Origin of the sequence: uncultured Nostoc sp. (genome assembly GCF_964247315.1) — a bacterium.
GTDB lineage: Bacteria > Cyanobacteriota > Cyanobacteriia > Cyanobacteriales > Nostocaceae > Nostoc.
The window spans coordinates 1-57,671 of sequence record NZ_CAXTTT010000028.1 but is presented as its reverse complement, the minus strand read 5'-3'; the positions used below and the strand labels follow the sequence as shown (position 1 = coordinate 57,671).

The 57,671-nt window shown below is 39.8% G+C and carries 48 protein-coding genes, 1 other RNA gene and 1 pseudogene; 27 read left to right on the top strand and 23 right to left on the bottom strand.

Features of this window, described 5'->3' with window-relative positions; all coding sequences use genetic code 11:
* Positions 1-475: 475 nt before the first annotated feature.
* The 3 genes from ACFE93_RS11065 to ssrS all read left to right on the top strand — a co-directional run bounded on the left by ACFE93_RS11065 (position 476) and on the right by ssrS (position 2,407).
* On the top strand, positions 476-1,000 hold the full coding sequence (locus tag ACFE93_RS11065; RefSeq protein WP_375473336.1) for a pentapeptide repeat-containing protein: 525 nt from the start codon (positions 476-478) through the stop codon (positions 998-1,000).
* Positions 997-2,163, top strand: a complete 1,167-nt coding sequence (locus tag ACFE93_RS11060) for a 5-(carboxyamino)imidazole ribonucleotide synthase (protein ID WP_375473335.1) — start codon at positions 997-999, stop codon at positions 2,161-2,163. The genes ACFE93_RS11065 and ACFE93_RS11060 overlap by 4 nt, the downstream gene beginning before the upstream one ends.
* A 60-nt stretch (positions 2,164-2,223) precedes the next feature.
* Positions 2,224-2,407: non-coding RNA, 6S RNA (ssrS, locus tag ACFE93_RS11055), on the top strand.
* A 235-nt stretch (positions 2,408-2,642) separates the two neighbouring features.
* On the opposite strand, the gene ACFE93_RS11050 is transcribed toward ssrS, so the two are convergent.
* Positions 2,643-3,161 (bottom strand): GNAT family N-acetyltransferase, encoded by a 519-nt coding sequence (locus ACFE93_RS11050; RefSeq protein WP_375473334.1) that lies wholly within the window; start codon positions 3,159-3,161, stop codon positions 2,643-2,645.
* Positions 3,162-3,487: 326 nt separating this feature from the next.
* Between ACFE93_RS11050 and ACFE93_RS11045 the strand changes: the two genes are divergently transcribed.
* From ACFE93_RS11045 to ACFE93_RS11030, 4 genes are all read left to right on the top strand, one after another.
* Complete coding sequence (locus ACFE93_RS11045) at positions 3,488-4,753, top strand: M16 family metallopeptidase (RefSeq protein ID WP_375473333.1); 1,266 nt, start codon at positions 3,488-3,490, stop codon at positions 4,751-4,753.
* Positions 4,754-4,819: 66 nt separating this feature from the next.
* Positions 4,820-6,115 carry a M16 family metallopeptidase gene (locus ACFE93_RS11040; protein ID WP_375473332.1) on the top strand — a complete coding sequence of 432 codons (1,296 nt, stop codon included), beginning with the start codon at positions 4,820-4,822 and terminating at the stop codon, positions 6,113-6,115.
* A 106-nt stretch (positions 6,116-6,221) separates the two neighbouring features.
* Entirely contained in the window at positions 6,222-7,217 is a 996-nt protein-coding gene (locus ACFE93_RS11035) for a peptidoglycan-binding protein (protein ID WP_375473331.1), read from the top strand.
* Between the two features lie 420 nt (positions 7,218-7,637).
* Complete coding sequence (locus ACFE93_RS11030; RefSeq protein WP_375473330.1) at positions 7,638-7,991, top strand: phage holin family protein; 354 nt, start codon at positions 7,638-7,640, stop codon at positions 7,989-7,991.
* 5 nt (positions 7,992-7,996) lie between these two features.
* Here the strand turns inward: ACFE93_RS11030 and ACFE93_RS11025 are convergent, their stop codons facing one another.
* The 3 genes from ACFE93_RS11025 to argS all read right to left on the bottom strand — a co-directional run bounded on the left by ACFE93_RS11025 (position 7,997) and on the right by argS (position 10,963).
* The gene (locus ACFE93_RS11025; RefSeq protein WP_375473329.1) at positions 7,997-8,503 is read right to left on the bottom strand and encodes a cobalamin biosynthesis protein; all 507 of its coding nucleotides are present in this window, start codon (positions 8,501-8,503) and stop codon (positions 7,997-7,999) included.
* A gap of 8 nt (positions 8,504-8,511) precedes the next feature.
* Positions 8,512-9,075 carry a Uma2 family endonuclease gene (locus ACFE93_RS11020; protein ID WP_375473328.1) on the bottom strand — a complete coding sequence of 188 codons (564 nt, stop codon included), beginning with the start codon at positions 9,073-9,075 and terminating at the stop codon, positions 8,512-8,514.
* A gap of 133 nt (positions 9,076-9,208) precedes the next feature.
* Entirely contained in the window at positions 9,209-10,963 is a 1,755-nt protein-coding gene (gene argS, locus ACFE93_RS11015; RefSeq protein ID WP_375473327.1) for an arginine--tRNA ligase, read from the bottom strand.
* Positions 10,964-11,693: 730 nt separating this feature from the next.
* Between argS and ACFE93_RS11010 the strand changes: the two genes are divergently transcribed.
* Entirely contained in the window at positions 11,694-12,527 is an 834-nt protein-coding gene (locus ACFE93_RS11010) for a DUF4114 domain-containing protein (RefSeq protein WP_375473326.1), read from the top strand.
* Between the two features lie 121 nt (positions 12,528-12,648).
* On the opposite strand, the gene ACFE93_RS11005 is transcribed toward ACFE93_RS11010, so the two are convergent.
* The gene (locus ACFE93_RS11005; protein WP_375473325.1) at positions 12,649-13,917 is read right to left on the bottom strand and encodes a tetratricopeptide repeat protein; all 1,269 of its coding nucleotides are present in this window, start codon (positions 13,915-13,917) and stop codon (positions 12,649-12,651) included.
* A 541-nt stretch (positions 13,918-14,458) separates the two neighbouring features.
* Complete coding sequence (locus ACFE93_RS11000; protein ID WP_375473324.1) at positions 14,459-15,127, bottom strand: 2OG-Fe dioxygenase family protein; 669 nt, start codon at positions 15,125-15,127, stop codon at positions 14,459-14,461.
* A gap of 239 nt (positions 15,128-15,366) precedes the next feature.
* Between ACFE93_RS11000 and sfsA the strand changes: the two genes are divergently transcribed.
* Complete coding sequence (gene sfsA / locus ACFE93_RS10995) at positions 15,367-16,092, top strand: DNA/RNA nuclease SfsA (RefSeq protein ID WP_375473344.1); 726 nt, start codon at positions 15,367-15,369, stop codon at positions 16,090-16,092.
* A gap of 187 nt (positions 16,093-16,279) precedes the next feature.
* On the opposite strand, the gene ACFE93_RS10990 is transcribed toward sfsA, so the two are convergent.
* Complete coding sequence (locus ACFE93_RS10990; RefSeq protein ID WP_375473323.1) at positions 16,280-16,681, bottom strand: fasciclin domain-containing protein; 402 nt, start codon at positions 16,679-16,681, stop codon at positions 16,280-16,282.
* 710 nt (positions 16,682-17,391) lie between these two features.
* Between ACFE93_RS10990 and modA the strand changes: the two genes are divergently transcribed.
* From modA to ACFE93_RS10975, 3 genes are all read left to right on the top strand, one after another.
* Complete coding sequence (gene modA, locus ACFE93_RS10985; protein WP_375473322.1) at positions 17,392-18,255, top strand: molybdate ABC transporter substrate-binding protein; 864 nt, start codon at positions 17,392-17,394, stop codon at positions 18,253-18,255.
* Positions 18,256-18,360: 105 nt separating this feature from the next.
* On the top strand, positions 18,361-18,945 hold the full coding sequence (locus ACFE93_RS10980) for a DUF642 domain-containing protein (RefSeq protein ID WP_375473321.1): 585 nt from the start codon (positions 18,361-18,363) through the stop codon (positions 18,943-18,945).
* A 260-nt stretch (positions 18,946-19,205) separates the two neighbouring features.
* Positions 19,206-19,859: a DUF642 domain-containing protein gene (locus ACFE93_RS10975; protein ID WP_375473320.1), complete on the top strand. Its 654-nt coding sequence runs from the start codon at positions 19,206-19,208 to the stop codon at positions 19,857-19,859.
* Positions 19,860-20,376: 517 nt separating this feature from the next.
* Here the strand turns inward: ACFE93_RS10975 and ACFE93_RS10970 are convergent.
* The 7 genes from ACFE93_RS10970 to ACFE93_RS10940 form a co-directional block, all read right to left on the bottom strand.
* Positions 20,377-23,046 carry a CHAT domain-containing protein gene (locus ACFE93_RS10970; protein ID WP_375473319.1) on the bottom strand — a complete coding sequence of 890 codons (2,670 nt, stop codon included), beginning with the start codon at positions 23,044-23,046 and terminating at the stop codon, positions 20,377-20,379.
* Positions 23,047-23,147: 101 nt separating this feature from the next.
* The gene (locus ACFE93_RS10965) at positions 23,148-24,932 is read right to left on the bottom strand and encodes a ShlB/FhaC/HecB family hemolysin secretion/activation protein (protein ID WP_375473318.1); all 1,785 of its coding nucleotides are present in this window, start codon (positions 24,930-24,932) and stop codon (positions 23,148-23,150) included.
* The gene (locus ACFE93_RS10960; protein ID WP_375473317.1) at positions 24,922-27,183 is read right to left on the bottom strand and encodes a filamentous hemagglutinin N-terminal domain-containing protein; all 2,262 of its coding nucleotides are present in this window, start codon (positions 27,181-27,183) and stop codon (positions 24,922-24,924) included. Before ACFE93_RS10960 ends, ACFE93_RS10965 begins: the two co-directional genes overlap by 11 nt.
* Before the next feature lie 39 nt (positions 27,184-27,222).
* Entirely contained in the window at positions 27,223-28,035 is an 813-nt protein-coding gene (locus tag ACFE93_RS10955; RefSeq protein ID WP_375473316.1) for a DUF928 domain-containing protein, read from the bottom strand.
* A complete protein-coding gene (locus ACFE93_RS10950) occupies positions 28,028-30,397 on the bottom strand; it encodes a CHASE2 domain-containing protein (RefSeq protein WP_375473315.1) in 2,370 nt (789 codons plus the stop codon). The genes ACFE93_RS10955 and ACFE93_RS10950 overlap by 8 nt, the downstream gene beginning before the upstream one ends.
* Before the next feature lie 20 nt (positions 30,398-30,417).
* The gene (locus ACFE93_RS10945) at positions 30,418-31,377 is read right to left on the bottom strand and encodes a DUF1822 family protein (protein WP_375473314.1); all 960 of its coding nucleotides are present in this window, start codon (positions 31,375-31,377) and stop codon (positions 30,418-30,420) included.
* A 281-nt stretch (positions 31,378-31,658) separates the two neighbouring features.
* Complete coding sequence (locus ACFE93_RS10940; protein WP_375473313.1) at positions 31,659-32,135, bottom strand: hypothetical protein; 477 nt, start codon at positions 32,133-32,135, stop codon at positions 31,659-31,661.
* Positions 32,136-32,288: 153 nt separating this feature from the next.
* Here ACFE93_RS10940 and ACFE93_RS10935 point away from each other — a divergent pair, with 153 nt between their 5' ends.
* From ACFE93_RS10935 to ACFE93_RS10905, 7 genes are all read left to right on the top strand, one after another.
* A complete protein-coding gene (locus ACFE93_RS10935) occupies positions 32,289-32,417 on the top strand; it encodes a hypothetical protein (RefSeq protein ID WP_375473312.1) in 129 nt (42 codons plus the stop codon).
* Positions 32,418-33,022: 605 nt separating this feature from the next.
* On the top strand, positions 33,023-33,331 hold the full coding sequence (locus tag ACFE93_RS10930; RefSeq protein ID WP_375473311.1) for a hypothetical protein: 309 nt from the start codon (positions 33,023-33,025) through the stop codon (positions 33,329-33,331).
* A gap of 15 nt (positions 33,332-33,346) precedes the next feature.
* Entirely contained in the window at positions 33,347-35,473 is a 2,127-nt protein-coding gene (locus tag ACFE93_RS10925) for an acylase (protein WP_375473310.1), read from the top strand.
* Positions 35,474-35,478: 5 nt separating this feature from the next.
* A complete protein-coding gene (locus ACFE93_RS10920; protein WP_375473309.1) occupies positions 35,479-36,204 on the top strand; it encodes a hypothetical protein in 726 nt (241 codons plus the stop codon).
* Positions 36,205-36,953: 749 nt separating this feature from the next.
* Entirely contained in the window at positions 36,954-37,736 is a 783-nt protein-coding gene (locus ACFE93_RS10915; protein ID WP_375473308.1) for an ABC transporter ATP-binding protein, read from the top strand.
* A gap of 261 nt (positions 37,737-37,997) precedes the next feature.
* Positions 37,998-38,846, top strand: coding sequence for an alpha/beta hydrolase (locus ACFE93_RS10910; RefSeq protein ID WP_375473307.1), 849 nt, complete (start codon positions 37,998-38,000; stop codon positions 38,844-38,846).
* 136 nt (positions 38,847-38,982) lie between these two features.
* Positions 38,983-40,440, top strand: a complete 1,458-nt coding sequence (locus ACFE93_RS10905) for an alpha-amylase (protein ID WP_375473306.1) — start codon at positions 38,983-38,985, stop codon at positions 40,438-40,440.
* Between the two features lie 570 nt (positions 40,441-41,010).
* Here the strand turns inward: ACFE93_RS10905 and ACFE93_RS10900 are convergent.
* Entirely contained in the window at positions 41,011-42,408 is a 1,398-nt protein-coding gene (locus ACFE93_RS10900; RefSeq protein ID WP_375473305.1) for an ATP-binding protein, read from the bottom strand.
* A gap of 271 nt (positions 42,409-42,679) precedes the next feature.
* Entirely contained in the window at positions 42,680-43,696 is a 1,017-nt protein-coding gene (locus ACFE93_RS10895; RefSeq protein WP_375473304.1) for a FecCD family ABC transporter permease, read from the bottom strand.
* Here ACFE93_RS10895 and ACFE93_RS10890 point away from each other — a divergent pair.
* A pseudogene (locus ACFE93_RS10890) lies at positions 43,695-43,841 on the top strand (AI-2E family transporter); the annotation flags it as partial. The gene ACFE93_RS10895 and the pseudogene ACFE93_RS10890 sit on opposite strands and share 2 nt — an antisense overlap.
* Positions 43,842-44,127: 286 nt before the next feature.
* Here ACFE93_RS10890 and ACFE93_RS10885 read toward each other — a convergent pair.
* Positions 44,128-45,396, bottom strand: a complete 1,269-nt coding sequence (locus ACFE93_RS10885) for a serpin family protein (protein WP_375473303.1) — start codon at positions 45,394-45,396, stop codon at positions 44,128-44,130.
* A 490-nt stretch (positions 45,397-45,886) separates the two neighbouring features.
* Positions 45,887-46,510 carry a 4Fe-4S single cluster domain-containing protein gene (locus ACFE93_RS10880; RefSeq protein WP_375473302.1) on the bottom strand — a complete coding sequence of 208 codons (624 nt, stop codon included), beginning with the start codon at positions 46,508-46,510 and terminating at the stop codon, positions 45,887-45,889.
* Positions 46,511-47,657: 1,147 nt separating this feature from the next.
* Between ACFE93_RS10880 and ACFE93_RS10875 the strand changes: the two genes are divergently transcribed.
* Positions 47,658-47,957 (top strand): hypothetical protein, encoded by a 300-nt coding sequence (locus ACFE93_RS10875; RefSeq protein ID WP_375473301.1) that lies wholly within the window; start codon positions 47,658-47,660, stop codon positions 47,955-47,957.
* A gap of 176 nt (positions 47,958-48,133) precedes the next feature.
* The gene (urtE, locus tag ACFE93_RS10870; RefSeq protein WP_375473300.1) at positions 48,134-48,832 is read left to right on the top strand and encodes an urea ABC transporter ATP-binding subunit UrtE; all 699 of its coding nucleotides are present in this window, start codon (positions 48,134-48,136) and stop codon (positions 48,830-48,832) included.
* On the opposite strand, the gene ACFE93_RS10865 is transcribed toward urtE, so the two are convergent.
* Entirely contained in the window at positions 48,795-49,535 is a 741-nt protein-coding gene (locus ACFE93_RS10865; protein ID WP_375473299.1) for a hypothetical protein, read from the bottom strand. The genes urtE and ACFE93_RS10865 overlap by 38 nt on opposite strands.
* Before the next feature lie 8 nt (positions 49,536-49,543).
* Positions 49,544-50,857 (bottom strand): cytochrome P450, encoded by a 1,314-nt coding sequence (locus tag ACFE93_RS10860; protein WP_375473343.1) that lies wholly within the window; start codon positions 50,855-50,857, stop codon positions 49,544-49,546.
* Positions 50,858-51,104: 247 nt separating this feature from the next.
* On the opposite strand from ACFE93_RS10860, the gene ACFE93_RS10855 reads away from it, so the two are divergent.
* Together ACFE93_RS10855 and ACFE93_RS10850 are read left to right on the top strand one after the other, a co-directional pair.
* A complete protein-coding gene (locus ACFE93_RS10855; protein WP_375473298.1) occupies positions 51,105-51,710 on the top strand; it encodes a DedA family protein in 606 nt (201 codons plus the stop codon).
* Between the two features lie 184 nt (positions 51,711-51,894).
* Positions 51,895-52,425, top strand: a complete 531-nt coding sequence (locus tag ACFE93_RS10850; RefSeq protein ID WP_375473297.1) for a hypothetical protein — start codon at positions 51,895-51,897, stop codon at positions 52,423-52,425.
* Between the two features lie 68 nt (positions 52,426-52,493).
* Here ACFE93_RS10850 and ACFE93_RS10845 read toward each other — a convergent pair whose 3' ends face one another.
* The 3 genes from ACFE93_RS10845 to ACFE93_RS10835 form a co-directional block, all read right to left on the bottom strand.
* A complete protein-coding gene (locus ACFE93_RS10845; protein WP_375473296.1) occupies positions 52,494-52,670 on the bottom strand; it encodes a hypothetical protein in 177 nt (58 codons plus the stop codon).
* A gap of 87 nt (positions 52,671-52,757) precedes the next feature.
* Complete coding sequence (locus ACFE93_RS10840; protein WP_375473295.1) at positions 52,758-53,366, bottom strand: hypothetical protein; 609 nt, start codon at positions 53,364-53,366, stop codon at positions 52,758-52,760.
* Between the two features lie 176 nt (positions 53,367-53,542).
* Entirely contained in the window at positions 53,543-54,130 is a 588-nt protein-coding gene (locus tag ACFE93_RS10835) for a thylakoid membrane photosystem I accumulation factor (protein ID WP_375473294.1), read from the bottom strand.
* 357 nt (positions 54,131-54,487) lie between these two features.
* Here ACFE93_RS10835 and ACFE93_RS10830 point away from each other — a divergent pair, with 357 nt between their 5' ends.
* The 3 genes from ACFE93_RS10830 to ACFE93_RS10820 all read left to right on the top strand — a co-directional run bounded on the left by ACFE93_RS10830 (position 54,488) and on the right by ACFE93_RS10820 (position 57,410).
* Positions 54,488-55,822 (top strand): MurT ligase domain-containing protein, encoded by a 1,335-nt coding sequence (locus ACFE93_RS10830; protein ID WP_375473293.1) that lies wholly within the window; start codon positions 54,488-54,490, stop codon positions 55,820-55,822.
* Positions 55,823-55,885: 63 nt separating this feature from the next.
* Positions 55,886-56,701, top strand: coding sequence for a type 1 glutamine amidotransferase (locus ACFE93_RS10825; protein WP_375473292.1), 816 nt, complete (start codon positions 55,886-55,888; stop codon positions 56,699-56,701).
* A gap of 85 nt (positions 56,702-56,786) precedes the next feature.
* A complete protein-coding gene (locus ACFE93_RS10820) occupies positions 56,787-57,410 on the top strand; it encodes a Uma2 family endonuclease (RefSeq protein WP_375473291.1) in 624 nt (207 codons plus the stop codon).
* Positions 57,411-57,671: the final 261 nt, after the last annotated feature.

Genomic DNA, 57,671 nt, shown 5'->3' with positions numbered 1-57,671 from the left:
CTCTGTGAGTATTACTGCTCAAAAAAAGTTTTTATATCTTGAAAATTTAGATCTACAAATGAAGAATTGTAAATAAGTCAATAAGCATAGGCCATAGTAGACATTGCTTTATTCAGCTAAATTATTCATTTAGAGTTAGGAGTTTCAAGTTTTATCTTCATCAACAGTAATAGATTATGCTTCCCGTCTCTATTTTGCTAAAGCTTGCTTGATGTGAGAAACAATTTATACTCAGTCATTGCGATCGCTATTTAGTAATTATTGTTCTGATATCTAATCTAATTTTAGTGTGATCGCTGATTGCCACTTTCTACCTCAAGTAGCAGAGATAATTTTGCTAAAGTAAGAAGCTTATGCTCTTTTTGCGTTACAAAATATTAAGCAACGGAAATACACGTTCTCCAAGTCCAGTAGCAAGGCTGCGAGTCTCAATTAGTACGATCCAGTCTTGTTAATATTCAAATACGGTAATTAAATGCGGCGATTTTACACTAAATTGGCTCTCAATATATTTTGGCGGCAAGGGTTGGCGTTCCTTCTCGGAATTATTATCTGGTGTGTAGCCGATCCAGCCGTGGCAGTAGACTGGACTCATCCACTGTCATTTAGCAATGCAGAGTTATCAAGACGTGATTTTTCTGGACAGAGTTTGCAAGCTGCGGAGTTTTCTAACGCCAATATGGAATTGGCTAACTTTACAAACGCTGACTTACGGGGAGCAGTCATGAGCGCTTCGGTGATGACAAAAGCAAATCTTCACGGAGCGGATTTAACGAATGCAATGGTCGATCAGGTAAACTTGACTAAGGCAGATTTGAGCGATGCAGTTTTCAAAGAAGCTCTTTTGCTCCGTGCCATATTTAATGATGTAAATATAGACGGTGCAGATTTTACAGATGCAATTTTGGATAGAGCGCAAATCAAAGAATTGTGCGAAAAAGCCAGTGGTATGAATTCTAAAACAGGCGTGCAAACTCGTGATTCTCTAGGATGTCAATGAAGCGTGTTGGTGTAATTGGTGGGGGACAACTTGCCTGGATGATGGCGGATGCAGCACAGAAGCTAGGAGTAGAATTAGTAGTACAAACTCCTAGCGAACACGACCCGGCCGTGTCAATCGCAAAAGAAACTATTTTCGCACCAGTTGATGATGCAAGTGGTACGGAAATATTAGCTCAAAAATGCGATGTCATTACCTTTGAAAACGAATTTGTTAACCTGAATGCTTTATCTGGTTTAGCAAAGCAAGGCATTTATTTCCGTCCCAGATTAGAGGCATTAGCTCCTCTTTTAGATAAATATCATCAGCGTTGCTATTTACGCGACTTGGGCTTACCAGTTCCTCAATTTTTCGCCCTTGATGAGGTGGAAAATATCAAATCAAAAATAGAATATCTAGGTTTTCCAGTAGTCCTCAAATCCCGTCGCCACGGTTATGATGGTCAAGGTACTTTCATAATTCAAGATTTTGCTACTTTAGAGCAAAAGCTAAGTTATGAAACCTCAACACAAACTTTAAATCAATCGCTTTTCTTGTTAGAAGAATTTGTCCCATTTGAAAGAGAACTAGCAATAATTGCAGCTCGTTCTGTGGAGGGAGAAATTGTCACTTACCCAGTGGTAGAAACCCAACAAGAAGAACAAGTATGTAGGCGGGTGATTGCGCCAGCCGAAATTACGCCCAATCAAGTAGCAGAAATCCAAGTGATCGCACATACTCTATTAAATAGCCTAGAAGTAGTGGGGATTTTTGGAATTGAGCTATTTCTTAGGGCTGATGGCAAAGTACTGGTAAATGAAATTGCACCCCGTACCCACAATTCTGGGCATTTTTCTCTTGACGCTTGCGAAACTTCTCAGTTTGAGCAACACCTCAGAGTGGTTTGTGGTTTACCTTTAGGGAATCCGGCTTTACAGTGCGCTGGTGCTGTAATGGTCAACCTACTGGGGTATGAAAATTCTCACAGCGACTACCAAAGCCAGCGTCAAAAAATAGCAGAAATTCCCCAAGTGCACGTTCACTGGTATGGTAAGACAGAATCACGTCCTGGGCGAAAGTTAGGGCATGTTACCGTTTTGCTGGATAATCAGAATCGAGAGTCGGCAAGTGCATACGCTAACAACATCGCCCACACTATAGAATCTATCTGGTATCCCAGGTAAATAGATCGGAAAGTTTCGATATTGAACACACAACATCTTTTGAAAAGCTATAATGAGTAAGTTGCACTACGACGTTGGTGACTGCCATCAAGTTTTTTGATCTATGCCTTTAATGACAAGGGAGTCAACTGTTCTCGTGGCAGTATACCGGGCATGTACCCGGAAACTTTAAACGAGGAATTTAGGTTCCCACCTGGATAAACCCAGGTCATAAACTTAGGTAAAACGGCGTCGCGGTGAACTTAAAAATTATTAGCTCCTAAAGTCAGTTAGAACTTAGGAGCTTTAATTGTTTAAATCAGTAAAGCTTATGGAAAAAATCATAAATTTAAAACTAGAAAACAAAAAGTTTTAACCGACGCAAATTAAGTATTTTGGCTATTTTTATTAATTTACGACTTACGCACTGTACAAATTAATCATAGTATAAAACCCAGTCTAAAAAGAAGATATTACTATCCCTACCTCCTGAACTTTTACTACTGTTCATGAGCTTCTTCCAATTCATATTTGAAAATTATATCTGACAACTTATATGTTTTATCTGGACAAATTTCTTCAGCAGAACCCAATTTAATAAATCCAGCTTTTTCATAAAAGGATAGGGCTGCAAAATTATTAGTATTAGTAAATACCCAAAGCTGCTTAAATCCAAATTCTAATGCATATTTTTTTAATAGATTCATCATCACTGTTCCTAGCCCTTGCTGTCGGTATTTAGGACGTAAACCAAACCATCCAACCCATACAATATTGGGAGAGCTATTCACCATCTGGTAAAGACCCATAACACCTATAGTTTCTGTTTCCAGGGTTGCTAAATAAACTTGCCAAAAAGCGAGAGTTTTCTGACGTTCTTTAATTCCACACCAACGAAGTACTGATAAACTAAATTTATCTCCAAATTCTAACTCCTTTAAAAGAGGAATAAAGTTTTGGATGTCTTTTGTTTGTATGATGGTTATGAAATTTCCTAAAGTCTGATTATTTATCTGCATTTGTCTTATCTCAAGGTAAGCTCATTTAATTGAATATTCAATTAAATTTTATCGGAAATTCTCGCTCATACTATTGAAAAAATCCCTCTCTGATAGAATGAAACAGTCATACTTTTTAAGGGAGTTGGGGTATCTTATATCTTTGTCAACAAACGTTTCCGCCTTAATTTGACACAAATACACATCTGTGCATCCACGATAAAGGACTTAAAATTTAGCGATACTTGCTGATAAAAACAAAATTTGTATAACTTGATTCTAAATTAGGTATCATTCAGAGGTAAAATCACAAAATTATCTAAAATTGTGGTTAAAGCTACAAAAAATTGTCACAGCAACTAACTAATACAGTATTTCCAGCCTCGGTCTTCCGACTAGACAGTGGTTTAACGTTTATTCATCAACAAATTCCCACTACTGCTGTAGTTGTGGCGGATGTTTGGGTGCGTGCTGGAGCCAGCTTAGAGCCAAAACCGTGGTTTGGCATGGCGCACTTTTTAGAACACATGATTTTTAAAGGTACGGCGACGCTACCCCCTGGAATGTTCGATTCCAAAGTCGAAAGCCGAGGTGGCGTGAGTAATGCGGCGACAAGCTATGATTATGCTCATTATTCACTCACCACAGCTGCCCCTTATTTAAAAGAGACTCTGCCCTACTTGGGAGAACTACTACTCAATGCGGCAATTCCAGAAGATGAATTTAGCCGAGAACGGGATGTAGTGTTAGAGGAAATTCGCTCATGTCATGATGATTCCGACTGGATAGGATTTCAAGCTCTAATTCAAAGCATCTATCCGCATCACCCTTATGGACGTTCGGTGCTGGGTACTGAGCAAGAACTGATGCAGCAATCGCCAGAAGCAATGCGCTGTTTTCACCGCACTCACTATCAGCCGGAAAACATGACAGTGGTAATTGCTGGGGGTATAGCCCAGCAACCAGCTTGGGAAATGGTAAATCATTCATTTGCTGATTTTGCCGAACCCTCGAATTGTCCGCAGTTTGAGAAAGTGACAAAGCCAGTAATAACAGGAATTCACCGTCAAGAACTGTGTTTACCACGCATAGAGCAAGCACGATTATTAATGGCGTGGCTAGTACCAGGAGTAGAAGATATCCGTACTGGCTATGGTTTAGATTTTTTGTCAGTCTTATTAGCAGAAGGGCGGACTTCGCGTTTAGTGCGTGATTTGCGAGAAGATTTGCAATTGGTACAGGGAATTTGCAGTAGTTTTTCTCTACAACGGGAATCAAGTTTATTTACAATTACTGCCTGGTTAGAACCAGAAAACCTGGAGGAAGTTGAGTCCTTGATTTGCACTCATTTAGATGATTTGCTGACTAGAGGAATTAGCGAACAAGAACTTGCTCGTATACGCAGACTTCTATGTAATGAGTATGCGTTTTCTACTGAAACACCAAATCAACTGACGGGGCTTTATGGATATTACAATACCATTGCCCAAGCGGAATTAGCTGTGACATATCCCCAGCAGATTCAGTCTTTTGATGCCAAAGAACTGCAAAAATTAGCTAAACAGTATCTCTCGCCGCAGAATTATGCAGTAACTGTACTTAAACCGTGTTAGTTATTGGACATTGGGCATAGGGCATGGGGCATAGGGCATTAGTTTTTGACAAAGGACAAAAGACAAATGACAAATGACAAAGGACAAATGACAACCTTGCTGCAAAAATCGCCCATCCATCGCACTGTATTGAACAATGGCATGGTCGTGCTGGTGGCAGAAAATCCGGCTGCGGACATTATTGCAGCGCGAATCTTTGTGCGTGCCGGTAGTTGTAACGAAAACCGGGAGCAAGCAGGGTTGGCACATTTGTTATCAGCAGTGATGACAAAGGGATGTGATGGACTTTCTAGCTTGGAAATTGCCGAAAAAGTTGAGTCTGTAGGGGCAAGTTTGAGTGCGGATGCTGGCACTGATTATTTTTTGCTATCTTTCAAGACGGTAACATCTGATTTTGGGGAAATTTTAACATTGGCAGGGCGGATTTTGCGATCGCCTACTTTTCCTGAAACTCAAGTGGAACTAGAACGGCGTTTAGCACTCCAAGATATTCGTTCCCAAAAAGAGCAACCGTTCAATGTCGCCTTTGAACAAATGCGGCAGGTAATGTACCAAAATCATCCCTACTCGATGTCAGTGCTGGGAGATGAAACCACCATGAGCCGCTTAACTCGTTCGGATTTAGTGGAGTATCACCAAACTTATTTCCGTCCAGATAATCTAGTAATTAGTATTGCCGGTAGAGTCGTACCCACAGATGCAGTAGCATTAGTAGAAGAAGTTTTTGCTGATTGGCAAGCGCCAGCCCAAGCACTGCCAATACTGAATTTACCTGAGATTAAGGTAGAACCGCAGGTAAAGCTGAAGCCAGTACAGACACAACAATCAATCGTGATGCTTGGGTATTTGGGAACATCGGTGAGTTCAGTTGACTACGCTCCATTAAAATTGCTGTGTACCTACTTGGGAAATGGGCTTTCTAGCCGCTTGTTTGTCGAATTACGGGAAAAACGAGGTTTAGCTTACGAAGTATCTGCCTTTTACTCCACAAGGCTATTTCCAGCGTCCTTTGTGGTTTACATCGGTACAGCACCAGAAAATACTAGCATTGCCCTAGAAGGACTGCGTACAGAAGTAGATTTATTGTGTACCACCGAAATATCTGAAAGCGCGCTCCAAGCTGCTAAAAACAAGATCCTGGGGCAATACGCCTTGGGTAAACAAACGAACGGGCAAATTGCTCAGATATACGGTTGGTATGAAATTTTGGGCTTAGGAATTGATTTTGACACCAAGTTCCAAGAATTGATTGCGGCGGTGAGTGCCAAGGATGCGATCGCTTCAGCTTGTAAGTATTTAAAAGAGCCTTACTTGTCTTTAGTTGGTCAAGAAGAAGCAATTAATCGAGCGATCGTAAACTGAGAATGTGCCGCAGCGACGCCCGTTGCAGATATCGTAAAATCCAGCAGCTGTTTTTTCGACCAAGCGGCTGTACCATTAGCATGAGAATATTCTGGGAGTGAATTCCATGCAAAGCAGCCTGACAGCAAGTATTTTGAGTTATTTAAAATTACTAGACCCAACTGTAAATCGCTGTAAAATGGAAAAACGGCAAAAGGGTTGGCGGCCAAAGAGGTCTAAATCTTTATCAGCCATTGAAATACTCTTGTTTTCCGCTACGCCTCTGCTTATTACCTCAACGACTCTAGTATCAATAGCAGCCCCACAAAAAATTGCCCAAGTAAATCCTGGAAATAGCATCAACCGCCCTAGCCTGAAAGTTGGCAGCCAAGGCGAACGCGTATCTGAACTTCAGGCAGCTCTGAAACTTTTGGGTTTTTATTCTGGTGCAGTAGATGGCATTTATAGTGAAAATACAGCTAGTGCTGTTTCCCGATTTAAACAAGCAGCTGGCTTGAATCCAGATGGCGTTGTTGATGCCAGCACTTGGCAACGACTTTTTCCTAATCAACCAATAGCAGCATCAACCGCCCCTTCATCCCAGCCAAGATTTAACTCAGCTACAAATTTTCCTGTTCCAACTCAGGCTAGTAACCTCACCAACGTTGCAAATCCCAACCCCAACCCTCCCAGACAAGCTGTAACCCAAGTTCCGACTAGAGCAGAACCAAAACCTACTACCCCAAAAAAACCTGTAACCCAAGTTACAAGCAACCCTGAACCAAGACCTGCTACTCCCAGAAAAACTACAACTTCTAGCACAAAGAAAACGCCGAAGCGTACTATATCAACTACTCGAGATCAGTCAAACACAACTACTAAACGAACTCCTGGTATTCAATACACCTCAGAAGGTTTGCCAATTTTGCGTATAGGATTACGTGGTTCTGAAGTCGTTAAGTTGCAACAACAACTGAAAAAGCTTGGTTTCTTGAAAGGTGATGCCGATGGAGACTTTGGCGAGACAACCGAAGCAGCGGTGAAAGCTGCACAAAAGCGCTATGGTTTAGAACCTGACGGCGTAGTTGGTGGCTCTACCTGGGAGGTTCTTTTGCGGCGTTAACCGTTCCCTACTCTTCAAACTTGGTACATCATGTAGCGTCTCACCCGTCCGTAACCAGAGGTGCAGACAACATTTCGGCGTGAGCGCTCAGTCGAATGTTGTCAACCGAACAAAACTAGATACTTTATTTCTTGGAAATCCCTAATCACTGAGGTTTGTCGACTTAGAGAAACCTTTGTAGAGGTTTTGCGCTCAACACTATTTTTGATGAATTTAATCTGGTACATCCTGCAATACGATAAAGATATACCGATTAGAAGTATCTTTCTTAGGAGCACTGAAAAATTACATTGCTTTTAGGCTGACGAAAGATGATGGCAACTTTAAGAGTCAAGTACAACAATACCTAATCGTGTTATAGATCACAACTGGCAATAGTGAAATTAATTAAACTGACTGCTAAATCCTCTAAAAAAACTTATGCAACACTTTTTATTAACTTGGCTCGGTACTGCGGTGGCGTTATTTCTTACTGCTAATATCGTTCCGGGATTCTTTATTAAGAATTTTCTGACTGCCTTAATTGCTGCCCTTGTTATTGGTCTGGTTAATGCATTTATTAGACCAATTTTGCAGATTTTGACATTTCCAATTACCTTACTCACCTTTGGTTTATTTACATTGGTGATTAACGCCTTAGCCCTTTGGCTGGCAAGTGTCTTAACTCCTGGTTCTGGTTTTGAGATTCAGGGCTTTTTACCTGCTTTGTTAGGTTCAATCGTCCTAGCACTTGTTTCTAGCATCATTAACTATTTTTTGAGAGTTGTTGACTAGGAAAATTAAAGAACTTTTGTAATACTAATATTTAAAGCTTGGGCAACAGCAAGAGTTACCGCTCCTGATTGCCCTTGTATTTGGAAAATTTGTTTAGGAACTAAGAATTTCACCCGCAATTCCTCTATGTTTGTAAAGGGGAAAACAGTCAATGATGTAAGTTGAGAGGCTGCAAGCATAGCAGCTGCCTCCGCTACGCTAGGTGTACCTACTTTATCGTCGGTAATTGTGGCAGGGTTGGGGACACAGACAGAACTAAGGATTTGGGCAGAAAAGGTTTTTAGGGGCAAATTGCGGAGGCGACAAAGTTTGACTAAGCCTACCTCCGAGGCTTTAGTGTCAATGGTAGCAATACCTGCGATCGCACTTGGAAAAAGTTGATTTTCTCGAAAGATTTTCTCAATTGCCCAATCAATCAGCTGCCATGATGTTCCCCGTTTACAACCGATTCCTACCCATAAAACCTGTTGTAATTGATGTACTTTCTTACTTAGTTCGTCAGAGTTTGACATGATTGGGTTTACTCTAACAGCCAACCAAATAAATCTCCCACCTTCAGCCTCAACTCACTTGCAAAATCTGGCACAGGGAGTAAAGCTTCTAGTTCATCCAACATGAGTGGCTGTTGATTGCAAATGTACACAAATACCGTTTGTTCTTCTGGATCGATCAGCCAACCCATTTGTGTTTCAAAATTCAGGCAATGCAGAATATTTTTTGTAACTTTCGTTTGTCTTTGGTCAGGCGATAGAATCTCAATAGTCCAATCGGGAGCTGCTGAAAATAAATTTGCGACCCTGCCATTTTCTTTGCGAGGTATTCTCTCCCAAGTAAATACTGCTACATCCGGGATAATTGATCTGCCTCCAAAAGTACACCGCAGTTCTGGATATGCTCGTGCAACTCTTTGGGGTTTCAATATAGCATTAATAAAAATGATCAGTTCGCCTTGAATAGTGCTATGTTCACCCTGTGCCATTGGTTTTTGAATAATTTCACCATTGATGTATTCACTAGCGGGCTTCGTTTCTGGTAGCTTCAGAAACTCTGCCAAAGTTATGTTTTTTGATGGTGTGCGTACCATTTGCGATCGCCTCCAAGTCAAGCAATTCTAATTAACAAACCGCAAAGGACACAAAGAAAAAATCAGCTTTAACTTAACTCTTACTCTGCGTACCTTTGCGCTACCTCAGCATAACTTTGCGTTAAAAAAAATATTACATCCTCTCCAATACCTGAATTCCCAACAAAGATAATCCCAACTTCAGAGTTCTAGCAGTCAAATCACATAAAACTAAACGGGATGTGCGCTGCGGTTCCTTTGCTTGTAGTATGGAACAGCGATCATAGAATTGGTTAAACTTCTGACTCAGTTCAAACAAATACTCACATAAACGATTGGGCAGCAAGTCTTGCTCTACACTACTAATAACTTCATCCAGTTGAAGTAAATATTTTGCCAACGCTAATTCTGTTTCCTGCTGCAAAAAAACGGCATTATTTCCCAACTCTTTAAAGTTAATATCACCCTTGCGGCTAATTCCATGAATCCGCGCATAAACATACAGCATATAGGGCGCAGTATTTCCTTTAAGATCGAGCATTTTGTCGTAGCTGAAGATGTAGTTACTGGTGCGATTTTGGCTCAAGTCTGCATACTTCACTGCACTGATTCCAACTACCCTAGCAACTTCATTAATAAATTCTTCAGTTTCAATACGTTCTTCTTTTTGTAATCTAGCTGTTAGGTCTGCATGGGCACAAGCGATCGCTTCATCTAACAAATCCCGCAACCGCACACTATCCCCAGAACGAGTTCTGTATCTTCTACCATCTTCCCCAAGCACCAACCCAAAGGGCACATGTACTAATTCCACATCATCGGGAACCCATCCGGCTTTGCGTGCTACCTGGAAAAATTGGGCAAAATGGTTTCCTTGTCCAGCGTCTGTTACATAAATTATCCGCTTTGCTTCATCCTGCTGAATCCGGTAACGGAGAGATGCTAAATCTGTTGTGGCGTAGTTATAACCACCATCTGATTTCTGCACAATTAAAGGTAAGGGTTCACCTTCTCTATTTGTAAACCCTTCCAGAAAAACACATTTTGCTCCTTGATTTTCTACCAGTAACCCAGATTTTTCTAAATCTTCCACAACTCTTGGTAATAAGGGATTGTAGAAAGATTCGCCGCGTTCAATTAACTTGATATCCAGCAACTCATAAATTATTTGAAACTCCCGCCGCGACTGTTCGCACAATAGTTTCCAAGCATGGAGTGTATCTTCTGCACCTGCTTGTAATCTGACGACTTCTTGGCGTGCTGTCTCTTGAAAAGCTTCATCTGTATCAAACCGCAATTTGGCTTTGCGATAAAAAGAGACTAAATCACCAATATCTAAAGCATTAGCGGTGGTAAGCGCGTCTGGGTAAACTTCCCGCAGGTAGGCGATTAACATTCCAAACTGCGTACCCCAATCGCCGACATGATTTAATCGCAGTACATCATGTTTTTGAAATTCTAAAATCCGGGCGATGGAATCACCAATAATCGTCGAACGCAAGTGTCCAACGTGCATTTCTTTAGCAATATTCGGACTGGAAAAATCCACAATTTCCCGCTTCGGCGTTTTCGCGGCTGGAACTCCCAGTCTGGGATCGGCTTGAATCGCATTTAGTTGTGCTTCTAAGTATGCTGTTTTCAGTTTGAGATTGATAAATCCTGGCCCAGCGATTTCCGGCGGTTCACAGATTTCGGATACATCTAGTTTCTCAACGATCGCACCTGCGATCGCTCTTGGTTGCAATCCTAACTTTTTACTCAGGGATAAAGCCACATTCGCTTGATAATCGCCAAATTTAGGATTGCTAGCAGGAACCAAAATTGGATCTACTCCAGCGAAGTCAGCGCCAAAAGCCGCGATTAAAGCCTGCTCTAAAAGAGTTTTTAGTTTTTCTTGTGTAGCGTTCATATATAGATTTTATCTGTGAAAGGGGGAATGTAGCTCTGGAAAAGCTTGATTATTTTAACCTTAAAAGATATTCATCAAGTCTAGGCAAAGACTGTCATTTTAAGGTATAACCCCCTTAAATTGTGTCCCATCCCTAGCATAACTTCCAGATTATGACGATACCGAAGTGGATTTTGACAGACTACTACTAGTTAATCAAGTCAACGAAAGCGTAGTACATAGTAACCACTTGAGTGCTTAAAACAAAGACTAAACTTATTTACCCAGGTTTGATTGATTTGATAGATTACTACGTTTTCCAACGTAAGTACGGAGATCAACTCTATTTGTATAGCAGCAAATAACCTTCGCCAAGCCTAAGTTGATAAGCATGACAGCGTACTACTACTTATCTACCTCATTTAAATAAAATTTATTATAGATTAAGCTTTTAGCATTTAACTATAGAAATTGCACATCTGAATTTTCATAAAAGATATAAATTTTTTATCAAATCTTTATCATATATCAGTTTAATTACTAAGTACTAACAACAGTGGGATATCCAATCATAAATAGTCTTTTTTCAGTAAAAACACTTTAAATAAAGAGCTATTTAAATCTACTAATAAAAGTAAATCAACAGATTGACTTTGCAGAAGTGTAGCTGTTAGAAGTGAGAGACAACTGAAGATAGATAGCTGCTAAACAAGCATTATCTAAATTGTTTTCCTACTTAATGACTCATAACATGAAACCTAATTTATTCACAGCTTTGATTGCCGCTACAGCTACCTTGACCGGATTAGTTTCCAAAGTAGAAACTGCATCTGCTGCTGATTTTAATTGGAATAGCTCTTGGACTCAACCAACTGTATATAGTAAGTCTAAAACTGGTTTTAATGACGCTCCTTTTCAACAATTTGTCCAAGCAGAAAGCGCTGCTCTTCCAAACAGCGGACAATTTAAATTAGACCCCAGTAAATTAAATCTAAAATATAACCACGATGTTTCTGTTTACTTTATTAATGAGGGTGCAGGTTATAGAAACCAGTTAGCCTTTGAAGCTACAGGAACTACTAATAAGTCTGGGCTGCTTTTTAATGATATTTCTTGTGAAGGGACTGGATGTGTTGGCGGCTGGGGCGGTAACGCACTAAAACTAGGTGATGGGGTGAAAGTTGGTAATGTTACCGCAGGTACTCAACTTGACTTCTGGTTGAGAGCTGATGGTTTAAGCCGTGGCAACTCTGCCAATATCTTTGGTACTGATACTGCCTCTAACGCTGACGGACTACAGCACGCAGTTGCTTATGCTTACAACAACTACATCCTCCTGGCATTCGAGGATTTATACGGAGGTTTACACGCTTCAGGGGTAGATTCTGCAACTGGTAAGTGGAACGAAGGTTCCGATCGCGACTTTAATGATGTTGTCGTCGTTCTTGATGTCGGTGAGGCAAATGTTAAAGCTTTAATTGGTGCTACCGTTCCTGAACCATCTGTTACTCTATCAATGTTTGCGGTGGGAGCAGTTGGTATGTTTGGATTGCGCCGCCGCCGTCAAAGTCGCACTTCTAACTAAACTTGGAAACGATGCTTAATATAGGGAGCGTTTAGTTTCATTCAAAAATAACAAGCGATCGCTCGCATTTTCACCCGTACATTTATACGGGTGATTTTATATTTGTAGTAGTATTTATATTTTATCTATTGCGATCGCGTTCTAAATCATCAATCACTTTTTGCAAATACCACTCGTCTGACATCCCAGGATGGTAATCCTGGTTTTGCTGAATCAATCGTTCGGCAATTTCCCAGTATCCCCCAACCATTCGTAAAAGTCGCTGACGTAGCAGGTGATATTTTTGCTTTTTTGACTCTGGACTAAATTTCTGAATTTTTTCTAGGCTGCTTAAGACTTGTTGATAATTTTCCCAGTCTTCTTGTTCGCAAAAGATACTCGCCGCCCGTTGATAATCTTCCACGGCGTTTTGTATTTCTTCTAAGCAAGTATAGGCAATGCCGCGATTGTAGTAAGCTTGAGCATCATCAGAATTAATTTGCAATGCTTGCGTGTAATCTTGAATTGCACCAAGATAATTGCCCGTTGCCCGATAGACATTACCTCTGGCAATATAAACTAAGACATCTTCGGGTTGCATCTGGACTGCTTGATTAAGATCCGCGATCGCACCTTGATGATCTCCTAAGACAGAACGTGCTCTACCTCGGTTGCGATAGACAATGGCATCTTGAAAATTTAGCCGCAATGCTTGATTAAAATCTGCGATCGCTTCTCGATAATTCCCCATTTTACAACGCACAACCCCACGACAGCAGTAAGCTTGAGCATCTTGCGGATCGGCTTTTAATACCCAGTTTAAATCGGTGAGTGCCTCTTGGGTATCTCCCTTTTCAGCCTTTTCTAATAATTGTGTGAAATAATTATTGGTGGATAAAATTGGCGCATTAGTGGAACGCGATTCCTCAAGGACAGGTAATTCTTTAGGTTGTAGCTGTTTAATTCGTTCTAGACAAAGACGACAATTCTCTTTGTCTTGTTGCTCTAGATATAACCCAGCAGCTTTTTTAAAGTTGGCGATCGCATCTTGAATATAACCCTGTTTGCGCCGCACCATTCCCCGCAGATTATAAGCAGCAGCATAATTGAGATTGAGACGAATTGCACGTTCAACATCTTCTAGCGCCCCCGGTAAATTTTTCAGCGCTACTCTAGCCAATCCCCGACAATAATACGCCTCTACACTCTCAGGATTCAGCTTCAGGGCTTCGGTATAATCTGAAACAGCTTTCAGGATTGCCCCTGAGTCATAATATGCTAAACCCCGCTGCAAATAAGCTTCGCTAAAGTAAGGTGTCAGTTGTAAAGCATGGTTAAATTCCTCAATTGCTCCCATGTAATCTTTTTGCCTAGCCTTTTCCAATCCTCTATTGTAGAATTCGTCATTCATGACATTTGTTTGGTTGATTCAGTTAATTGAATTCCAGCAAGCTTGTGTTGGTAGCCTAACTTATGCACTCATCTTCATATTTTAAGTATATTTCATAGTTTTTGTGAAATAAAACCAACACACTACCCTAAATTTTGATAAATGGAATATTGTACACATCCAGATTTTGGAGTTCAGTGTAGTGATAATATCACTAATCAAATTTATTATTAAATTTAGCAGTTTGTGGCTATGTATTTTATACAGTTACGATTCTAGTTGATCTAACTATAGAAAAAATTATAGCTTTATTAACTGACATAAAAGTTTTAGCCACATTATCAGATTTATTCTGTCCAATTAACAATAAAAAATTGGGGAAATGACTACATTCAATTCCCCGTCTCTCGTAGATTGTAAAATATTTATGGTTAACTACAATTCAGAATTTAAAAGTCAGAGTATTTCAAAAGTCAGCAGTAAATTCCTGTAATCAATATACTAAGTAATACTCGATTTATTCTGGACTCTGCTTTCTGGGTGCTGAAATTTTACACTAACATTATTCTGAAAGCAAGCTGGGAGAAGTCAGAACAAAAACATCCCAATTTCCTTGAGCCTCAGTTTGTGGTTTTATAGGATTGGCGTAGTGGAAAAACTCATGGTCATTAACCAATAGGAGTTCTCCCGGATTTAGAATTTTACTAAATACAGGCTTTTCTTTTTTGGCAGTATACAGATGTGTTTCTCCACCTTGAATATTCTCTCTATCTACTGAGAATATGCCAATGAAATCAGTGCCATCTTGATGGATACCTTCAGGTGCTGGATTACCAAAATTCTCTGGAGAACAACTAATTCTAATTTGATGAACTCCGATTTCAGCTTCAGGATGAAGTTTACAAGAATCACTAAATGCCAAAACGAGATTTTTGAAAATATCAAGTTCTATGAGTGCATCATTTAATTCTGCAAACTCTCTTTTTATGTCACCCGCTAATCGATTATACTCTTTACTTTGAAAAAAGACGCCATGAGGTAATTTGATTAACTGATTTCCAGAGACTGTGAATCGAGATAATCTTCTAGAACGATAATTGCCTTTGATATAAGGGTCAAGAGGCATACTACTAAAAAATGGCTTAAAACCTTCTAGACTGATCGAATTTACCTTTCTGAGAGTAAATAGAAAAGCATATTCTAATTCCGTTGCTGTCCACACTTTTTGCATCGGATTTACCTCCTTGCACGTTGAAATTCTCCCAGATTTTTATGGGAGGCTTATAACGCTTAGTATATGCTACTTTTTATTACTATGTTGTCAATTTAACTACAAAAATTGACAAGCCATGATATATGAAGTTGCTCAAATTCTGTCACAGGGCAGAGTAGCTGCTGAAAAGATTTGCAGATATGGGTTCGGTGGGCAAAGAATCAACGTATATTTACAAGCAGCAACAAGGTTCCATAATGATAGATTGGCTTTACCGTTACCCGCCTTTGTATCCCGGTATTTTACTCAAGCGTTACAAGCGGTTTTTTGCTGACGTTCAACTTACTTCTGGCGAAATAGTGACAGCACACTGTCCCAATACAGGGCCAATGACTGGAGTATCGACACCCCAAAGTGCGGTACAGCTTTCCAAAAGCGATAATCTTAACCGCAAATTGGCTTACACTCTAGAACTAATTCAGGTACATGATAATGAGCCGACTTGGGTAGGCATAAATACTTTTTTGCCCAATCGGGTGGTAAAGCTAGCTTTGGCGAAATACCTTTTCCCGGAATTGGGCGACTATAGCCAAATCAAGGGCGAGGTGGTTTATGGGCTAGATAAAAAAAGTCGAGTGGATTTTTTTTTGACGGGGAGTGATGAGAAACGCCCGATTTATTTAGAAGTGAAAAATACAACCTTGTCTGAGGGGAGATTAGCCCTATTTCCTGACACGGAGACTACTAGAGGGCAAAAGCACTTGCGAGAACTGATGGCGTTGTTACCTTTAACTCGTGCGGTGATGCTTTATTTTATCAATCGGGGTGATTGTACAGAATTTTCCCCTGGCGATCGCACAGATCCTATATATGGTAAATTATTGCGGGATGCGATCGCTCTCGGTTTAGAAGTCTTACCTTGCCGTTTTGACATTTCTCCCGAAGGTATCCGTTATTTAGGTTTGGCAAAACTAAAAATTTGATTACATTCTAATTGAGAGACTAGCAATTACAACATTTATACACGCATAAAACAATAAATCCATCTAGATCCTATCTAGATGGATTTGTTGGTAGTTGATGTTTACTAAAAAACATTCAACCAGACCGTAATGAATAAACGACTATAGGTAGTCGTTACCCCAGAAATAGCATTCGCTATTCTGACGGTTATGCAGGAATCAAAACTGTGTCAATGACGTGGATGACACCGTTATCAGCAGCAACATCTGCTGTTGCAACTGTTGCATCGTTGATCTTAACGCCATTAGAAGCGTCAATTTTTACATCTGAACCTTCAACTGTTGTAGCTGTCTTCAATTTAGCTACATCAGCAGCTAGTACTTTACCTGACACCACATGATAGGTCAAGATTTTCTTGAGCTTTGGAATATCTTGAAGTAATGCATCTACTGTACCTGCTGGAAGCTTATTAAATGCTTCATCGGTGGGTGCAAAAACGGTAAATGGCCCAGCACCTTTAAGTGTATCTACCAAACCAGCCGCTTGGATTGCTGCAACTAGTGTCGTGAAAGAGCCATTGTTAGTGGCAGTGTCAATTATGTTGGCCATGTGCTTTACCTAGTTCTGTGTAACTTGTTACAAATCTAAACTATTTGTTCAATAAAATCTATCTATCACTAGGCGTATGACAAATCATTTGTTTTATTGATATTATAAAAGTTTATATATATTTTTATACAAATAAAAAATTATATGTACGTCGTTCAGGTGGATGAGTTATGAGCATTGCTGGATGCGCTCACGATTTTTTTTACACAGTGGTAGAGGCGATCGCATCCAAAATTAACGGCGCATTACTCACAATACCAATAAAGTTTGTTAAACTAAACAATTAAAAGTATTTTGTTGGTATAAATATAATTGTTAGATACTTAGGAGCGAACTGACAAGATTATCGTAAGATCCATGCTATATAGATAAAACAAGGTTTTTATAGAACTCAAATATGCTTGCATTAGCTTTTTGTCATGATTTGCTCACCAAATAAGTTGGTAGAGAGTATATTTAACTGATATTATTTCATCACCAAATAAATTTCACTCGCTGTTTGTGTAATTCCACCTGGAAATAACAAACAGCCAATCACAATTGCTAAAAGCATTAGTGTGATTGACCGTCTATTTCCAGAATTTATCACGCGTAGGATTTACGCCAAAACCTTCTCTAACTTCCATTTATCTATGGTTAGTATTTCTGTTGCCTGTGCGTAAGTCAGGTATGTCAACAATGAGACTTTTAGGTAATATTTTCCCCAAACTATGACTTTCATGAACAGAAGAAGACTTATCGCTTGGATTGCTACGGCAGTTACCAGCATGATGCTGGTAATAGGCTCTCAGTTTGTCAATTTTTCGCCAGCCAACTCTGCAACTACACTTAACGTCTATGCGGCTGTCAGCTTAACAAACGCGCTGAATGACATCAAGACTCAGTACCAAAGTGCTAACCCAAGCGTCAACGTTGTTTATACCTTTGGTGCTTCTGGTACTTTACTTAGTCAAATACAAGCAGGAGCTCCAGCAGATATTTTCATTTCTGCTGCCACCGATCAACTGGATGTCTTGCAGAATTCAAGCCCAAGCAAAATAGTAGCAGGTAGCCGTAAAAACGTTGTCAGAAACCGTCTAGTTTTGATAGCTCCGACGACAGCTCCTGTTAGTGCTGGTAGTGCAGCTCTGACTAGCTTCAATGGTTTGACCAACGCCAACATTACTGGTATTGCTATAGGTGATTACACAGGTACTCCGCCAGTTGTACCAGCAGGAAATTATGCCAAACAAGTTCTGACTAGCCGAGGGATTTTCACTACTGTTAGTCCTAAAACATACCTTGCTAGCAATGTTCGTAACGTCTTAACTGCTGTTGAAAATAAAACTCTTGTAGTTAACGGCGTAAGTAAAACTATTGATGCAGGTGCCGTTTACAAAACAGATGCTACAACTTCTAACAAGGTAAGAGTCGTAGAAACTGCTCTAACAACAGAGAGCGATCCGATTGTCTATCCACTGGGTATACTCACCAGAACTACAGTTTTATCGACAGCACAGAGTTTTTCTACCTACTTAAGTGGTGCTACTGCCCAGAATATCTTCAAAAATACTTACGGGTTTATCTTGCCTTAATCACCACAAAGAAAATCAATCAAGTACTAGCTGTCGTGAATTTTGAACTATTTGGAGTTATGTCTTGTGAAGTTCACTAAAAAACTCTCAATTATTTTTTGTAGTTTGACTACTGCTCTCCTTAATACTGCTGTGATTACCAATACTTATAAGTCAGCAGCACAGGCAGATGGATCAGAACGAATTATCAACGGGGGATTTGAAAACGATTCTCTTGTAGATCCGAATAATCCCAATGCTACAAATCCTAATATTACAGGATGGATTAAAAATGGCGATCCGATGGATACATCAGGTACTAGGATTAACAATTTTGCTAACACTGGGAACCAAGGTTTATCGCTTGGTGGATTTTTAGACTTGAGCTATATATCACAGAATGTTCCTACAGTCGTTAATCAATACTACAAACTTACTTACTATTTCGCATCCACAGAGGAGGCACCTGACCTGAAGAATAAATTTAAGGTTTTTGTAGGTGGAAAGAAAGTTTGTACGAAAAAAAATACTTCTTACCAACCCTACACACAATACACGTTTTATTTTAAAGCCAAAGCAACATCCACTCAGATCAAGTTTGGTTCCATAGCCAAGTATGCATTTTTATATTTGGATGATGTGAGTGTCAAATCTATAGATCAACTAGGGCAAAACTCTCAGTGCGATCAGATAGATGATGGGGATGAATAAGCCACAGCTTGCAAGCTAAGCCTCACTCTCTTAAAATTCCAAGCGATATCTGGCTCTATAGTCTTGAGAATGCCACTTAAATTTATCTGATTAAAAAACTCCATCATCGTTTTATCGAGAGATGATCTATGGTGAATAACTAACTTTTATCAACCTGGATAAAGTGTTGATTTTTCTTGACACCAATTAGAGCCAGCATATAATGTAACTATCACCTTGTTTGAATTGCCGTAATTTGGAATTATTTAGAGTCAACTTTTATGAACTTCACTAAAAAACTCTCAATTATTGTTTTTAGTTTTACTACTACCTTAATTAGCACTGCTGTAATTACTAATACTTCTAATGCAGCAGTACAAGCGGCAGAACTTGTTAAAAACGGAAGCTTTGAACTCGATCCCCTTTTAGATCCTAACAATCCCAACGCTACAAATCCGAATATTACAGACTGGACTAAGGCTGGCGATCCGATGGATATATCAGGGATAAGAATCAGCAATTTTCCTCAGCATAATAGTGGTAATCAGGGCTTATCACTTAGTGGATTTATAGACCTCAGCTACATATCACAGACGCTTTCTACACAACCTGGTCAGCAATACGAACTTAGTTACTATTTAGCATCTATAGATGAGGCCCCTGACCTTGATAATCAATTTCAGACATTTGTAGGTGGAAATAAGCTTTTTGATCAAAAAGACATTTCTTTTCAACCATACACGCAATATAAGTTCAATTTCACAGCAGATGCATCATCCACAGAGTTAAAGTTTGGGGATTGGGATAAATATGGATTCTTATACTTGGATAATGTGAGTGTAAAACCTGTGCCTGAGCCATCAACTATTGGAGGAATAGCAGTTACTGCTGGTTTATTGGGAATATGGCTGAAGAAAAAGAAGGCAATTAGCTAGAAAGAATAGCCCTTTTTTTAACTTTTGGAAAAGAACAGATCATAAATCCCTCAAACTACTGTGTGGTAATTATGAGGGATTTGGTCATCTTCTACTAAAATTCAGTTTCAGTCATGTTTTCTTGGTTGGATGAAATCAATACATTAACAAGAGTTTTAGATTGGCTTAAACTAGCAGTCCAACAGTGGAATTGAATATTTTTATTTTATGTAAAGATTTAACTAGTTTCAAAATTAATTTACTCTTATATACCCAATTAATGAGTTGTCTAATCTTAATAAAGAGTTATCTCTTTGAAGATAAGATAATTTATACTTTCGAGAAAATCCCATTTATTTTATTTATCAATTTATGAGATTTTACAGTTATTTAGATAACTGAGAAATTCTTTTTAGTTTTTATTAGTAAATAAGATGCGTTTGCCCTGGTAATGATTTGCTTTTGGGCTTCTACTGCGGACAACTTATGGTTGCCGTCACATCAAGATTGCCAGTAGAGCAGAATGTGGGTTAAATAATTACAACCAATTGCCTATAAGAACGTAAGGCGCCCAAAAAGATGGACGTTTTTCTTTAGCTAAAATCGCAAGTTGGGCGCGTTGCAGAGCTTGGGCTTTAGTTACTCCAGCATCCAATTGTCGATATAATTTACCCATAAAGTTGCTAGTAGATTCATCATCTGCTGTCCACAAAGTTGCTATGGTACTGCGTGCGCCCGCCCGCACTGCTACTCCAGCTAATCCCAAAGCAGCTCGTTTGTCTCCTGTGGCAGTTTTACAGGCACTAAGGACGAGTAATTCAATTGTTCCTCGTCGATTTTCACCCCTAGCTCGAAGTAAATTATCTAGCTCTCTAAGCCTGAGTTTGCCATCCCAGGCAAGAATATAGGTTTGTTCAATGTCTGAACTAAATTGACCATGAGTAGCTAGATGCACTACTGAAAAGGAAGTAGATTGAATTTGCTTTTTTAGATTAGCTTTAGTGAATTCTTGATTTAAGAGTTCTTTACTTGATTTCACTTCAGATTGGACTAGTTTTAATTCCTGTGTGACATTTGAGAGTTTGGGAAATGATTTACCTTCAATCAAGCGTTCTTGCTCAACCCCAGCAATTAAAGCGTTTAGCCGCACGTTATGTAAAGGCTTAGGATCGAGGAGTTGTAGTCCAGGCATTAAAGAAATAGCATACTTTTCTATCAGATATTTCTGCTGTTTTTTATCATAAAGAATCGCCATTGGAATATTTCGCAAAGAACCATCAAGCACAAACACTAGGGATGTGATATCTGCCTTTCCTAAATCTGATTCTATAGGTTTAATTAACCAGTCATATAACTGTTGCGAATGCTGCTTAACATCAGGCTCCCGGCTAGGAATGGGTAGATATTTCTGTAGTTGTTCTACAACGTTTTCTAAGTCATTCTTAGGAACTTTAGTTGTTTGACGGGAAATTGCATCTTGCCCTGGCAACCTAGTAATAATTTCCAGTCGATTATCTAAAATAATGGGATAGATAACAACTGTGTGTTTTTGCTTTTCAACTAATTGATCGAGGTCAACTCTTGGTAACAAGCAAGGCGAACGAAAGAAATTATCTAGTTCTGCTAACTGGAGAGATTCAATTACCTGACGGGCTTGAACGAGATTCTCTGGCTTTTGAAGAGTATTTTCCGGAAGTTGCAGCAGTAAATCAACGTACTGTCGATATACGGGTTCTACGCTTTCGCGGAAAGAAAATTGTACGTCAGGATTAATCGCAACTAAATCATTACGAAGGGATTTGAGGGCATTATAAGCTTGATTATAAGCAGCTGTTGCTGCTGGGATATTGGATTGCTTTTGCAGTATCCGTCCCATCTGCCAATGCCATTGATAGGCAATGTCTTGAGCATCAACAGATTCGGCTTTCACCAAGGCTTTCTGTGTCAGGCTATTAGCATCGGCTAGCTGTCCGCTTTGTTCGTACAAACCGCCAAGAGTACCAAGGGCATAAGACTCAGTTCGTTCATCTTTTAAACTCTTAGCTACTTGGACAGCTTGCGCTAACATCTTTGCAACATCTTTTGGCTCAACTGAGTTCTGTGTCATTTTGCTCAGACTTTGGGCAAAGTTAATTCGGTAATTAACAGCCGTCCGACTTGAAGGCAAACTGTCTATCTGAGACTGAATTTGGGGTAATAATGCCTTTGCTGGGCTAAATTCCTTTTGCTCTACCAATAGTCTTAATAAATTTAGTTGAGCCAAAAGACGTACAGTAGGTTTTGCAGATGCAATCTGCGCTGCCTGTTGATAGTATTGAATTGCTGTTTGCGTGTAATCTTTGGCGCTGCTTGAGTTACCTAAACTAAGTTGAGCGTAGATTTGAGCACGGGCTGTATTACCTAAACTAAGTAAAGCATTACTTTGGGCGATCGCATCTCTCACTCGTATAGCCACAGAATAACTGTCTTGGAGATTTGTGTGCGAATCCTTCAAATAACCCAAGCTTCGCTTAACATTCCCTAAGTTATACAATCCTGTCGCTTTTATAGGAGAGTCTGGTTGGTTTTTAAGAATTTCTTGGACTGAGGTTAAAGTTTTATCTGCTTGGAGATAATTTCCCAAAGCTTGCATTGCTTGGGCTTGATTAACGCGATCGCGAATCAGTGCAGATATATCATCTAAGCGTTGATAAATTTTAGCTGCTTCTTGCCAAGTACTTAAGGCTGCTTCAGTTTGTCCCTGTGCTAACTCCAGTCCCCCTCGAACATCTAAAGCTTGGGCAAAAATTTGCGCTTGCTGTTGTGAAGAATCTGAATCTTTGAGAGTTTGTAATAGTTTAATACTTTGTGTAATAGCTTCATTTGCCTCTTGCCATTGTCCTAATTGCTGGTAGGCTAAAGAAAGATTGCTTAAAGCTATAGCTTCATTCAATACATCATTAGTAGCTTGAAATTCAGCTACTGCTTTTTTGAGAAGTTGTACCCCTTCTACAAACTGTCCTGCTTCATAAAATGCTTGACTTTGCTGTACTAAGCTAGAAGTTTGGGTTGGGTTAACAGCAGGTGTAGTTGCTAAAACAGAATCAAATCCAATTTTAGTTTTTGCAAACCTTACCGTTAAATAATTAGATGAATCAAAAAAATACGGCAAAAACGTACAGAGTAATGTAGTCAATAATGCTAGAAAGAAATGCTGAAAAAATTTCATATAATTTTTAAACTTACTTGATTAAATAGTATTTAATCCTTCTAATTAGTGAAAATACAAACCTGATATAACTCTCTGTAGCTCTGCAATTTTGTGTGAAATTAAAACGGATTATATTGTACAAAAAAGTATAAACCGTTTTCTTGCCATGTATTTCTTTGAGTATCAACAGAAACTAAAGGGATACCCCACTCAACACCAGCAGTAAAGTTATTACCCTGTAACCAACGTAAACCCAAACCAACAGAAGCTAGAGTGTTAGTATTATTTTCATCTCTACTGGAAGAACTATTCCAAGCTGTGCCAACATCACCAAAGGTCGTAACTTGTAGAACTCCATTCCATTGTGGTACACGGGCAATTGGTAGCCGGAACTCAACAGAAGCAAGAGCGCCATTATCTGTCAACAGTAAATCTTGACGATATCCTCGTACACTATTTATACCACCCAAACCAAATTGTTCTGAAGCTAAAAGCTCTGTAGAAGCTAATTGCACATTACCACGGATTAATAGTAGGGTATCAGGAGCTAAGAAGCGTACCCACTGTGCCTGTCCTCGCCAAGCGAAAAAGCGGCTGTCAGGTTCGGTATCATTAATTGTGGCATTGAATGCACCAATTCCCAGACTAAATTCAGAGCGAGCGGCAATGACTTCTTGGTTATTGCGACTCGTCCATTCCTGAAAAAAACGCAACGCTGATACTCTGGTGCGTCCTTCTTTATCAGCCCCTGGTGAAAGTTCAGAAAGAGGAACCTCATTCTCTTCTAGTAAAGAGGAGGAAATATCACTTTCTCTGCGAAAAGCGGTTATCCCAAGAGCGAATTCTTGGTTAGGAGTTTGCACTAGAGGCTGGCGGAATGTAAGTTCGTAATATTGGGAAGCTGATTCAATATCTAATTTATTGAAGGGACGTTCAATGACATCGGCTGATGTAGTACCATAGCTGAAAGTAAGACTACCATTGCGGGGATTGAGAGGTAAGCTGTAGCTGGTATCTATAGTGTTACTGCCGTCGGTATTGCTATATGTTAACGATATACTATCTCCAAATCCGAGTAAGTTAGCTTCGTTTGCTTGCAGTTGGCGTCGGAAACTACCAACACTAGGTGAACGACCATTATCCAGGACTGCTTGTATATTGAATGAATTAGCCTCTGTTATCTTAATAGCCAGTAAATTAGCACCAGTACGTGAGCCAGCAGACAGTTCAGCAGAGAGGTTTTGAATTAAAGGATTGAGTTGCAATAATTGTAGTGACTCTAATAGGCGTTTTTGATTCAAAGGAGTGGATGCGCCCAAGGCTATACGGCTGCGAATATAATTTGGGTTGAGTCGCTTAGTCCCAGTTATTTGGATATCTTCTAATTTCCCTTCTATTACTTGGATTTGAACAACACCGTTGTTATCAAAAGTTTGTTCAGGAATGTAAGCCCCAGACGTAACGTATCCCTCTTGAATATAAAGTTCGGTAATTTTGGAACGAGCTTCTAACAATTGTGTAAATGTTATCGGCTTGTTTGTAAAGGAAGCAAGTACCTCAGTCAACTTTTCTCGACTGAATACTATACTGCCAATGACTTCAAACTGTTTAACAGTGAAGATTTGCGATCTCTCCAGGAATGGTTCATCTGGTTTAAATAGTGGTTGTCTAGGTTGAAGTAATTCGGATGGAGGTGGAAGTTGGGGTGGTGTTGGTAGTGTTGGTATTTTGGGTGAAGGTGGTTGGACATCCTGCGGTGGCGGAAGTTGGGGAAGCGAGGGAGAATTGTTTTGGGGTGGTTGTACGCGATTGAGTGTCTGTGCCCTGCTGGGTGTAGTTATCAGGCTGTTGAACAACATCAGTAAGCAGGACACTATCAAAATATGAGTAACTTTAGCGACCATGACACTGAATAGGGTTGTGTCTGAAAGTGTAGGGTGCGGCAGATGAATTAGCACTTAAGACTATTTGTCCTTTGGCGTTTAGCGTTGCACCTGTGGCTTCAATAATGCGTTTGGGAGTGGAGGTAGTTGGTTTACTGGTAACAGGTGGTATGAAACGATTGTTGTGAGTGGGTTTTACAGACACCCAATCGATTTGAGGCGCATCAGGAGTGAGAATGTCTTGGGGATTGGGTGGCAAACCACCGCGTCCTGTTGACACAAAGGAACTCTGAAATTGCCGACTTCCAGGAGTGCAGGCGGTGGAAATTTGCTGCGAGACATCAACGAGATTAATTGGGAGTTTGATTAAACCCCTAGTGAGGTCATCATCAAGTGTAATGATTTGCACATTCCCATTCAACTTGCGAGTTGCGCCCGTGGCGGTGATGTCGCTTGTGTTTGGGGAAGGTACATCCCGAAACTGAATGCCAAAGATACCTTTAGTAATGATTTGGACTCTGCCACCAGAACTAGTGGAAGCATTGGCGGTAATATCGTTGTTTTCTTGTGTGGCGACAATAAAGCCAGTGAGAGCAGTGATGTTGATATTACCGCCATCGCCAATAGCCTGTGCCTTGCCCGCATTGGCGGAAATTTGACTGTTGCGGCGTAGCAGTAATAAGTTTCCCACTCGTAGGTTAATATTTCCGCCTTGACCTGTGTCAGTTTCAGATAAGAGTTTTCCTTGGTTGTCCAGAAGGATAGAGCCAGCCATGACATTTAATTCACCTGCTGTCTCTACGTTCTTTGCATCCCCCAGGATAGGTATCTTTGAAACATGAGTGCTTGTACTTATTGTGGCTTTGTCTCTGACAATCAATTGTCCTGTAGCAATTGTAATTTTTCCAGCATCTGTAAAACCAAGAGTGTCAGAAAACAAGCCACTACTAAGCAAATCACTATTTGCTGAGGTTCCACCAATCTCTACGGACTCAAGGGCGTTCACGTTCAAATTACCTGCTCGTCCTGTAGCTGGTATTAATAAATTACTTCCTATCAGTATTCCAGTTGCATTTAATGATATATTTGCGCCGTCTTGAATACGTAACCTTTTAGTTGTGATCGTAAGGTCACCTACATTTCCTTCGCTAAAAGTTGCACTTGCCAATGAACTAGCTTGAGGACGAGGAGTCAGTGGGGTAATGAAACTACCAATCAAGTCCACAGACTCGGAGGCGTTTACGTTTAAATTTCCCGCTTTACCCGTGCCCCTAGTAAGAGTCAGCACTTGTGCGCCATCCGAAACAATAAACTTGCTAGCGGTAATGTTTAAGTCTTCACCTTTTGTGTTACCTGTAGTCTGACTTATCAAGCGCACAAGAGAACCAACTAGTTCCACGGATTTTCCCCATAGCTGGATACTACCACCACTCTCACCGCTAGCATCTACCTGAGATGGAATCTGAGAATTTCGCAGCATCAATCGAATGTTCTGGAATTTCTGGACACCTTCATATCCCAATATCCAACTTTGATCCTTTAGCTTCAAACTGACCAGACTATTGTCAGCAACACTTCCTAGCTCTATTCGTCCTGAAGGTGCTGTTAAATTTCCGCCCTCCAGCGTGATATCCCCGCCCACTAATGCCAAGGTTTTACCTGGCTTCACCTGTAGACCAACAGGTTGGTTGAAGATATTTTTGACATCTGGATTTTCTGCTTGAGATTGATTGCGTATGGGAGCCGCAGTTGCTCCAAATTGCAAACCAATAGGGACACTTACTGACAGTAGGGGTGAAGTTTGACTATTTGTGGCACTAAACTTGATACCATCAGCAAAATTCAGACTACTCGCTGTACTTGCTATAAAAGAACCACCGATTTGTAAAGAAGCATTGGGCCCAAAAACAATGCCATTAGGATTAATCAGAAACAGGTTGGTTACACCATTAACATGGATTAACCCATCAATATTAGAGAGTGACTTACCTGTTACCCGACTGATAATATTTTGAATATCTACAGCATTATTAAAAGAAGCAGTGCCACCATTGAGAACAGAAAACTCTCTAAAGCTGTGAAACAAATTACTTCCTGCTTGCGTTCCCCCAGTGATATTAAAGGTGTTTCCATCCCTGGCGACGCTGGAGTTATTGGGTAAGGTGTTATCTGGGGTAATTTGGGCAAAAGTATGCTCTTGCAAAGAAGCAATTAACATACTTGCCACTACCAAACGACTACACCAACACCGCCAATTTTGAATCCCTGACATAGCACCCCCCTAATTAGTAACTTCACCATGTGACTAGTCTTATTTTTCTAAGTTGTAATCCTGTACAATTGGCTCTTTAGCGATGTCTTGCAAGCCAACTGCATTTAATAAGTCAACCCAATCTTGATTAATAGTTGCATTCTGCGGATTGGTGCGGCGTTGTTGACCTAAATTAGTCAGGGCATCGTACCAAATATTATTGGCACTATAGACAATGTACTCTTTTGGTTTTGCCGACTTTAACTGACTATTAAGAGCCTCTGTCAGCACTTGCTTTTGCACAAACCCATCTACATAAAAATTGTCAGATGTTTTTTCTACATCGCCGCAATAAATTTGAAAGTACCAATGATATTTTTTATCTACTTTTAAAAAATATTGCGGTTGTGCTGGCAAAGTAATGCTGACGATCCCCGGTTTTCCAGACAGACTAAGAGGTGTTCGATAGACATTTTTTACATCTTTCCCATCTAGCACCTGTAGCACGAATTCTCCAGAACGTGTGGTTTGTGGTAATTGGGGAATATAAAACCAAAAAGTTGGATTTTCTGCAACTGTTGATGCCAAGACTGATTCACTTCCATCACCAGGTACTAGAGCAGTCAGCTGTGTGAGATTGCTAGGACAATCAGGACTCCGTCCAGCTCCTCCTCTGCGCCGACCTGTGGGTGCGCCGTTTCCGGGCAATTTCGGTTGCTGAAAGGATTGGGAGGGCGAATTTTTAACAGTATTTTGAATCGAATTTGTCAGTTGTGCCTGCACTGATTGGGAGTAATTCATCAAACCAATAAACACCAAAGGAATTACGCAAGCGTGTTGAATTGGTTGATAAAGTAATTTTTTTTTAATCACGATCAAAATTTAATTGTTTTCTCTTACGATGATTGGAACGTCTCAACCATGAGATTACCATTACTTGGGTAGCTAAAAAAGCTAATATTGAGGGGATAAGTGGCACCCATCCAGCTAGTGTAAAAACGCCAAAACATAACCCAAATATTGTTAAAAGTGTGACTATCACCGCTAGTCCCAAGTATAGCGGTTTTGAAAAATACCATGCTGTAATACCTCCTACTAATGACCATCCCCATACCCAAAGTGCTTCCATCCATCCAGACCACCACCACAACAAAGGTCTGCGGTCTAAAACTGCGCTGAGGATTTGACTTAGCATCTGCGCCTGTACGAATACCCCCGGTGTTTGCTTTTGCTTCGGTTTGGCATTAGAACTGAAGGGTGTCTTCCAATAATCATTCGTATTGGTTGGAGCAGAAAGACCAATCAGAACAATGCGGTCTTTGAGTGATTGAACTGTTTCTAATGATATGTTTTCATCTAACACATCTCTTAAACTAACTTGCTTGGCAATTTTTTCCACAGAGTCAAGAGAACGATAATTCAACAATATTTGATAACCAGACGCATCCACTTTTTGATAACCGCTAGTGTGTTCGTTTAATTGCTCAAGCACAATATCACCAATTTGTAAATAACCTGATTTTGTAACACTTAATGTTTTGCCTTCTTTATCTAAATAATGAAGTGCTAGTTTGAGATTAAAAGCGTCTTTTGTAAAACAGAGAGATGTTGGGGGAGGAGTCAAATTTAAAAGCTGGCGACGAGCAATATCATCTTCATCTGCAACAAAATCACTAAAACTTAAGCGTTCCCTTGAAACTCCAGAAGGTGGCGGAATTCCATCACTATCGCCATCATCATCGGTAGTGGCAACTTTGCACACAAAAAATAGACGACTATCCTTTTGAAAACGAGTAGCTAATTTTGGGTATTTTGGATCTACAATCCCATCACGATAAATATCTAACCCGATGGTTCGTGGTTGGTATTTATTTAATTTATCTAATAATAGAGCAAGGGCTTGGTCAGATAATGACCATCGCATTTGCATTCCTTTATTGAGTTGGTATTGAATATCTGCTTCATCAATAGTGATAATTAAAATTCGCTCGTCAGGTTTTTCAGTGACAAGATGCGATCGCAACTGCATAAAATGGTCAAAAGCCTGTAGTTCCGATGTTTGCAGATAACCCCCATACCGCACTCCCATGACTAAACTTGTTATCAACAAGCTTGCCAGGAATATTACTAAAACACTCTTAGTCGCGATCATTTTTCGGTGCGACTGCCAAATCATTGGTGCTGACAAGGGATTTTGGCAAATTACTGGCAACCAAGTTGCACAAGGATATTTATCTTCTATTCCTTCCAGCCTTTTTCGCGCCTCGCGTAGTGCAGAGTATAGTGATTGTCCGCTAGAAAATTCACCTAAAAAATGTTTTAAAAATTCCTGTGCTACCAAGTCCGGGACTGGTTCGCGCATGACAATGACTTGGGGAATGTGTAAATCCTCTAACGCTTCTGCTAAACCTAAGCCATCACAGGAATTGAAAATTGCTAAGTGCAATCCGCTTTCAATTGCTTTCTTAAGTCCATGTTTTAATTTATCTAGAGTAATTGTTGTTGTTTGATTAATTTGCAGAACTCCTCTTTCTTGACTAGAACTATGTCCAGCAAAAAATAGAATATTCCAACCTTTCTCCCAAAGTTCGTTACTTAACTCTTTTCGTTGTGGCTCAATTAAGAAATTTATTTGAGCTTGGTTTGATAATTTCTCTAATAAATACTTATCTTTACTAATATCAATTCCTTGATTATTGCCAAAAATCGCTAAAATCTTGATTTTTTTTTCTTGAGTATATATTTTATTGGGTCTTTGTGGTTCTAAGAGACTAAGTGCGACTTCAGCATTCGGATAATCTTCAAAAAAGCTCCACAAATGCCAAGGAAGTCGTCGTAGTAAGTTATCAGGAGTTGCAATTATAAAGCAAATTTCTTCATTTGGATTTAATTGCGTACGTAATTTTTGGTCTATTTTACGAAACTGCTCACAATTGAGCCAAATATTGATTCTAGATGATAATTGCTGACATAAATCGTTAAATTCCAATTCCGAAAAATTTGTTATATCATTATCTTCGATTTCCAGACGTATCCACCAACTATAGTGACGGTAGAGAGCTGAGTATAGAATTTGCCAATTTCGATAAAGTTGAGAAATTTCTGGCGCTGGTGGTAAACTCCCGCGAAATTCCATCGCACGTGGGTCATTTATTAACCCAAGTTGAACCGTGACATCAGGAAAGCCTTTATGGAGGTCGCCCTTACCTAAATTCAAGACAACTAACTTACTCATTACACTTCTACAAAAAAGTATTAGATGACAAAAGTTTCCTTGATTGTGAAATTACCATGAGACAATTGGATATGAAAGCTTTCTCCAATATCTCCTCGAAACCGTTTTAATTGAATAAAGTTATCATTACTTTGTGATACTACCTCTTGAATAATTTTTCCTGTATCTGAGAATAAATTAATTCTCAGGTTAGATGGCAAATAGAGCTTTTTAGAGAAAGGATGTATTTGTACTAGTATTTCTACTTTCTGTTGAGAGAATAGTGCAAGCGCTACAAGCAGCACTATTGATTGATTTCCCAGTTGTAGTCCTAAATCTATGATTTTTGCTCTCGCTACGCTATTTTCACCGAACGATGAAACATTTCTGAGAGCAAATTTTTTCTCATTTATATTGCCGAAAATTTCTTCTAAAGCCTTCCAACTATTTTCAAACAGATTCTCGAACCATTGACTTAAGTTCACCTGTATCTGGCTTGCCCTAAATGCAGGGTGAGCGACAGTGTTAGGAATACAGTCAAAAAGGGAATTAAGGGGTTTAAGGCTTGCTAGTGATATTTGCTCTGAAGTAGTAGAAATAGTAGTTGTTCTCACAAATCCCAACAACTGCACTTCCTGAAGGCGTTCGCTAAATTGGACAGCCACATAACCAATCCGATTTTTCATTACTTCGGGGGGTAAGTAAATTGCCGTTTCTCCAGGTTGAACTGGACGACACTCTAACCTACCAATGTTAGGAATAATTAAATCGGCAACATCAAATAAAGCTCGTTTCAGAGGATGCCAACTATCACCTTTCTCTAAAGCTGTATCAATATGCAACCATTTCAAGTAACTGTAAACAGCATAAACTGCTAGTGTATTTAAATAGATTTGTTTACCTTTTTGAGGTGTAGTTTGTTCAAGAGCAAACTGGCGGACGATCGCATGGGCTTGTTCTCCAAGTGGAATTTTTAAACAAACCATTTCTGTACTACTCATGATTGTTAATTAGATTGATATCCAAGTTAAATTGCAACATTTTGTAAGAGTGGTATTGCTTTTCATTTCCAATGAGATACTAAAGTCTGGTAATTGATTTGGGTCTTACAAGCAATATCAGCAACTGTATCTGGTGGATTATTAAAGATGAACAGCAACCTTTGGCTTAGTACTTGACAGTTACATTGGGGATGTTTACAAGGATAACAATTTTGTAGTTGCTTGTCTGGGTCTTGCTCAATGTAAAGTGCCAAGTTGCTGACTAGAAGTTGTTGTTACTGTTACTGTAAACTTTCAAGATAAATTTCTAGTCCGCTCAAAATATATGGATTAGATGGTGTTCCTAATATTTGTCCTTGTTGTGATACTTGTTCCAACCAAGTTGTTATTTCTCCATCCGGATCTAAAATGCTTTCATCCAAGGACAAATGAGATTTTTTTCTTGAAGGGGAAGATGGTAAATTTAAATCTTTGACGCGCCAGTAAAGGTAGCTTTTGATCCATTTTATTAAGTCATCTCGAACTGAAGATGTATGTGGCTGAAAGTTTCTAATATTTTGGCTGAACCACTCTAAAGTTTGGTTCAAGGCATCTAAAAAATAATCGGGGCAGTCTAAACTTGAGTATTTTTTAAATTCTGGTAGCCCCTGAATAAAAATCAGAAGCCGACTCATAGCTTTTCGCCATTCTCGGCTGCCATCTGCGTGTTGGCACACTGTTGCAATCAATTGGCGCAGGTGTTCATCCCGATCGTCCATAAAAGCTTTGACCAAAAAAAGTACAGTAGATACGAGACAGCAGCACAATTATAAGCATCGCTTTACTTGACCTTACTTATATATCAGTTAAAAATCAGAAAATTATGAAAACTTTAAAATAGTACTTGCAGAAATATATTTAATGTATAAATTATGACAATTTTATCGAAAGTAATATTCTTTGATGGCAATCAGACTCATCGCGATCGCCAAATCATTGCAACCATAGTAAATGAATCAGACTATCCTCACGAGTGTCAACCAGATGATTTGATTAAGTAGTAAGACAAAATTAATTACACAAATTTCGACCTGAAACCCTTATGTAGCCTAAAACCTAATATGTAAATATTTCTGTCCGATTACTTACTAGGTTCGAGGTTATCGGTAGTCCGCCAGCGAATACTATCTAGATCAACTGGAATATCAAGCCGTTGCAGCCTTTGCCAAAAGAATGACAAACTCTAACCGCGTTCTATTTAGGATATTATTGCTACTAATTTGCAATTAATTGAAGAATTTAAAGCAATTTAGCTAAGATGCAAGGAAATTTTAATTAAAAACTATTATCTTTTACTCAAAAATAATTTCTATAAAATATATCAAAAGGTAGGTTACAAAGTGTAAGTTAGGTATACTTAACTTTATTTCTACTGTAGCGATATCTTGAAAAGACTTATTTATAAAGATTTTTCACACAACGCTAGTCATATTTATAAAATTTAGAAGTTTTGATAGCTTGCTCATGTTGAACCTTTATGATAATGTCTCCTAATAGCACTAAAGTTAAATGCAAATTAGTCGCAGATAGCTTTTGATGATTTCTAGAGCTAGTGTCAAGCATTATTGATAATATATCGCGTCATTAATTTTCATGGACTGTGAGAATGAGTATCAATATGCAACTAGAGCCTTTACTTAAAAGCCTGTTAATTACAGGTTCAGTTCAAGGAGAAACAACAATGAAGGGTGGGTTAATGAGTGAGATACGTTCGGTGGCATTAGCATCAGCGGTAATTAGCAGCTTAGTACAACCAGCCTATGCAGGAACACAGAGAGCCGAATTATCTACTCATAAATCTCACTTTACCAGAGCGGCACAATTGCTTGTGCAATGCAGTGATAACGTTAATAAAGTTACAGGCGTTCAAATTGATTCTACTGATAAAGGCACTAAATTTTTCCAGTCAAATTAATTTAATCAAACCATCATGTTGAATGTTAGGGTGTATTTGTGGCAATTTGACCAGCCAATACTGAAAAGAAAATTATTTAGATTTTTAGCTTTTATCCTTAGTGCCATTTTAGTTGTCGTTTTGGCAAATAACAGTTTTGCGACTGTACCCAGAACTACAGAGATATTATGGGATACTTATGGGATACCGCATATATACGGTAAAGATGCTCCCAGTGCTTTCCAGGCGTTTGGTTGGGCACAGATGCAGAGTCATGCTAACTTGCTGTTGCACCTCTATGGTCAAGCTAGGGGAAAAGCAGCTGAATATTGGGGAGAAAAGTATTTAGAATCTGATAAATGGGTACTGACGATGGGAGTGCCCAATCGTGCTAGTTCTTGGTATCGGGCACAAAGTCCAGCTTTTCGTAGTTATATAAATGCCTTTGCCACTGGGATAAATACGTATGCAAAAGCCCATCCTGATTTAATTGACGAGCAAGTAAAAATAGTATTACCTGTTAAGCCAGAAGATGTGTTGGCACATTTGCAAAGAGTGCTGTATTTTACTTTTATTGTTAATCAAGAACAAGTAGCAGGTATTACTCATACTCAATCGAAAGCTGGTTCTAACGGTTGGGCGATCGCACCCAAACATTCTGCCAGTGGAAAGGCAATGTTATTGGCAAATCCCCACTTGTTATGGTCGGATTTATTTGTCTGGTACGAAGCACAAATTACTGCGCCAGGGATGAATGCTTCTGGAGCAGCTTTAGTGGGAATTCCAGTTTTAGCGATCGCTTTTAACGATCGTTTGGGTTGGACTCATACCGTCAATACCCTTGATGGTTGGGATGTATACAAGTTGAAATTTGCTGATAATGGTTATCTTTTTGATGGCAAAGTCCGTCCTTTTACGACATCAAAGTTTTTGTTAAAGGTCAAGCAAAAGAATGGCTCGTTAGTCGAACAACCATTATTAGTCAAAAGTTCCGTCCACGGTGCAGTCGTTCAAGAAAAAGATGGGTTCGCTGTAGCGCTGCGGGTTGTCGGTGCAGACCGTCCTGGTGTGTTGGAACAGTGGTGGGATATGGCACGTTCTCAAAACTTCAGCCAATTTCAAAAGGTATTGAAACGCTTGCAATTACCAATGTTTACCGTCATGTATGCAGATCGAGCCGGACACATCATGCACCTATTCAACGGTCTAGTGCCGATTCGTCAACAGGGAGACTTTAAATACTGGGAAGGCTTAATTCCTGGCGACACATCTAAGACTTTGTGGACAAAAATGCACCCATACAAAGATTTACCGCGTGTAATTGACCCGCCTAGCGGTTGGTTGCAAAATGCTAATGATGCACCTTGGACAACAACTTTCCCCCCTGCCATCAAAGCAGATGATTACCCTGCCTATATGGCTCCACGAGGAGAAATGTCTTTTCGGGCACAAAGTTCTGCAAAAATGTTGGCTGAAGATCCAAAAATTTCTTTTGAGAACATGATTAAGTACAAACATTCCACCAAAATGGAACTTGCAGAACGCATCCTCGATGACCTAATCCCTGCTGCTCAAACTTATGGTGATGAATTAGCCCGTCGTGCTGCTGAAATTTTGGCTGCTTGGGATCGGAATGCTAATGCTGATAGTCGAGGTGCGGTATTGTTTTCTTTTTGGTGGCAAGAAATGGATCAAAAGCAAACCTTTAGTATTCCTTGGAGTGACAACTCCCCGCGCACCACACCCGATGGTTTAAAAGATCCAGAAAGTGCAGCGAAAGCGCTACAAATAGCGGCAGCAAAAGTCGAAAAAGCTTATGGAAAAATAGATGTTGCTTGGGGTGAAGTCTTCCGAGTGCATAGCGGAAACTTAGATTTACCTGCCAATGGTGGCGATGGCGATGAAGGAATATTCCGCGTCCTCGATTTTGCTCCAGCTAAGGATGAACACTTTCAAGCTGTCGCTGGTGATAGTTATGTTGCAGCCATTGAGTTTTCGCAACCAGTAAAAGCAATGGCTCTCATCAGCTACGGTAACGCTACTCAACCAGGTTCGCCCCACATTACCGACCAACTACCACTGTTTTCTCAGAAGCAATTGCGTCCTGTTTGGCGAACTCGGAAAGAAGTATTAGCAAACTTGGAGGAACGCAAAACTTTTTGACAGCTATGAGTTATGAATTAATAGCCTGTCTGTACAGTTGGAAAATTGTTCTGGCGATCGCCCTTATTAGTCTGCCTTTACCAGCGTTGTCAGAAAACAAACAGCTGAATAATTATCAACCACAAATTCTTCAGACAGAGATAAGCGATCGCGATCTAAAAATTATTGAGCAGTTAGTTGCGATTGCCCAACGTCAGTCTTCGCAAGTACAGGAGGCAAAAGCTGCTATGGGGTGGAGTGCTTTCACCGATGTTTTGAGTGTAGAATTATCACCATCTCACAGCACGATCGATTACAACTTGCCTGAAATAGCATCTGAAAGTCAGCGCAGTTTTGCGATCGCAATGACAATTGACCCTATTAAACTTTTGAATATCATTCAGCAATTACCGATAAGAGAAGCTCGCTGGCATGAAGTTAAACAGCAAAAACGGGTAGCCGTTGTCCAATACTACCTTGCTTACTTACAAGCCCGTCAAGCTGCGAAAATAGCCACTTATCGAATGCAACAGCTTGTCCTTTTGGGAGCAAAAACTGAGCGGATTGCTACCGTGAATTCTCAAGGAACTTTAAGTCACCTGGCGAATCCTGACTATGTTGCAGCTGCAACGGAGATGCTGAATACAAACGCACGCGATCGCTTGGCATTAGAAGAACTAGCAGCTTGTGTTGGCTTATCTTCACAAGCAACAATTACCCTGCTTAAAGCCAGTAATTTGAACAATGAGTAGATCGGCTCCCTCACCAGCCAGAGGATTGTTGTAATTCCTAATATTTCCCGTTGCGGGTTTAATTGTGGGATTGCTAATTCTTTTGATTTGTCTAATTTTCAGCGTCTCATTTGGCGCCGCAGATATTCCTCTGCATCAGATACTCATCCCTCTTTTGTCACTTTGGGATAATCCAATCGCTCAAACAGTTACAAGGCTTTAATTTCTACCTTTTGTCTATAAATTTTAGTTTCTATTAGAAAATAAAGCCTCAAACCTGGATTAAATCAAAGTTTCAGAATTTGGCTGAGATTATTGTTTTCCGAGAGTGACAAAAGAGGGTTAATCAAAGCACCAGAATTAAATGCTTGAAATTATATTTTATTTATTAATTAAGAATCGAAAAAGCAAGACCTAATTTAGTCTACTTAATACTAAGTAAGTAGAAAAAAATTCTTCTTTAGGTGTAGCATTAATAAAAGCGAATAGTGTAATATATCATGTTCGGGTAACTAGTTATGATTCCCATAGTCATTGCACCCTACGCGCCAATTTCTCATGGGGTTTCCCCTGTCACTGTGCTGGCTCCCCTTAATCCCCTATCTACCTGCAAGAAGGGGAGATAAAGCGCTGCTTTAGCAGCGTGGGGTTCTTTGGGTTTAATTAAGCAATCAACCGGACATGATATTACATACTTACAAAATCATCAAAATACTCCCTTAAATTTAATTATGTCAATGTCATTATTGAGCAATAATCTACATTACCAAATGTCAGCGAAGAATTTGACTTTGGGTTACGACCATATAACTATTATTAAGCATTTAAATTTAGATATCCCCCCAGGAAAAATAACTGCTTTAGTTGGTGCAAATGGCTCTGGGAAATCCACTTTATTACGAGGTTTAGCAAGATTATTAAAACCTCGTGTTGGCACAATTTATTTAGACATAACAGATATATTTAAGCTATCAACAAAAGATGTTGCTAAAAAATTAGGAATTCTTACCCAAGGCCCCGTTGCACCAGAAGGATTAACAGTTCGAGATTTGGTAGCTTGTGGAAGATTTCCTTATCAAAACTGGTTGCAGCAGTGGACAAAAGAAGATGAAAGATTAGTAGAACTAGCGTTAGAAATTACTGGGATTAAATACTTAGCAGAACGCAAGTTAGATACTCTTTCTGGTGGACAGCGACAACGTGCTTGGATTGCAATGGCATTAGCTCAAGATACAGATATTTTATTGTTAGATGAACCAACTACTTTTTTAGATTTGGCGCACCAAATAGAAGTTTTAGATTTATTGTATGATTTGAACCAAAACCAGGGAAGAACGATTGTCATGGTGTTACATGATTTGAATCATGCCTGTCGTTATGCTGATTATTTGGTAGCGGTGAAAGAAGGTCAAATTTTTGCTGTTGGCGAACCTAATTTGGCGATCACTGAGAAGATGGTAAAGGAGGTGTTTGGATTGGAATGTCGGGTTATCCCAGACCCGGTTTCCGGTACACCGATGTGTATACCAGTGGGAAGAAAGGGGAGAAAATAGAAACAAATAAAAACCTTACATGGCACAATACAGTTCAGTTAAGCATTTCTTCCTTCTCATCTTGCAGAGTAGGGAATATAACAGTGTTTGTTAGTATCGGCTCAATAATCCGGGTTAAGTAATTACTCAGTCGCTCAACTCCATAACACTCATTTGTGACAAAGTTGGCGTGAAGTTTGATGAAGTTGTATTAGTTGTAGTTAAGAAACATCATAAATCGGGAAACCTGGAAATAAAGTTTTACCCGATAAATAAAAACTAATGGAGAAACAGCAAGTTAGAAAACTGCTAATTGGTGATTTGACTTGGCAACGGCTGGTTAAATCTTTAATCTTTATCTATATATTTTTTGCTGTATTTGTATATTTTCGGGCAGATAGCATGATTTTTCTATCTCAACCTTCTAGCTATCAGGACGATCCAACAATTTTGAAGTTAAGGAGTGGGGAGAATACTAATATTTCAGCTACATACTTATTGAACACTCAAGCTAAATATACTATTCTTTATTCTCATGGTAATTCTGAAGATTTAGGAGATATCAAACAGATTCTAGAAAAATTACACGCATGGGGTTTTAGTGTCTTTGCTTTTGATTATCGCGGTTATGGTACGAGTCAAGGAAAGCCAACAGAAAGTCATGCATACGAAGATATCAATAGCGCTTACAATTATTTGACCCAAAATTTAAAAATTCCACCTAAAAAAATTATAGTTTTGGGGCATTCGGTTGGCGGTGGTTCGGCGGTAAATTTAGCAATGCAGAAACCAGTAGCTGGTTTAATTGTTGAAAGCTCATTTATTTCCGCTTTTCAAGTAATAGTACCTTTTCGGATTTTACCTTTTGATAAATTTCTCAATCTAGATAATATCAAAAAAGTCAAATGTCCGATATTGGTGATTCATGGAAAAGCAGATAACATAATTCCTTTTACTCATGGAGAAAAATTGTTTAATGCTGCAACATCCCCAAAACTTTATTTGTGGGTTGAAGAGGCAAATCATAACGATTTATTCTCGATAGCTGAAGAAAAATATCGTCAAACTTTGCAGGAGTTTACTAACCTTATCAAGGCAAATCAACAATTATCCCGTCCCAGTAATTCGTAATTGCTCTTTATGAAGTCGTCATTGAAACCTAAAAAAATTCGGGTGAAGTGAGGATGTGTGACAAAAGTAACATATCCTAGCATCAGAGATTTCTGACAGAAATCTGTAAAATCAAAGATTCTAAAAAGGCGATCGCATGACTAATGGCGTAATAATGCAGTATTACCATTGGTACATCTCCAATGATGGTACATTATGGGACAAGCTGGATAAAACAGCCAATGAGCTAGCTGATGCAGGCTTCACTGCTTTATGGCTGCCGCCAGCTTATAAGGGCAGTGGTGGAACATGGGATGTTGGATACGCAGTCTACGATTTGTTTGATCTGGGTGAGTTCGATCAAAAAAATACTGTTCGGACAAAATATGGAACCCGCGAGCAATACTTAAAGGCGATTAAAACGGCACAGCGTGCAGGTATTCAAATCTATGCCGATGTAGTTTTCAACCACAAAGATGGTGGGGATGAAATAGAACGCATTTCGGCCCAAGAAATGGATTGGAATGACCGCAACCATCCAGTCAGCGATTGGTACGAAATTGGAGCTTATACAAAGTTCAATTTTTCTGGTCGTGGAGATAAATACTCCAGTATGAAATGGTATTGGTGGTGCTTTGATTCATTATCATACAATGTAGATACCAAAAGGGCAGACAAACTCTACCGCCTTAAAGATAAACATTTTGAGACAGAAGTTAGCCACGAACACGGCAACTACGATTATTTAATGGCCAACGACCTAGATACAGGTAATGACCTCGTACGCGGTGAGTTGATGTATTGGGGGCGTTGGTTTGTTGATACCACAGGTGTAGATGGCTTTCGCATTGACGCTGTTAAACATATCCGCTCCACTTTTTTCCGTGATTGGTTAAACCACCTGCGAGTTCATTTTGGTGGGCGGGAACTGTTTAGCGTTGGTGAGTACTGGTCTCAAGATATCGATGCCTTACACGGTTATATTGCCTCTAGTGATGGGCGTTTGTCGTTATTTGATGTGCCTCTACATTTTAAATTTCACCAAGCTAGTCGCCAGGGTAGTAGTTTCGATCTGCGATCGATTTTTGATAGAACCCTAGTTAAAGAACAACCTGCTTTAGCTGTTGCCTTTGTTGAAAACCATGATACTCAACCTTGTCAATCCCTAGAGTCGCCTGTTGAACCTTGGTTTAAGCCCTTAGCCTATGCACTAATCTTACTACGCCAAGAAGGCTATCCTTGCGTTTTCTATGCAGATTATTACGGGGCACAATATCAAGATAAAGGACGTGATAATACCCTTTACTCTCACCGTTTTTTGATTGACAAGTTCTTGAAGGCTCGTAGAGAATACGGTTTTGGCGACCAGCATGATTACTTTGACCATCCCAATACTATCGGTTGGACGCGCTTGGGTACTAGGGAACATCCGGGTGCAATGGCTGTAGTGCTGACCAATAGCTCACCAGGAAACAAGTGGATGAATGTGTTCCGACCCAATCAGGAATTTTACGATGCGACGGGACATATAAACGATATCATTCACACCAATAACGACGGATGGGGAAATTTCCCATGTCCTGGTGGTTCAATATCAGTCTGGCTGCAAAAATAGTTTGAATAGAAAACTAAGGTAAAAGAGGTAGAAAGTAAGGAGTTTTTTCCCCTATCTATCTCTTTTACAATAGTATTCAACGTAGAATGGAGCAAAATTTTCTACAAGATTACGGAATTGCAATGACATCGCTTGAAGTCATAATCATCGGAACAAAAACTGACTGCATTCACTCACGGAATTTATTGCTTGACTAACTCCAAGTAATAAATCTGAAAACAGCCAAATAACTAAAGCTATTAAGGAGATAAATTAACATGAGCGAGAATAATAACTTACAATCCCCAACAAAAAAACAACCCCCTAAGACAATAGGAAAACCACCAAAAACTGAATTCACTAACTCCGAACAACAGCCCAAAACACCAAAATTATCAGATATTAATTGACTAGGAGTAATCCCAATATTACTCGGTTAAAAAAATTTGTAGGTTGGGTTGAATGGAGTGAAATCCAACAAAGCCCTGAAAATGTTGGGTATAAGAAACTAGAAGTCTAACAGAAATATTCAGTTGCTGCTATATTTTGGGAACCAATGGTTCCCATTTTTTTCATCTCTAATCCCATCGCTTATTGATTCAATAAGGGCAAGCAAATAGTGAAACAAGTTCTGCCTGGCTGCGACTCAAATGAAAGCGTACCGTGATGGCGATTTTCTACAATCCGGCGAACGGTTTCTAAACCAAGTCCTGAACCATGCCCCACTGATTTGGTGGTGAAAAAAGGTTCAAAAATGCGGGTTTTAATTTCAGGTGAAATTCCACTGCCAGAATCGATAATGTCAATATGGGCATAGCGATCGCAATGGTGTGTTGTAATTTCCAGCAGTCCCTTACCATCCATTGCATCAATGGCGTTGTCAATTAAGTTTGTCCACACTTGATTGAGTTCACTGCCATAGGCAAAGATTTTTGGAATATATTGATCGTAATTGCGTTGCACTTGCACACCGCACTTGAGTTTATGAGCAAACAATCGTAAGGTATCTTCTAAACCTTGATGTATATTTACTTCTTGCTGAGTGCCTTGATCGAGGTAAGAATAAGACTTCATCGCTTGCACAAGTTCGGAAATCCTTTCAGAACCTCGCAAACCATGTTTAATCATCGACATGACTTCAAAGGAAAGCGCTAGCCAGTGCAATCCCATTTCTCGCAATTCTGTGTCGTCCTTGCGCCAACGTTCCATGAGTTGCTCTAGGGTTTCAACCTCAACACCACCTTCTGCTAAAGGTTCTGCTAATTTCCATGCTTGGTTTACACCATAGTCTTCTAACCAATCGAGCAATATGGCTTCGCGATCGCTTAGTGTCACCGGATCTAGGCGATTATTCAAAATCGCATCATAGCCTAGATCGCGTACTCTCAACCAGTGTTGAGTATGGGCTTCGTCAACATTGCGTTGCCCATAAACTAAGTTCATTCGTTGTAACTCTAGGATGGCGGCTGGCATTTCTTTTAAAGTCCGAACCAGGGCTGCGGCTGGGTTGTTGAGTTCATGAGCTAGACCGGCGGCAAGTGTCCCTAAAGCTGCCATCTTTTCTCGCCCACGAATGAAAGACTCTAGCCCCCGGACACGACGTTGCATAATTCGGAAGACCATCCGCTCAAAATCACGACATTCATGCAGCAGTTTACGGAAGTCTTCTCCCTTTAGCTCGTAAAGGTTACAATTTGTCAATGCCCGCATTGTCACAGGTGCAGGTTCATCTGTGAGTACTGGAATTTCACCAAAAAAGGATGGGGCTTCGTGTTGCCCGATGGGAATTTCCACTCCTTCACTGCGGCGGGTGAGGTTGATTTTACCTTTGACTAAGATAAATAAGCCACATCCAGGTTCTCCCTCATGGGCTAAAACTTCTCCAGCGGAAAGTTCAACTGTTTGAGTGCGATCGCAAACCCACTGCAATCGCTCTTTGGGAAGTTGTTGAAATGGGTCTAAGTTAATTAATTCCTCAACACATAACATCAATTAACCTCCTTAAGGGAGCAGGGGGGATAATACCAATTCAAAATTCAAAATTTATGCATTAAGAAAGCCAGACATAACAAAGGTTTGGGAGTATATATCTGCCGCATTCTTTTTTCAAATTGGTATAAGAAAGCAGGGTTATACAGGTGTGTTTCCCTATAAAGAATTGTGGCTAAAATAGTTGAATAAGACTTTAGTCTACAGTTTATCAGAATTTGTGTAAAACCTGATCCGTTTATACAGTGGGTATAGATAGAGGTCTGATAGCTCAAAATTTATTAAATCCAGCAGAACGACGATAAAGTAACCAGATAAACAGGGGTGAACCCAGCAAGGCAGTGACAGAACCTACTGGTAGCTCTACTGTTCCTAGTCTAGAGAGTAAATCTGCAAAAGTGAGTAACCATGCACCTGCAAGGGCGGAAAGTGGTAAAACAAAGCGATGATCTGTACCAACAATCAGGCGGACACCGTGAGGAACAACAAGACCAACAAATCCAACCAAGCCGCTGATGCTGACTGCACCTGCGGCTAATAGAGTGGCGACACCACCAATTAACAGGCGCGTTCGCGTCAACGAAAGCCCTAAACTCACAGCTAAATCATCTCCCAAAGCGAGTATATTTAGCGATCGCCCCAGCAAGCATCCCCCGATCAATGCAACGATGATATAAGGTGCAGGCGTAGCAATTTCTTGCCAACCCCGTCCATTAAGACTACCAACTAAGAAACTGAGCGCAATTTGAATTTGCCCATCTTCAGCTAAAAGCAGCAATGTACTTTGTACAGCACCAAATAAAGAACTCACCGCCACTCCGCCTAAAATTAACCGCTCAACAGAAATTCCCGACCCCGAACGACCCAGTAAAATAACGATCGCGGCAGTTAAAATTGCTCCCATCCATGCTGCTAAAGGAATTGCGAGCGGGAATATGTGGCAGACAATTATCAGAATTACAAATAGTCCCGCACCCGCTGAAATGCCCAAAATAAATGGATCGGCAAGACTATTACGTAACATTCCTTGCAGCAACGCTCCTGACATTCCCAAAGCTGCGCCAACAACGATCGCAGCCGTAATGCGCGGGAGACGTAAATCCCAGAGAATTGTCTGTTTAACCGGATCGCCTTTGTGGAGAATGGCTTGCCAAAATTCCGACATATTTAAAGGTACTGCTCCTTGAGAAAGCGACAGTGCTAGCGTTACCACCAGTGCTGTACCAAAGAGTAAAACAGCCCAAAATACGCGGTGTTCAGTAAAAATTGTCTGAAATGGTCTAGTCAAATTTCGCTATCCTTTCTCCAAAACAGTCAGCCTGATCTGCCAAAATTTCTTCGTCACCCAGTTAATTTTATCTACCTGTATAACATCAGCCCTAATCTCTACCTTCTTGTGGCTGAAAGTGCCATTTTGTCTACTTTTCAACCTTAAGCGCCTTGTCTCTTGGGAGCCTAAGCAGCCAGACAGACGACAGCGCCACCGGGGAAATAACTGCACCTATTGCACCAAACAAGTCCCCAAAAGCTGACGCTAAAAACACTCGGAGCATTTCTGAAGTGACATTACCCTCAAGTTCAATTAAAAATGAAGAAATTTTGAATTTTTTACTCAGTACTTATGTACTCAGTAAAAGCCCTGCCCGTTGTGGGCGGTTTTTTACTCAGCACGGGCTAAATGCCCCGCTGACGCTAACAGCACTCAGCACTCAGTACTCTTCATTGTGGGTCAATAATTGAACCCATAAATAAAACCCTTCCCGTCTGATTATCCCTAATGGCACAGAAGAAGGGACGATCCACAATCATTTGGAATGGTGGGTTTATATCAATAGAAGCTGTTGCTGATATACCAACTGAAGTAACAGCAGCCGCTTCCGTGCCTTCTTCGTTCACTTCGACAAAAGTTTTATGCTTAACTTCGCTAATCTTAAGATTTTTACCCATACCGGAAAAATTGGCTTTGTCGCTGAAAGCCTCCTCCATGCCTAAACTTTTCAAGGAATCATTGAGTGTAACGTCGTAATCTGTTTTGAAGCGGGGTAGGCGAATAAACCCTTTTTGTTTGCTGAACTGAGTCATCCATTTTTCCCAGTTTTCAACATTTAAGTTTTGATAGAAGGCTTTCAGATTAGAGTTCTGTTTCGGCAAGAAAATATAAAAACTGAATTTACCATCTTTGCCGTAAGGTAAACTAACTGCCTGAAATTGTTTGCTTTCATAGTATCTATAGTCACCGTTTTGTGACATCATCAGCTGTTGTTTTGGTCTGTCAGATGTGCTATAAAAAGGGTATTGAGCAGTTTGATTTTTATTAAATTCTTGGCTCCATTTACCTTTAAAATATATGGCATTAATCAGAAATAACACCTGACTTGGCTCAATTTTATCAACAATCTTATTAATTTTACCATTAGTATTATCTTTGACCCAGTTATTGATAATACTAGGCGCGGCGGGATCTTTAAAATTTAAATTGCTGACCTTAGCTTTATAGAAATACTGTATTCTTTGGAGAAAGTCTGGCTGAAAGCTAAAATTTTGATTTGCCCAAAGTGAGTTAGCAATATTCAGTTGCACTTTCGAATCGGAATTGTCTACAAGCTGCTTTAATGCCGCTGCGTAAGAAGAGTTGATTTCTTGTAGATTCATCCCCTGTAATTCCAGGGTTTTTGCGATCGCTAGTTGAGTTGTGCCGCTTGCGCCATTGTAGGTCATAGATAGAGCGATCGCAACACTCGAAGGTGAGATAAAAACATTCTTCTCACCTTTATTACCTTTTTGAACCTCTGAAAATAGTTTGAAGCCAAACTTATTGCTAGACGCGACGATTTTTGTATCAGTTTTGGCTGTCTTTTGTTGCAATGGGGTTTCTAGCTGAGGTAAGCTAGATTTTGCAAGGGCACTTTTATTACTATCGATTTGAGAATACCCTAATACACCAAATAGGACAACACTTGCAGCTACCAGAACATAACGTTTTTGCATAATTTTTTTATACTACTAAATTTCTGCCGATTTATTTTACCACCTCACTTGCCAAATATTCCTGTTCTGTGCTCCGAGTTGACGCACATCTTGTGTCAATGATTAACTATTGCATTTGTTATAATAAATAAAATGGGACTTTTACAGTTTTTGTAACAGAAAGTTATTAGCTTAGAGGAGTTAAACACAACTTATTAGAACTGCTAATTCATAGTTGAGGTGGCTATGGAGACGAATTATGAAAAATCTCTATTTTTAGAAATTTTACTATTTAAATATAAAAGTATTGTAGATTACCTAAACACAAAATAACCAGCGTCCTTGGTTGTTAAAGATAAAATTACGTTTGTCAGTTTACGAAATACCAAACTTTTGTAGGGACACACGGCTGTGCATTGGTGTCAACTTAAGTGCAAACCCTTTATGGCTGGAAATACTTTTCATTGGGCTGCTGCCGCAAGTTAATAGGCGGCAGCCCACTGGCGCGCCTTTATGTTAGTTCTAGTCCACCTTGATAGCCAGTAACAATGCGTCCACCATCCTTGAGGATGTGGATTTCTATCTGGTCGCTAGCCCAAGTAATCTGGTCTTGGAAAGCCGGGTTTAACACCCGAACCCGTTGATTGCTAGATGAAACTGGAGAATTGGGAGAATTAATTGCCAGAGATTGTACAAAAGGCCCGTCAATCAAAATATCGAGTTGTTCTAACAATGCTTGGGAACCTGGCGGCGCAGATTGGGACTGTAACTGCTTAAGAGTGAACCCTGAAAAAGACATTACATTTAAACCAGCAGCTTTTACCTTCTGGGCTAAAGACGCTAATGCAGTTGCTTGCCAAAAGGGTTCTCCACCAGAAAATGTTACACCCGTATTGCGGGGATTGCTGAGAATATTTTCGGCAAGAGTATCAACAACAATCAATTGATTAGCCTCAAAAGACCAGGAGTTAGTATTAAAGCAGCCAGGGCATTCACGCAGACAACCTTGTACCCAGACGACTGCACGACAACCAGGGCCATTAACTTCTGATTGATCGACGTAACCCATAATATTGAGATAGCCTGGGGGAATTTCCATGAGTGCTAGCGATGGGTCAGTTGGCTTAATTTCCATCTCTTTAACTCCTTTTAGCCGTTAACTGTTAAATATAGCGAATCTCCAATTAGATAACCGTGACGATGGTTATATAACTGGAGATTTATATTGATGATTAATTTCTCAAAAAGTTTTGGGGGCAATAATCTATAAATTCTTGTAATTCCGCGTTAGCGTACCCCTTTGGGGAAGCAAGTTACGCGAAGCGTCTCGTAGAGAAGCTCACCGTTCGCGTAGCGTCTCGCAGAGAAGGTATCGCTGCTTGTAGATCCCGGTCGATCATTGTTCATTGTTACACATATATTTTTCTCCGTATTATCTCGTACCCTTTTTCAAAAATCAAATATAATTCTTATATATCGACTGAATAATGGGCAGTTACTATTGAGTCAAGAATGTCCTAATTAACCTGAGTTAAATAAATATCTCCTTGCTTTGAACTAAATTTCAAGTCTGTCCCTCTTTATCAATGAGAAATTAAGGCTATAGTATCTGTTCCAAAATAAAAATACTTCTAGATATCTTGAACAATGAAAAATGTGAAAAATATGCTCTAGATGTGTCTTTAAGTAAAGACATCTAAGTAAATAAGGTAATATATGGTTAGTGTTGCGTTATTTAGATGTTCTGTATTTTCAACGTAGATATGCACGCAGAGTTTCTCAGAACAAGGGTATAAAAACATCTTGTTTTATCAGTAGTTAACTATTGATGTGAATGTATACCCTGATTAATTTGTACAGTGTCATTGGACTTATATCAAGTTCGGGTAATTAGTTATGATTCCCACAGTCTTTGCATCATTATTGAGGTATAAAGTATGCCGAAAACATCAATTTCGGTAAGTATTTTGTGCCCAAAAACAGCATTAAATTCAAGGTTGAGAACTGAAATTAACGCGGTGTGCAACTTTCTCTCAAACCTAACCCCCAGCCACTTAAGAGCTAGCGTTGGGGAGCAAGACTTAAAGCCTCTCCTCGCTTCGAGGAGAGGTTTGGAGAGGGGTTTTAAGAATAAGTCGCACATTACGCGAAATTAGTGAAAAAATGGAATCAATGATAAAACAGCAAAACCTTCCAATATATATTATGAAATAACTGAAAAGTTAAGAGATCGAAATGACAATGCATCTGAATCTGTTCTTAATCAGTTAAAGTCTGAAAATATGGCAATTGTTAACGAAGCTCAACAAAATCCTAAAAATCTAGCAAAATGGTTGTATGAGAATCAGGGAGAAATGCGTTTTGGCTCAGAAAACCGCTTGTTTCTTGTACTAATTGATACGAATGATTTTTCAAGTTCGTGGAAACTTAAAAGGAACTTAGACCTCTTAATACCTACGATAAACACTTTTCTTGAAGCTTTTAGTTCAAAGGAAATATCAGATTTAAAGATGGATTTTAATTATCCTGGTAAACCACAAACATTCAGTGCATTAACAGATGTTATTTTCGTTGTAAAGTAAAAAACTTTCATTAATCAAATATTGATGACTACGCATTTAAATGAGCATGAAGAAATAGCGGTCTAGCCTTAAATTATGCAACCTATCTGAATAATTCCATCTTGATACAAAAATATCAAAACTCTATTTTTCTCTTTGTACCTGTGGGTGAAATTTTCATATACAGAGAACTTCTAATGCTAAAAATTTCTAATCTTAATGTTTATTACGGCGAAAGCCATATTCTCCGCAATGTAGATTTGAGCGTACCATCTGGGCAAATGGTTTGCCTAATTGGACGCAATGGTGTCGGAAAAACTACCCTACTAAAAACTATCATGGGTTTACTCAAACCCCGCAGCGGTACTATTAATTTAGCTGAAGAATTAATCAACTCTAAATCCCCAGATCAAAGGGCAAAGTTGGGAATTGGTTATGTCCCCCAAGGACGAGAGATTATCCTTCGGTTAACAGTTAAAGAAAATCTACTGCTGGGGTTGGAAGCTAGACGCAAACCAGTAAAAAAAGCAGAAATTTCAGAGGAAGTTTTTAGTTTATTTCCGGTGTTAAAAACCATGCTTTCGCGGATGGGTGGTGATTTAAGTGGAGGACAGCAGCAACAATTAGCGATCGCACGTGCTTTAATGGGAGAACCTCAATTACTCGTCTTAGATGAACCTACCGAAGGTATTCAACCCTCCATCATCCTTGAAATTGAAGCCGCAGTCCGTCGCATCGTCGAAACCACAGGCATTTCGGTGTTATTAGTAGAGCAACATTTACACTTTGTCCGTCAGGCTGATTATTATTACGCCATGCAAAAAGGTGGTATTGTCGCCTCCGGTTCCACAGCCGAACTTAGCCAAGATGTGATTCAGCGCTTTTTAGCTGTTTAATTTTTGAAATTTCTACATCAATTGTGTCGGTAGCAATCAAGTCTGCCGCTTCTTGTAAAAGCTCATGTTGTTCTTTTTGAATTACTTCCAAACGACTAGAAATTTCTGCTAATCGTTGTTGTTTATTTTGTTGAAAACTTTCAGGTAGTAAAGTAGGCAAGCTATCAGTTGTTTTAGCACCTGTAATTCTTTGAACAGCAAAACTCCCAAGTTGAGTTAAGGATAGAAAACTAACTTTAATCAAAGCCTGAAGCAATTTTAACGGAACTTTGAGTATTGACCAACTAGCGGTTTCAATTAGGCGGACAATTGCTTTAATGATGCTCCAAAGTAGAGCAAGTGCAAACAGCAAAATTATTACACTAATAATTGGGTGATTAGCTCCCCAACTTAGTATTTGAACTAACCGAAAAAATATCGGGTGTTGTGTTAACCAATCACTTGCAGAAGATGCGATTGCATCTTTAACTGCTCCCGATGTTGTATTTTTAAATTGCTCTGCTGTTTGCCAACTTTGCTCTAAACTCGTTGTAACTGTATCAATTGCTCTATCAGTTGTGGTAGTGGCTGTTGTCTTCAAAGACTCACCAGCTTGTTGTGCTGAGTTACTTAGAGAGTTAACGCTTCCGCCCACAAAATCTTTCACATTTTGCCAGCGTTGTAAAACTCCATTAGGTAAATGTACGTCTATTTGAGATACCATAAAACATTTCACCGAGGTTGAAATCTAACCCGCAATCCATCTTTCGGGCGATTAGTGGGAACCACAACTTCCTCTAAACTTTGATTGGGTAATATCTCCCAATGATAACTACGGAGAAGATGAGCAGCAACAATCTTCATTTCCATTTTGGCAAAGGCTAGACCAATACAGATGCGTGGCCCACCGCCAAAACCAACTAAACTAAAAGGATATTTTTTGTTTTCTTGGCGTTGGGGACTGAAACGGTCTGGCTCAAACAGGTCTGGTTCAGAATAAATTTCTTCAATTCGGTGAGTAACTCCAATTGAATAGTATAACTGCCAACCAGCAGGAACGTGATAACCTTTAAACTCAAAGTCTTTAATTACGCCACGAAACCCGCCTCCGACAGGTTGATGCAATCTTTCAACTTCCCACAAAACCTGCTCTAAATAGGGCATTTTCCCTAATTGTTCTAAATCCAAATCACCTTTACTTGCAAGTTGCAATTGTTCAACTCTTGCTTTTTCGAGTACTTCTGGATGACGGGCTAACTCTACACACAACCAAGTCAGCATCGAAGTAGTAGTTTCATGGCCAGCAAATAGTAATAGTAACGCCTGAGCGATGAGTTCTTTTTCACTCATCCGGTTCCCTTCTTGATCTTGGGCTTGCACTAATAAACTCAGAGCATCTTTTGTTGGATTTTGCTGACGTTCTCTGACAACTTGAGTTAGATGCTCTAAAATCTGATTACGAGCAGCTATAGCTTTACCAAATGTTGTAAATGGTAAGGGCAACGGATTAATCGCAAACAGTCCATTTGTCATGGCTGCAAACAACTTGCTAAAACGCACACATTCAGGCCCAGGACGCGTATCCAGCAGTAATTGACTAGCAATATCAAATGTCAGTTGTTTAAATTCTTGGAACCAAGTAAATTCCTGCTGCTTCTCCCACTTTTGCAGATAACTACGTGTAATATCTTCTATTGTGGAGACATAATTCGCCAATGCTGGGCCATGCAATGCTGGCATCATCAAGCGACGGTTTCTGCGGTGTTCTTCCCCATCTTGCAGAAAAAGTGATTCACCCAGTAATGTCTTGAAATTATCAGGCCATCCCTCGCGCCAAGAAAAATTCTCTATTTGGCTTGACAAAACCAACTCTAATGCTTCCGGGCCGACCATCACTACAGTCGGTCTGCCAAGCAGATGAGTTTTGAAGATGGGCCCGTACTGGCGATAGCGCTTTTTAGCGAAATCGCGGTCGAAAACAAAGGAGAGTGTTTCACCTAATACTGGTATACCAAAGCTTCCAGGAGGAATTTGATCGCTTTTCATATCTCTAAGGGTAGCTATGAAAAAGTTAACACGATATTCCAACTCTACTGCGATCGCAGCACCCCAAAATATTCTTAGTACTTTCAAATATCTTTATTTCTTGTACATATAACCCAAAACCTGTGATCTGTCATTATATTTTCCCAGATTACATAATAACTTTACATAAATTTAATATTACTTTTTATTCAATAAAATTGCTGAACGTTAAGATGTTGTGGATCTATTGTTGAAAAGTAAAAATTCTATGCATCTAGATTTACCACAACTGATTAAATCACTCGGCTATTTTGGGGTCTGGGCGATTGTCTTTGCTGAATCTGGCTTGTTAATTGGTTTTTTTCTGCCTGGGGATAGCTTATTGTTCACTGCTGGATTTGTTGCATCTCAGAATTTACTGAACATTTGGGTTTTGATTTTTGGTGCTTTTATTTGTGCAGTCTTAGGTGATAATGTTGGCTATTTTACTGGACATAAATTTGGTAGAAGACTTTTTCAAAAGGAAGATTCATGGTTGTTTCATAAAAAGCATCTTATTAAAACCCAAAACTTTTATCAACAGCACGGTAAAAAAACGATTGTTTTAGCACGCTTTTTACCCATTGTAAGGACTTTCGCGCCCATCGTGGCTGGGATTGGTGCAATGCATTATCGAACATTTATGTCTTACAACTTAATCGGTGGCTTTCTTTGGACATTCGGTATCACCATGTTAGGGTTTTTCTTAGGAAAATCTTTACCACCTGAACAGGTTGATAAGTATTTGTTACCGATTATTGGATTAATTATAGTAATTTCTTTAATACCATCGATTATTCATTTGGTACAAGAAAATAGAGCAAACAAAAGTTGAAACATCTTTTGGATTTTGTGTAAAAATTAAGTATATTTTTTTACTGAATTTTGATAAAGATTAGTGGAGTATGGCTCGATTGTCTAACGAATTAGAACTTATCAAGACTTGGCTAAGTCAGTAAATAACAAAAATACTACTTGAGGAGAATGACACAGAAACATCAGAGTTTGATAATACCCTCATGACTTCCTTAAACATCAACCTCTATCTGTTCCTAGAAAATCTCCTCTTTTTCCTTATTGCCACACTTTTTATTGTGGTTGTGAACTGGGGATGGAAAAACGCAAAGCCTTATACTCTACCTTTACCATTTCCTGGTTGGTATAAAATCTGGTTTGGCTCGGTGCAACTGCTAGCAGTAGTGCCACCATTAGTGGTCATGTTATTGTGGGGTGTATGGTGGGGCGATCGCACGGTCTTAACTGTGCTTGCTTGGTATTTTATCGTTTTAGGGTTGCAAATCATCTCTGAAACAGTGACGCTTAGGCAGTTGCAAAATGTCGTCTGGGTGATGGTTCCTTATATATATCTGCCTTACCGCTTCTGGCAGTTGTACGAGGGTTTGACACTTTTGAATTCTACAAGCGAGTTGCAGTGGGTACGATATTTATTGATTTTTGAATTGGTGATGTGGATTGTTAACTACGCCATAGATATATCTCAATTGCCGCGGCTGTTTAGTTGGGAAGTACAATCAAATGACGCTAGCTAGAAATTAATCGCAGAATTAGCCATTTTTACTAAAGAAGTGCGTTCACCTGCTTTCAACCCCACAACATTTCAACTAAACTGTCTGCTGACTCTTCCAGAACAGTACCCCATACCCAAACGCATTTTGAAAGTGTCGCGGCTGCGGTTGCGTTTAATTCGTTTGATATCGCCAGCTAGCCGCCTCACGGTGGTTTCTCCATTTTTGCGTAGCTTGCCGCCTTCGGCATCGCGCTCCGTTTTCTTCACTTCCTTGACTTCGTATTCAAGCGTCTTTGCTTCAATTCCACGTTTTTAAATGTAGGTTCCGTTCCTTCTGCCTCCTGCCTCCTGAAGTCAACCAATAGGGCGATTTCCAGGATTGACTGCATGAATATATTCACTACCCGATCGCGGTCTTCCTCGTTTATAATAAGCTTCTTCTGGTTTACCCCATCCTAGCTGCAAAATCATTTCCAAAAAGCTAGAATTTTCCCACTTGCACAAACTTGCCCACTCTGTTCTTTGAACAATCCTTTCGACATCAGATGTGACAATTTGTTGGTGTTGTTTACTATTATTAAAACTCAAGTATAAATCCATTCCCACAGTGACTTCATACCAAAATTTTACGATGGAATTCTTAGCAGCTTTTAATATCTCTAAGTCACCAGTGAGGGCAATTAACTCGGTATCTATTTCGGGATAGTGCAAGCTTTTTCCTTTAACTGTCATTTCCCGCCAGATAATACCAGAAACTCGGTTTTCTCTCTGATACTCGTGAATTGCAGTTTTGAAATCTTGATAGGCAGTGAACTGTTGCAGTCCATCAGTTCTGATAAACTGGTCAATTACAGGATTGCCAGAGACTGTTATTTCTAATTTTAGACGTTTTCCTTTGAGGCAAGCTTGGCGTTCGGCTGCCAAAATTTGAATTAGCTCTTGAGTGGTGTAAACTTTTGACATCAGAATACACTCTAGTTAATTATTGGGCATTGGGCATTGATTACGGACTATAGACTATGGGTTAATTTCCTCAATTGTTAACACAGATATTTCAATATTATGCTTTGGCATCGGCAGAAATGTAGTAACAGATAGCACTAAAAATTAGGGCAGACCAATTTGGTCTACCCCATAAGTTACTTAGCTAACTCACTACTGAACTCATTGAAGGCTCGCCGCTTTAGCTGTGCTGTTTCAGTGCGTGGTAATAAATCAAAGATTTTACGAAATTGATCGTCTATCTCTTCAAAAGCTACTTGACCCTTTTTATTCAAAACTACTTCACCTGATTTATTTAACACCACTACTTGAGGAACACTCCCAGCATAGTAATATCCTGGTTCTGTTGGGTCGTAGGTCTCTTTCGGCGGGATAGTATCTACGCTAATCGGCATAATCTCTGCTACCCGACCATAGAATTCCTGTACCCGTGAGATAGAAATGGCATATCTTTTGGAATCGCTGCTATCATCCAGATAAAAAGCCAAAAATACGGGTTTATGTTCCGCTAAAGTCTGTGCCAGTGTCTGTCTGGGAGGAACTAATGAACCATTGCCTGCATAAACGACAAAGATGTTGCCATCATATAAATCATTATTAAGACCAGCAGATGCAGGTTGCATACTTATAATCAAAAGACTTGCAAGCAACAACAGGCATTTGGACAACCACCTTTGCCAGACAGTAAATTGTTTATGTAAAAAAAGAAACTTTGTGCTATTCATCAAAAGGAACCTTGCAAGCTACTACTTGTTGTGATGTGCTTAATTTGGCAACTGGGCTAGATATGTAATTACGCCCACGCACTATTCTTTAAGATAACGCTTACTGAGATTATCTCTCGCAAGTGGCTGGTATTGCTACGTGCAAGTCAAAACAGAGGTAAAGTAGCGCAACCGTAAGGCTCAAGAATCCAAAATTGTTCAACTGAGCGAATGCCAACAGCGTCTCAAAGAGAAGTCGAAATCCAAAATCTAAAATTCAAAATTGCGATGACTGGCTTTTTCAGCCAGGATTCGCTAAACTCACAAGATTAAATTTGCACTTTTAATTAGCAACCGCCAGAAGACTAGGGTACAGATGTGGGAAAAATACAATTCATAGATAGACTGCGATTGGGTTTCGCGGTGTCAGTGGCAAAAAGTGTAACGTTTATAGTGCGATCGCTCCGTCTGGGTGCTGCTAGTGTGTTACCAGGCTCGATTGCTCGTCGCATAGAACCCCGACTCTTACAATTATTGAGTCGGCAAGTTAAAAATGGGGTGATTTTAATTGCTGGTACTAACGGCAAAACTACTACAGCGCTGCTTTTATGCACGATATTAGAACGCAAAGGTTTTCGCATCACTCATAATTCTACAGGTGCAAATCTGGAAAATGGCTTGATGACAGCGCTGTTAGAAAGCACCAACTTACTAGGAACGCTCAATACTGATTACGCCATTTTGGAAGTTGATGAAAATATTGTACCAAGAGTATTAACCCCACTCCAGCCGCGAATCATTCTTTGTTTAAACTTATTCCGCGACCAACTCGATAGGTACGGCGAAGTAGACACAATTAGTAAGCGTTGGACAAAAGTTATTTCTACCCTACCACCAGAAACGGTAGTAATTCCCAATGCTGATGACCCAACTTTATCTAACCTCGGTCAGCAGTTACCTCAACGGGTTTTATTCTTTGGCTTGAATGAACCAGAACATTATTTAGAAGCAATTCCTCACGCTGTTGATTCTATTTACTGTCCCAAATGTGGGCATTCCCTAGATTACAAGGGTGTTTATTTGTCTCATTTGGGAGATTTTACTTGTCCCAAGTGTGGTTTTAGTAAAAGTAAACCGACTCTCGAAAGTAATGAATGGTCGCAAATTCTGGTTGGTTTGTACAACAAATATAATACTTTAGCTGCTGCTACTGCGGCTATTGAGTTAGGAGTTGATGAAGTAACAATCAGAGATACTATTAATAATTTCCAAGCTGCTTTTGGTCGGGCTGAAGATTTAGTAATTAACGGTAAACGAGTGCGGATCTTGTTATCAAAAAATCCTGTAGGAACGAATGAAACCATTCGCGTAGTAACTCAAAGCACAGATAAAACCACACTGCTGGTATTGAACGATCGCACGCCTGATGGCACTGATGTATCCTGGATTTGGGACGTGGATACCGAGAAATTAGTCGAACGCGGCGGGACTTTAGTAGTGAGTGGCGATCGCATCTACGATATGGCACTACGTCTACGTTACAGCCAAAAGTCCCCTGAGAGTAACTTAAATTTAATAGTCGAAGAAGATTTGCGACAAGCGATCGCTACTGCATTAGAGCATACACCAGAGAATGAAACTTTGCATATTCTACCTACCTACTCAGCCATGCTAGAAGTGCGAGAAGTCCTCACTGGTCGGAAAATTCTTTAAATTTGTCATTTGTCATTTGTCATTGGTCATTTGCGATCGTCCCATTCCCTATTCTCCAAATTTATGAGTTCTCAAAATTTAGAATTAACGATAGGTTGGCTTTATCCGACGCTGATGAGTACTTATGGCGATCGCGGTAATGTAATTACTATAGAACGTCGCGCTCAGTGGCGGGGATACGATGTTAAAGTATTACCCCTGGATCAAAATGCCACAGCCGCAGATATTAAAACTGTCGATGTCATAGTTGGTGGTGGCGCACAAGACCGTCAGCAAGAAATTGTCATGCGCGATTTGCAAGGTGCGAAAGCTGACGCTATGCGCGAGAAAATCGAAAATGGAACACCAGGAGTATTTACTTGTGGTTCACCCCAACTGCTAGGACATTATTATGAACCAGGCTTAGGACAACGAATTGATGGTTTGGGAATACTCGATTTAGTTTCTGTGCATCCTGGTGAAAATACTAAGCGCTGTATTGGTAACTTGGTAATTGAAGTGACAGCCTCACGTCTAGCGCGAGATTTAAAAGAGATGACAGGCAACACACCATATTTGGTAGGCTTTGAAAATCACGGCGGACGTACCAAGCTGGGAAAAGTGGAAGCTTTGGGGCGAGTAGTGTACGGTTTGGGAAATAATGGTGAAGATGGGACAGAAGGAGCATTTTATCAGAATGCGATCGCGACTTATTCCCACGGCCCATTGTTACCGAAAAATCCCTTTGTTGCCGATTGGTTAATTCAAACAGCGCTGCGGCTAAAGTATCAACAAGAAATTACCTTAACACCTTTTGACGACAGCCTCGCTGTACAAGCACGAGAAGCGATGTTTAAGCGATTGAAAGTGAGTTTACCAAGTGCTGCTGCGACGAAATAACCTCAGTTCGTTGATTAAGCCTCTCCCCGAAACAGGGAGAGGTTTGGAGAGGGGTCAAATTTGACATAAAGCAAGGAGGCAAAGTATGATTCAAGCCTTAACCAAACAACTAACATTTGATGAATTTCTCGCCTGGTATCCCGAATCTTCAGACAGGCATTATGAACTACATGATGGGGTAATTGTTGAAATGCCTAAGCCAACAGGGAAACACTCAGAGATAGCCGGATTCATCAATGGTTCTTTGTTTATTGAAATCACCCGTTTGTCTATTCCTTGTTTTATCCCAAAAGAATGCGTCATAAAGTCAGTTAACACTGATTCAGGTTATGAACCGGATGTAATCGTTCTTGATAGACAAGCTGTTATGGATGAACCTCGTTGGAAAAAAGAATCTATCATTACGCGCAGTAGTTCCGTCAAGTTGGTTGTAGAAGTTGTTTCAACCAACTTGAGTGATGATTATGCTTTGAAGCTAGAAGATTACGAGTCTTTAGGTATTCCTGAATATTGGATTGTAGACTATCTAGGTTTAGGTGGTAGGCGCTTTATTGGCAATCCTAAACAACCAACTATCTCGATTTACCAATTAATTGAAAGTGAGTATCAAGTTAGGCAATTTAAGGGAAATGACTGCATTCAGTCGCCAGCGTTCCCAGAGTTGAATTTAACTGCTGAACAGATTTTCCGGGCTGAAGAAGTCGTGTAAAAAACGGCTAAAAAAGTAAAAGAACCATCAAAGACTCATTCATGAGTATTAAAGACTCGTCCGCGAGTATTAAAGACTCATCGGCGAGTATTAAAGACTCATCCACGAGTATCAAAGACTCGTCCGCGAGTATCAAAGACTCGTCCGCAAGTATTAAAGACTCATTCACGAGTATCAAAGACTCGTCCGCGAGTATTAAAGACTCATCCACGAGTATCAAAGACTCGTCCGCGAGTATCAAAGACTCGTCCGCGAGTATCA

Coding starts and splice junctions, on each gene's coding strand:
- ACFE93_RS10855 (WP_375473298.1), top strand. CDS start 51,105: ATGCATCTAGATTTACCACAACTGATTAAATCACTCGGCTATTTTGGG.
- urtE (WP_375473300.1), top strand. CDS start 48,134: ATGCTAAAAATTTCTAATCTTAATGTTTATTACGGCGAAAGCCATATT.
- ACFE93_RS10835 (WP_375473294.1), bottom strand. CDS start 54,130: ATGAATAGCACAAAGTTTCTTTTTTTACATAAACAATTTACTGTCTGG.
- ACFE93_RS10865 (WP_375473299.1), bottom strand. CDS start 49,535: ATGGTATCTCAAATAGACGTACATTTACCTAATGGAGTTTTACAACGC.
- ACFE93_RS10905 (WP_375473306.1), top strand. CDS start 38,983: ATGACTAATGGCGTAATAATGCAGTATTACCATTGGTACATCTCCAAT.
- ACFE93_RS10950 (WP_375473315.1), bottom strand. CDS start 30,397: ATGAGTAAGTTAGTTGTCTTGAATTTAGGTAAGGGCGACCTCCATAAA.
- ACFE93_RS11060 (WP_375473335.1), top strand. CDS start 997: ATGAAGCGTGTTGGTGTAATTGGTGGGGGACAACTTGCCTGGATGATG.
- ACFE93_RS10945 (WP_375473314.1), bottom strand. CDS start 31,377: ATGAGTAGTACAGAAATGGTTTGTTTAAAAATTCCACTTGGAGAACAA.
- modA (WP_375473322.1), top strand. CDS start 17,392: ATGACTTTCATGAACAGAAGAAGACTTATCGCTTGGATTGCTACGGCA.
- ACFE93_RS11010 (WP_375473326.1), top strand. CDS start 11,694: ATGAAACCTAATTTATTCACAGCTTTGATTGCCGCTACAGCTACCTTG.
- ACFE93_RS10900 (WP_375473305.1), bottom strand. CDS start 42,408: ATGTTATGTGTTGAGGAATTAATTAACTTAGACCCATTTCAACAACTT.
- argS (WP_375473327.1), bottom strand. CDS start 10,963: ATGAACGCTACACAAGAAAAACTAAAAACTCTTTTAGAGCAGGCTTTA.
- ACFE93_RS11065 (WP_375473336.1), top strand. CDS start 476: ATGCGGCGATTTTACACTAAATTGGCTCTCAATATATTTTGGCGGCAA.
- ACFE93_RS10935 (WP_375473312.1), top strand. CDS start 32,289: ATGACAATTTTATCGAAAGTAATATTCTTTGATGGCAATCAGACTCAT.
- ACFE93_RS11040 (WP_375473332.1), top strand. CDS start 4,820: ATGACAAATGACAAAGGACAAATGACAACCTTGCTGCAAAAATCGCCC.
- ACFE93_RS10940 (WP_375473313.1), bottom strand. CDS start 32,135: ATGGACGATCGGGATGAACACCTGCGCCAATTGATTGCAACAGTGTGC.
- ACFE93_RS10930 (WP_375473311.1), top strand. CDS start 33,023: ATGAGTATCAATATGCAACTAGAGCCTTTACTTAAAAGCCTGTTAATT.
- ACFE93_RS10915 (WP_375473308.1), top strand. CDS start 36,954: ATGTCAGCGAAGAATTTGACTTTGGGTTACGACCATATAACTATTATT.
- ACFE93_RS11005 (WP_375473325.1), bottom strand. CDS start 13,917: ATGAATGACGAATTCTACAATAGAGGATTGGAAAAGGCTAGGCAAAAA.
- ACFE93_RS11020 (WP_375473328.1), bottom strand. CDS start 9,075: ATGGTACGCACACCATCAAAAAACATAACTTTGGCAGAGTTTCTGAAG.
- ACFE93_RS10925 (WP_375473310.1), top strand. CDS start 33,347: ATGTTGAATGTTAGGGTGTATTTGTGGCAATTTGACCAGCCAATACTG.
- ACFE93_RS10850 (WP_375473297.1), top strand. CDS start 51,895: ATGACTTCCTTAAACATCAACCTCTATCTGTTCCTAGAAAATCTCCTC.
- ACFE93_RS10965 (WP_375473318.1), bottom strand. CDS start 24,932: ATGGTCGCTAAAGTTACTCATATTTTGATAGTGTCCTGCTTACTGATG.
- ACFE93_RS11030 (WP_375473330.1), top strand. CDS start 7,638: ATGCAACACTTTTTATTAACTTGGCTCGGTACTGCGGTGGCGTTATTT.
- ACFE93_RS10875 (WP_375473301.1), top strand. CDS start 47,658: ATGGCAATTGTTAACGAAGCTCAACAAAATCCTAAAAATCTAGCAAAA.
- ACFE93_RS10975 (WP_375473320.1), top strand. CDS start 19,206: ATGAACTTCACTAAAAAACTCTCAATTATTGTTTTTAGTTTTACTACT.
- ACFE93_RS10920 (WP_375473309.1), top strand. CDS start 35,479: ATGAGTTATGAATTAATAGCCTGTCTGTACAGTTGGAAAATTGTTCTG.
- ACFE93_RS10990 (WP_375473323.1), bottom strand. CDS start 16,681: ATGGCCAACATAATTGACACTGCCACTAACAATGGCTCTTTCACGACA.
- ACFE93_RS10840 (WP_375473295.1), bottom strand. CDS start 53,366: ATGTCAAAAGTTTACACCACTCAAGAGCTAATTCAAATTTTGGCAGCC.
- ACFE93_RS10960 (WP_375473317.1), bottom strand. CDS start 27,183: ATGTCAGGGATTCAAAATTGGCGGTGTTGGTGTAGTCGTTTGGTAGTG.
- sfsA (WP_375473344.1), top strand. CDS start 15,367: ATGATAGATTGGCTTTACCGTTACCCGCCTTTGTATCCCGGTATTTTA.
- ACFE93_RS10880 (WP_375473302.1), bottom strand. CDS start 46,510: ATGGAAATTAAGCCAACTGACCCATCGCTAGCACTCATGGAAATTCCC.
- ACFE93_RS10860 (WP_375473343.1), bottom strand. CDS start 50,857: ATGAAAAGCGATCAAATTCCTCCTGGAAGCTTTGGTATACCAGTATTA.
- ACFE93_RS11050 (WP_375473334.1), bottom strand. CDS start 3,161: ATGCAGATAAATAATCAGACTTTAGGAAATTTCATAACCATCATACAA.
- ACFE93_RS11035 (WP_375473331.1), top strand. CDS start 6,222: ATGCAAAGCAGCCTGACAGCAAGTATTTTGAGTTATTTAAAATTACTA.
- ACFE93_RS11025 (WP_375473329.1), bottom strand. CDS start 8,503: ATGTCAAACTCTGACGAACTAAGTAAGAAAGTACATCAATTACAACAG.
- ACFE93_RS10910 (WP_375473307.1), top strand. CDS start 37,998: ATGGAGAAACAGCAAGTTAGAAAACTGCTAATTGGTGATTTGACTTGG.
- ACFE93_RS10825 (WP_375473292.1), top strand. CDS start 55,886: ATGAGTTCTCAAAATTTAGAATTAACGATAGGTTGGCTTTATCCGACG.
- ACFE93_RS10970 (WP_375473319.1), bottom strand. CDS start 23,046: ATGAAATTTTTTCAGCATTTCTTTCTAGCATTATTGACTACATTACTC.
- ACFE93_RS10885 (WP_375473303.1), bottom strand. CDS start 45,396: ATGCAAAAACGTTATGTTCTGGTAGCTGCAAGTGTTGTCCTATTTGGT.
- ACFE93_RS10820 (WP_375473291.1), top strand. CDS start 56,787: ATGATTCAAGCCTTAACCAAACAACTAACATTTGATGAATTTCTCGCC.
- ACFE93_RS11000 (WP_375473324.1), bottom strand. CDS start 15,127: ATGCAAAAAGTGTGGACAGCAACGGAATTAGAATATGCTTTTCTATTT.